This is a genomic window from Gracilimonas sediminicola, from assembly GCF_024320785.1.
Taxonomy (GTDB): domain Bacteria; phylum Bacteroidota; class Rhodothermia; order Balneolales; family Balneolaceae; genus Gracilimonas; species Gracilimonas sediminicola.
Window position 1 is genome coordinate 1,173,028 of record NZ_JANDBC010000001.1, and the last position, 57,671, is coordinate 1,230,698.

Consider the following 57,671-nt stretch of genomic DNA (forward strand, 5'->3'; position numbering starts at 1 on the left):
TTGAACCCACTTTTATAATTTCATGCCTTTTTTCTAATTCTGCCGTCACCTTGGCCCCAATAGTTCCGGTTGCTCCAACTATTACAATCTTCATATCTATTCCTCTGTTTTGATTTCACACAAAACTACTTCCGTTCTGGGCAAACCTCTAATTGATAGGGTTTATGAATGCCATAGGAATCTAATCGGTATATATAGGCTTTAACCATTCTTTTAAATCCGGGACAGTATCTTGGGGGGCTTTCAATTACAACTAATTTTCAGTTATCCACCTTGAAATTTCTTCAAGAAATCCGTCAACAAATTGTTTATCCAGCATCGGATACTCTGAAACATCACCAGTGTTTGCTGCCTGGAAAAGGTGGTTGGCACCGGCGAGCCTCGTGGTACTAAGTGAGTAGTAAATTAAAATTTCCAAGATTTCAAATTCACACAGCGGTCAGGCTGATTGCTGGAAGGTGAAGTTAGCTTCCACCCTTTTAACGATTTCATCACCTATGGCAAGACCGGCTGTAGCGGCCGGACTCGGAGCATTAAGCACATGAATTTGGCGATCAACTACTTCAAAGTAGAAGTCGTCCAGGATTTCTCCGTTCGGTTGAAGTGCCATAGCCCGGATTCCTGCCGGGGATACTTTAAGGTGTTCTTCCCGTACGTCCGGGATTAATTTTTGCAGTCCTTTTACAAAGGCCTTCTTGGAAAAAGACCGTTTGTATTCATCCAGTCCCATTCGCCAGTGTTCTTTGGCCATTTTCCAGAAGCCGGGGAAGTTGAAGGTTTCGGTTGTTTCCTTCAGGTTGAAGGAAAGCTTTTTATACCCTTCCCTCTTAAAGGCGAAAACCGCATTGGGCCCGCATTCAATTCCCCCAAGAGCCATTCGCGTAAAGTGCACCCCCAGAAACGGGAACTCAGGGTTTGGAAGCGGGTAAATCAAATCATTTACAAGATATTCGGCTTCGGGTTTGAGCTCGTAATACTCTCCCTTAAACGGCACAATTTTAACCGGGGAATGAATGCCTGCGAAGCGAGCCACATGGTCAGAATACAGCCCTGCACAATTGATTAAGAACCGGGTGCTGATTTTGTCTCCACCAGCTTCGATTACAACTTCATCCCCTTTATTCGAAATGTTCGAAACGGCACTATTGAACCTGACTTCGCCATTTCCTTCTTCCAAAAGCCCCATCAGCTTGCGGCACATGCCGGCGTAATCTACAATACCGGAGCACGGCACATGGATAGCTGCAACTCCCTGAACATAGGGCTCCAGCTCGTTCAGTCGGTCTGCATCAATAAGCTCGATGCCTTCGATTTCATTCTGAAGTCCGCGCTCATAAATCTCTTTAAGTTTGGGTACTTCACTCTCATCAGCAGCAACAATTACCTTGCCGCATATTTCTATGGCCACGCCATGCTTTTTGCAGAAGTCAACCAGCTGATGACGACCATCCACGCAGTTCTTAGCTTTATAACTGCCGGGCTTGTAGTAAATACCCGAATGGATAACCCCGGAGTTTTTTCCTGTTTGGTGAGCCGCTACTTTATTCTCTTTCTCTACAACGAGAATACGCGCTTCAGGATATTTCAGGGATAATTTATAAGCCGTGGAGAGCCCTACAATTCCGGCTCCAACAATAGTAAAATCGTACATCATAGAGCCAAAGATAAAGTTTATACATAAAAAAAGAGCCCTCAAATTTTTGAGGGCTCTTTAAGCCTTAAATCAACCACTTTTGAACTTAAAGTTCAGATTGTGGCCGTGCTATGTATTCGTAAATCTGACCTCCATCCAATGGCAGATCATCCAGACGATCATATCTTATGGCATCTATCCAGCGATGGCCGCCTTCAAACCATAGTGAGTATCGTCGCTCAAACAGAATTTGATCGATGATATCAGACTGGTTGGCACTTAAGAAGTCACCCAGTCCCCAGGTGTTTCGAACTACGTTGATAGCGTCAACGGCATCAACTAAGTCGGTTCCCGAGTTGCGTTGTGCGAGTGCTTCTGCGTAAATCAGAATCAGCTCCTCATTTCTGAAGAACGGAAATGAATCTCCGGTTCCTGAAAAACGATTATCCTGGTAAGGTGACCCCAAACCCTGAAGGGTTAAGGTATCATTTCTGACAAAGATTTTATTGTCGATGCGCATATCACCTGCTTCTGCATCATCAACCAGTGATGGATGTGCCATTGGCAACTGAACAGAAGTTGTGTTTGGCACGTAATAGAATGGGTTGAAAATGTCTGGTGGATCACCATAAACATGGTACCCGCCTTTATTCATTACATCTGCACCTGTAGCTAACTCAAAGAAAGGAGCAGCATCTTCAACAGCTGTTACTGCTGCATCCCAATCTTCCGCATAAATTGCTGCTCTGGCTGCAATAGCACGGTTCAGGTTCACAAAATCAGCCGGTGTATTGAATTCATCAAAACCATCCGTCAGTACAAAGGCAAAGCTTGAGCCTGCTGCATTCAGATCAGTTTGAGCTTCATCCAGAAGATTTCTGATTTCCTGCAGAGCTGCGTCATAATCCAGGAAAGGACCTAAGTCGCCCACATTGTCTACATCAATGCGTATACCGTTGGTGTATTGAACATTGAGGGGAATCAGGTAACTGTAAGCCTGCAGCGTTTTAGCTACTCCCAAATATCCATTGCGCTCCTGATCGGTAATCGCATTGGAATTATTGGCAGACTGAATCAGAACATTACCCTGTCTTATAGCCTGATACGGAGTCGTGTATGTTCCGCCTGAGCCAAAGAACGTTGGATCTTCTTCTGCGTTAGCATCAGCACCTACGCCTACCCACTGATTAACAAATCGGGGATCTGAGGCAAAGAGCGGATAAATTTCGCGCCCAAAGGTACTCATGATGTTATTCGCCCCGGTGGTTGCCCGGTGGCGTTCTGTTAATCCGGTTACAAGGTTTTGAAGCTGTGCTTTGGAAGCATCAGACAAAACCCCTTCAATAGATGGATTATTAGGATCGCTTATTTCATTCGGGTCCAGGAAATCACAGGCCGAAATCCCTGCTGAAAGCAGTACGATTAACAATAGTTTGTTTAAATATTTCATTGTGTTCATTCCTATAAATTAAAAGTCAATATTTACGTGGAACATCACCTGTCTGGAAGTAGGGAAAGGAGTTACTTCCACAGAGTTGTTGATGGCCTGAGTACCAAATACGGAGGTTTCCGGATCATAACTTGGGTAATCAGAAAACAGCAATACGTTATTTGCTGATGCACCAATCTTAATATTGCTCACGCTGTTACCAAAAATATTAGTAAGCGTTTCGGTAGGCACGGTGTAGTACAATCCAATCTCACGTAGTTTCACATAAGACGCATCATATACATATGCTCCGGAACCGCCATTAATTACACGATCAGCTCCTTTTGGAAGGGTTGATCCCTCTACGCTGTCGTTCCAGTCAGGAGATGTACCTCCCGCATCGGTAAGCAGCTGGGAGAGGTTGATATTGTCTCCGCCGCTTTTCCAGTGCCACAGGAAGCTGAAATCGAAGTTTTTATAAATGTTGAATTCATTTGAGAATGACATTTCGAAATCAGGCTGTCCGTCACCGTAAACAGTATACAATGAAGGATCACTAACTGCAGGAAGACCTACAATAGTAGATGGTGAGAATCCTTCCTGAATCAGGTAGTTACTCAAACTGGTTCCGAAACCACCGGTTGTATATCCATCAATAGACAGATCTGTGATTTCTGACTCATTTTTCCAGAAAAGTACTGTTGAGAACCAATTCAGGTTTGGATTGCGAACCGGGTTCAGGTTCAGCGTAAATTCCATTCCTTTGTTTACCAGGTCAGCTGCATTAGTTGCAATCACAGAAATACCGGAAGATGTTGGTACCTGCTCATCCAAAATCAGATCCGCTACTTTTTTGTTGTAATAAGTAGCTTCAAGAGAAATTCGGTTATCAAGCATGGCTACATCAACACCAAACTCAAGCTCCTGGGCGCTTTCAGGCTTCAGGTTGGGGTCAATACTACGCCCACCAACTGAAGTGGCTAATAACCCGCCGATGTTTCCTGAGTTCAGAGAACTGTAGGTTACACCAAAGTTGGGAAGACCACCCGTCTCGCCATAAGCTATACGCGGCTTCAACTGGTTAAGGAAGTCGCCTTCAATGATGTCGAAGTTCAGCAGGTTAACCGCTAAAGATGCCTTCGGATAGAAGTAGTATTCATCCTGATCAGCATTCAATGAGGAACGGTCAAAACGACCACCAACGGTAGCAATGATTTTGTCATCCCAGTTAATCTCTTCCTGTCCAAACCAGCTAAGGTCAACAACCTCAACTTCTGTTTGGTTGATTACCGACTGGATAGTAGCATTTGCGATACCGGTTTGTCCGGCAACCAGACCCTGGCCTCGAACTACATTACGTTCCTGGAACTGATCGAATCGGGAAAAACCGAGCTGAGTGTTCAACTGGATATTCGAAGATACCGTTGTTGCATAGCTTAACACAGCCTGCACATTGGAGTTGAAGTTATCTTCGATGGTGTGAACCACATCTCCTGGGTTGGCATTACTCTGCTGATTTTGCAGGTAAGTAGGCATCCAAACCATACTCTTAAAGGTCAAGTAGTCAACACCACCGTCCACGGAAAGAGAAAGAATATTTGAACCGCTCTTAAACAGGTCAGCATTTACCTGAAGTCCCTGAATCAACCGTTGTACCGTTTGGTCATTCACCGCATTGTTAACGATCGACAACATATTATCACTAAAGTATGGGTTGTTAGGATAATCGCCCTGATCGTTCGGGAATAACTGTGCATACGTTGGGGTGTAGGAAAGCGCATAACCAATGGAACCACCCGTACCGTTCTGGTTTCCGGTGAAACCACGCTGGTTTTCGCTAAATGTATAACTGGTGCGACTCGCTACCCTCAGGTTCTCGCTGATGCGGTGATCGAGATTCAATCGAATGGAGTTTCTGTCGAAACCGGTGTTTTCGATGATCCCGTCTTCGCTTCGGGTTGTACCTGTAATGTAAAAGCTGGTAGCACTGTTACCGCCTGACACACCCACATTTGTTTGGGTAATCAAGCCTGTGTTTCCATATAACTCTTCTTCATAATCATAAATACGACCGGCATTAGCTGCGGCATTATATGCAGCAATTTCAGCAGCAGTATTACCACCAAAAATGGAGGTATAGGTCGTAATTTTATCGGGATTCCATTCAGCAACACCTACAAGGTTAAGGGCACTGTTAAATCCAACATCCTGAGAAACTGAAACCTGAGTATCTCCGGCCTGCCCTTTTTTGGTGGTGATAATGATCACACCAGCATTCGCCCGCTGGCCGTAAATAGCCGCAGCAGAAGGCCCCTTAAGCACCTCGATACTTTCCACGTCTTCCGGGTTAATATCAGAAAGGCGGTTAGCTGAGTTATCTTCCTGGGTACTGTTGGCACCTGTTGTCAGATATCGGGAGTTAGAAATGGCATCGTTGTTCACGTACACACCATCAATAATATAGAGTGGCTGAGAAGAACCGGCTCCCAGTGTACTTACTCCACGCATCTGTACGTTAATACCACCGCCCGGTGCTCCACTTTGTGAACGAATAGATACCCCCGGAATCTTCCCTTTAAAGGCTCCATCCAGTGTTTGAGGTTGTGTTCGTTCAACTAAATCTGCAGCATCTACCTTGGTAATGGCATTCGCAAGGTTCTCTCTTTTGATCGAACTTGCCAAACCTGTTACTACCAATTCTTCAAGGTTCGCAACATCCGAACGCATTTCAACATCAAGCGTTACTTCCTCTCCGTTGGAACCTGATACATCAAGGTTCTGGGTTACATACCCAATAGATGAGAACCGTAAGCTGGTTTCGCCTGCCGGTAACTCAAGGGAATACCGACCATTAATATTGGTTGAAGTACCTGTATTGGTGTTGGCATCAAAAATAGTAACACCGACCAATGCTTCTCCGGTTGAGGCATCTGTTACCGTACCGGATACTGTATACTGTGCTATTGCAACCTGTGCACAAAAAAATGTGACAGCAAGAACAGCCAGAAATCTTACATAGTAGCTATTTCTCATAGTGTTCTGGTTTTTATTTATGTTTTATTTAATGACCACAATAAGGAAACGTAAAGCTATTTCCTGTAGATCATGTCCTTTGGCTAATTTTATTAATAATACCTGAAGTGTGTTAGACCTCACTTCCGAAGCAACTAAAATAACATAATTAAAATTAATTGCACCTCCATTTCACTTTTTGTTCAATAAAAAAAACGCTTACGCATACTCATTTAAGTTTTAAACACCTTGCCAGCCTCACCTGATTAAAAATCATTGCCCATGTTATTATAACTCAACTGTGGCCTTAATAATATGTGCCTGTTTCAAAGTGCTGCTTCGGTTCAATATTTAAAGAACTAAATCGTATCTTGTATTGTTGATGCCAAAAATCAAAAACATATATATGAAATCTACCTTTTTACCTGCTCTGCTTATTGTAATTTTAACGATTTTATCCTGCACCGATTCAACCCGACAAAATCCCCGCGACCTGTCAGAAGCAAATCAAAAGATTGATGAAGCTATCTGGAATGCCAGCTTCCAGGATCTTGAAGGCAACGAAGTAACAGTAGCAGACCTTAAAGGAAAAGTAGTTCTTATTGATTTTTGGGAGACCTGGTGCGGCCCCTGTCTGCAGGTTTTTCCGGCAATGGATTCCCTTCAGAATGAATACCCCGACGACTTTGTTGTGGTTGCCGTAAACCTGAACGATTCAGATACTCTTGAAGACGTCCAGAATTTCAAAGAGAACAATGATTATGATTTCAAATATGTGCTGGACGTCAACAATGTTGGAGATGAAGTCATAACCCTGGGTATCCCCTTTAAAGTATTTGTTGACCCGCAGGGATATTTGATAAAAGCTGAACTCGGATTAAGCGGCAGCGACTATCAGGACACAAAAGAAATTATAGAACAGAACAAAACATCATAAATAACATGCCACAAGTTAAAGAAGAAGAAAAGTTAGCCTATAAAGTTAAAGACATTTCGCAGGCTCGTTATGGCCGGCAGGAAATTGAACTGGCCGAGGCAGAAATGCCCGGACTCATGGCCATCCGTGAAGAATATAAAGATGAGCAGCCACTGAAAGGTGCCCGTATTGCAGGCTGCCTTCACATGACCATCCAAACCGCCGTGCTGATTGAAACACTGATTGAGCTTGGCGCTGAAGTCACCTGGTCATCTTGTAATATCTATTCCACTCAGGATCACGCAGCTGCAGCCATTGCTGAAGCCGGAATTCCGGTTTATGCCTGGAAAGGAATGACCGAGGAAGAATTTGACTGGTGTATTGAACAAACCATCTTTTTCCCGGACGGCCAGCCATTGAATATGATTTTAGATGATGGCGGTGACCTCACCAATATGGTGCTGGATAAATATCCGGAACTGGTGGATGGTATTAACGGGATTTCTGAAGAAACAACAACCGGTGTGCTTCGCCTGATTGAGCGGGAACGCAATGGCACCCTGCCTATCCCGGCTATTAATGTAAACGACTCGGTTACCAAGTCGAAGTTTGATAACAAGTACGGTTGTAAAGAATCAGCTGCCGATGCCATCCGACGTGCCACTGATGTGATGATGGCCGGAAAGGTAGCTGTTGTTGCCGGTTACGGTGATGTCGGAAAAGGAACCGCTGCCTCTCTTCAAGGCGCCGGAGCCCGGGTTATTGTAACAGAGATTGACCCTATTTGTGCGCTACAGGCCGCAATGGACGGTTTTGAAGTGAAGAAGATGGACGATGCCGTTGAAGAAGGCGACATCTTCGTTACTGCAACCGGTAACAAAGACATCATCAAAGACCGCCACTTCCTGAATATGAAAGACAAAGCCATTGTAGGAAACATCGGTCACTTTGATAATGAGATTGATGTTGCCTGGCTGAAGAAAAACGCCGAGGAAGAAAACATCAAACCACAGGTAGATGTGTTTACGGTGAATGAAACCGGTCGGCAGGTTATTCTGCTATCGCAGGGTCGCCTGATGAACCTTGGAAATGCAACGGGTCACCCATCCTTTGTGATGAGTAACAGTTTCACCAACCAAACTCTGGCACAGATTGCCCTCTGGAATCGTCCGGAAGAATTTGAGGTTGGCGTTCATGTGCTGCCAAAATCACTGGATGAGAAAGTAGCCCGACTGCACTTGTCCAAAATTGGCGTAGAACTTGAAGCACTGACGGAAGAGCAAGCCGAATACATCGGTGTTCCTATTAAAGGACCTTATAAGTCAGATCAGTATCGTTATTAAAAACGACCCAATTTGACAGAAACTAAAAGCCCGCATTATTCAGTTAATGCGGGCTTTTTTGTTTAGTCTTCTTTTCCTTTTTCGTGGAAGTATTCAGCGGCTTCGTCAAGTGTGCGGAAATGGTTAAACACCTTCACAAGCTGAGTTACCATCAAAAGACTTTCAATTTTCTTGTCGGCCTGGCAGATTACCAACTCGCCGCCGGCATTTTTCATGGTGGTGAGTCCGCCTATCAAAATCCCCAACCCGGAGGAGTTAATAAACTTCACCTTCCCCAAGTCCACAATAATTTCTTTCTTATCCTTCTCAATCAGTTCATGAAGCTTTTCCCGAAATTGTTCCGCATCGGGTCCGCCCATCAAATTCCCCTTAAAAGTAATTACCACACAATTGTACCGTTCCGAAATATCGTATTTCATAATCTTGATGCTTGGTTTGAAATGAAACTAAACAAAGCAAAAAGTGGCATAAAAATCCACTTATCAATATTAATCTTCCGGTTTTGATATCAGAAATTTTCTATTAGCTTATTCAAGCTACTGTTTTGGGTGCAAATAATCGGAAGTGTTTGTTCGTGGTTATAACCAATATCGTTCTTTAGCAATGGGTATTTTTTGGGGACCATAAATGTGTTGTCGTCCCCTTAACCATCAGCGGTGATTATAATCGGAGGCAATATGGGGAAAGAGGTTACTTCAGAGTTGTTACAGCAACGGGAGGCTGAATTAGCTGTAATCAACAATGTTCAAAAAGCTCTTCTTGAACAAAAAGATATGCAACACATCTATGAGATGGTTGGGGAGCATATCAGAGACTTGTTTGATGCACAGGTTGCAGTTATCTCAACTTTTAATTTGGAGACCGGAACCGAACATTTTCATTATGCTTTTGAAGATGGAGAACGCCATGATCTCAAACCCCGTCCTATCGATAAACTCCGCCAGCGGTTAATAGATACTCAGGAGTTGATTTGCATCAATGAAAATGCAGATGATGTTTGGACTGAATTGACGGGTGAAGAACCTTCAGTAGCTCCCGGAACAAAACTGACCAAATCTGCTCTGTGGGTACCTATGGTTTCCGGTAAAACCACCTTTGGGTATTTAAGCCTTCAGAATGTTGACCGTGAGCATGCCTTCAGTGATGATGACATCCAATTATTAAGTACTCTTGCAAACAGTCTGGGAATTGCCCTGGAAAGTGCCCGGCTCTTTAATGAAACCGAGCAGCGAAATGCCGAGCTGGCGGTAATCAACAGTGTACAGCAGGGACTTGTAGCCGAAATGGACCTGCAAGGAATTTATGACTTGGTTGGAGATAAAATCCGTGACCTTTTTGATTCTCAGGTTACCGTTATCGCTGAATTTGATACCGATAGTAAACTGGAGCACTTCCATTATGTGTTCGAAGATGGAAAGCGGTTCTACCCTGATTCCCGGAAATATGATGGTGTAAGAGAAGCTCTCATTTCTACAAAAGAACTGATTCACATTAATGAAAATGCCTCTGAACGCATCAAAGAATACGGAGCCAGCGGGGAGGCCGCACCCGGCACTAAGTTTCCCAAATCTATGGTGTATGTACCTTTGATTTTAGGTGACGCCGTCCGTGGTTATGTGAGTTTACAAAATCTGGATCGGGAATTTGCCTTCAACGATTCGGATGTTCGCCTGCTAAGCACCCTGGCCAACAGCATGAGTGTAGCCCTGGAAAACGCCCGGCTCTTCAACGAAACCGAACAACGTAATGCTGAGCTGGCAGTTATCAACAGCGTGCAGCAGGGCCTTGTAGCTGAAATGGATATGCAGGGCATTTATGATTTGGTGGGCGAAAAAGTTCGGGTGTTGTTTGATGCCCAGGGCGTTATCATCGGCACCTTTAATCATGAAACCGAACAAGAACATTTCCAATACGCCTTTGAGAATGGGGAACGTGTTGAACCGGCTCCCCGCCCGTATGATAAGATTCGCAGACGACTGATTAGCACTCAGAAGTTGATCCATATTGCCGAAAATGCCAAGGAAGCGTACACCACTATCACCGGGGAAGCTCCCAGAGCTGTTCCGGGTACAACATTCCCTAAGTCCATGCTCTATGTACCGCTTAAAGTCGGTAATAGCGTCCGGGGTTATGTTAGCCTTCAAAATATCGACAAAGAACACGCATTCAGTGAATCGGATGTACGTCTGCTAAGTACCCTTGCCAACAGCATGAGTGTGGCTCTGGAAAACGCCCGCCTCTTCAACGAAACCGAGCAACGAAATGCAGAATTAGCTGTAATTAACAGCGTGCAACAGGGCTTAGTTGCGGAAATGGATATGCAGGGCATTTACGATTTGGTAGGCAATCGAATACACGAACTCTTTGATGCTCAGGTTACCGGTATCGTAACTTTTAATCATGAGGCTAAAACAGAAGATTGGAAATATGCTTTTGAGGATGGGGCCCGAATGTACCCGAAGGTCAGGGCATATGACAAGATCAGAGAGAAGATTATTAAAGAGAAAACCATTCTGAATATCGAAGAAAATGCCGCTGAAATTCTCTCGGAAATAAAAGGTGAGATCATAAAGCCGGTGCCGGGTACCCGACTGGCTAAATCAGCACTATATGTTCCTATGATTGTATCGGACGAAGTTCGGGGATACCTCACTTTGCAAAACAACGACCGGGAACATGCATTCAGCGATTCGGATGTACGGCTGCTAAGTACCCTTGCCAACAGTATGAGTGTAGCCCTGGAAAATGCACGTCTTTTTAACGAAACCGAACAGCGAAATGCAGAGCTTGCCGTTATAAATAGTGTACAACAGGGCCTTGTGGCTGAAATGGACATGCAAGGTATCTATGATTTAGTGGGTTCCCGAATTAGAGATCTTTTTGATGCCCAGGTAACCGGTGTGGTTACTTTTAATCACGAAGTGAAGAAAGAACTATTTAAGTATGTATTTGAAGACGGGGAAAGGCTTTACCCAAAATCAAGATTATACGACAGGCTTAGAGCTAAAATTATTGAAGATAAATCGACGCTGCTGATTAATGAGAATGCAGCAGCTGAAATGGCAAGGATAAATAAGAAACCATTCAAGCCTGTACCCGGAACAAGATTGGCAAAGTCTGCAGTATATGTACCAATGATTGTGGGTGATACCGTTCGCGGGTATGTGACCCTTCAAAACCTGGACCGGGAGAATGCTTTCTCTTCTTCCGACGTAAGTTTACTTACCACCCTGGTTAACAGTATGACGGTGGCCCTCGAAAATGCCCGCCTTTTTAATGAAACCAACCGCCTGCTGGCTGAAACCGAACAGCGTAATGCCGAGCTGGCCGTAATCAACAGTGTGCAGGAAGGTCTGGTGCGGGAAATGGACATGCAGGCCATTTACAGCCTGGTTGGCAACCGTATCTGCGAGGTTCTGAATACCCAAACAATGCTCATCCGTACTTTCGACCATGACAAAGAAATTGAGACCTGGGAGTACGCCGTTGAAAATGGGGAACGTCTTTATCTTGAACCACGGCCATTTATCTGGGCAAATAAACACCTCATCAAAACCAAAGAAGCATTACTTATTAATGAAGATTATGTAGAAACGGCCAAAAAATACGGAGACACCGATCATGGTGTTAGTAAGGGATTGCCTCCCAAGGCAGCCATCTTTGTACCAATGATCGTGGGCGATAAAGTAATGGGCTCCATCAGTCTTCAGAATGTAGAAAAGGAGCACGCGTTTACGGAATCAGATGTTCGGCTGCTTACCACCCTCACCAACAGTATGAGTGTAGCGCTTGAAAATGCCCGATTGTTTAACGAAACCACCCGGCTATTGGGGGAAACCGAGCAGCGAGCCGCCGAACTTCAAACCGTGAACAGTATCAGTAAGGCGATTGTATCGCAGTTGGAAGTGGATGCACTTTTTAAACTGGTTGGGGAAAAGATGCGGGAAACTTTTAAAGCAGATATTGTTTACCTGGCTATTCACGATAAGAAATCAGACCTGCTTCATTTTCCATATTACTATGGAGATAAATCAGAATCGCGGCCTTTTGGGAATGGAATCACCGAAAAAATCATCACCAGTAAAGAGCCACTGCTGGTGAACCACGACCTCGATGAAACTTATGATAAAATTAAGGCTGAGAAGAAAGGGGAAATGGTGGAGTCTTACCTTGGAGTTCCCATCCTGGCCGGTAAAAAATCACTGGGGGTAATCAGCGTTCAAAGTAAGGAACAGGAAAACCGATTCAGTGAAACTGACCTTCGTTTGCTCTCCACTATTGCAGCCAACGTGGGTATTGCCATTCAAAATGCTGAGGCCTATCAAAAACTGCAGTCGGCATTAAATGAACTGCGAGCGGCCCAGGAGCAATTGGTTCAGCAGGAAAAACTGGCTTCGCTTGGGCAACTCACCGCCGGTATCGCTCATGAAATCAAAAACCCGCTGAATTTTGTGAATAATTTTTCGGAGTTAAGTGTGGAGTTGATTGAAGAGACGAAGGAGGAGCTGTCAGCTCTCAGTGATCAGCTTTCAGCTGAGGATAAAGGGCGTATTCTGGGGGCTCATGAAATACTGAAAGACATTGACATGAATCTCCGTAAAATTCACGAACATGGCTCACGGGCCGACTCCATCGTTAAATCCATGCTGGAACACAGCCGTGGAGGTTCCGGAAAGATGGAGCCTACCGATTTGAATGCATTGGTCAAAGAATTTGTAAACCTCTCCTTCCACGGTATGAGGGCAAGCAAGAATCCCATAAATGTAGCTATGGATTTTGAGTTGGATGATTCGGTCGGAGAAGTACCGTTGATTGCCGAAGATTTCAGCCGGGTGATCGTGAACCTGTGCAACAATGCCTTTGATGCGATGAGGGAGAAATTAAACTCCAATGACCAAGCACCAAATTCCAAAGATTACAGGGCAAAACTTATCGTACGAACTTCTTTAGAAAATGGAAGGATTTTGCTTCAGATTGAAGACAACGGGCCGGGAATTCCGGAGGAGATGAAAAGTAAGATTATGCAGCCGTTTTTTACAACCAAGAAAGGAACCGAAGGCACCGGTTTAGGACTGAGTATTACCAATGATGTCATCAAAGCGCATGGCGGGGAATTAGACTTATCTACCATTCCTGGTAACGGAACTACTTTCTCGATTAAAATTCCACAAGCTTAATCACCAATGGATAAGCAGAAAGAGATAGCGTTAAATGAGGCTTATGACAAACTCATGGCCATCAGTACCAATCAAATTCCCGTTGATGGACTTGAAGAACTTGTCGATCCGGAAATCATGGGTTATGGGACCACTGTTGATGAAGAAGTACACGACCTTGAGGGGTACATTCAGCTTATTAAAGCTCAGGAAGAACAGGCCCGTGCTGCCGGCCTCCATTTTAATTTTGACCGCACCCTCGTTCATAAAAGAATCTCGGCAGAAGGTGATATCGCTGTATTCGTAGAACACATTATTGCCACTGTACAGTCAGATCAAATTGAGAATCAGTTTACATTCCGCTTTAGCGCAGTTATGGAGTTTAAACAAGGAAGTTGGAAACTCATTCATTGGCATGGTTCCATACCTGGTGATACTGAAAACGATACCTGGCATGTTGAGGAGTGGGAACGGGAAAAAGAAAGGCTTGAGAAATTAGTAGCTGAGCAAACCACCGATCTTCTCCAAAAAAACAAAGAATTGGAGATTGAAGCAGCTTCTGAACGGATGCGTGCTGTAGCTATGGGGATGCAAAAACCTGATGACATCATGCTGGTTATTTCAACGCTCCGTAAATGCCTGGCTGATTTACAAGTTGATAGTCTCGCTGTGGTAATTCTTATCGACAATGAAGATGGTACGATGACACAATGGGATATAACTGAGATTGAAAAAGGCGAGCTAAAACTATTTCAGATTCACATGGACCTAAAATTGGTGCCTACCATAGCCGGTTATTATGAGAATGCGGAAAAACAATCTTTTGTGATATATGAGATCACGGGTGAAAAGTTAAATAAGTTGGCACAGGAGCTGCAAATAATTGACAAACAAAATGGACAAATTTTTCAACAAGCAATTAAGGATGGGGTCATTTCTAAGTTTTTTCCTGTCGTAAAAAAATTCTCCCATGGGTTTTTGGAAATTGATTTCAATAAAAAGCCTCCGCAAGAGATAGAGACAATTGCTACAAAAATGGGCAATGCATTCGAACAGTCCTATATCCGATTCCTTGACCTTCAAAAAGCCGAACAACAGACCTACGAATCTAAAGTGGAAGCCAGTCTGGAACGGGTTAGGGGCATAGCGGCTGCCATGAATCATAGTGACGACCTGAGGCAGATTGCAGAGGCTATGTTCAAAGAAATGGAGATGCTTAAGATTAATCCCCTTCGATATGGCTTAGGTATGATTAACGGTGAAACCAAAGAAGCCGAAATTTGGGCATCTAATGTTGATGACGGAAGTTACCTGGATATGCTGGGAACCCTTTCCCTCACCTGGCACCCTATGCTCCAAAAAGTATTGGATGCCTGGGAAGCACAGCATCAAGAAGTGATCTACGAGCTGAAAGGCAAAGAGCTTAGTGACTATTACCAAAAGGTAGGTCCCATTAACCCCAACATCCCCAACCTTGAAGAACTTCAGGACCCGGATACTGACATTGAACAGTTTGCAAGTTTCTTTCCCTTTAAGTCAGGGGCATTATATGCATTCACTAATGGTGAGCCGGGCGAAGATGGTAAATCAATTTTAAAACGATTCGCCAATGTTTTTGAGCAAGCTCACATTCGTTACGATGACCTTCAAATAGCAGAAAAACAAGCACGACTCATCCGCGAAGAACGTGACCGCCTGGAAATTGCCCTGAAGGAATTAGAGGCTACCCAAGACCAGCTTGTTCAGCAGGAAAAACTGGCTTCCCTTGGACAACTCACCGCCGGCATTGCCCACGAAATCAAAAACCCGCTGAATTTCGTGAATAATTTTTCGGAGCTGAGTGTGGAGTTGATAGACGAAGCAAGAGAGGAGATCAAGGAGATTAATTCAAAATTTAACATTCAAAATTTAGAATTATCAGATCTCCTTGACGACATCGAAACTAATCTCCGAAAAATTCATGAACACGGTACGCGGGCTGATTCTATCGTAAAATCGATGCTGGAGCACAGCCGGGGCGGTTCGGGAAAAATGGAGCCTACGGATTTGAATGGGTTAGTGAAGGAATTTGTGAACCTCTCTTTCCACGGCATGCGGGCCGGAAAGAATCCCATTAATGTAGATATGGAGTTTGACTTGGATGATTCGATTGGAGATGTACCTCTTATAGCTGAAGATTTTAGCCGGGTGATCATCAATTTGTGTAATAATGCTTTTGATGCGATGAGGGAAAAATTAAATTCCAATGATCAAGCACCAAATTCCAAAGATTACAAGCCAAAGCTGACAGTTAGGACCTACAAGAAGAATCAAGCAACTTTCATAGAAATTGAGGATAATGGTCCGGGTATTTCACCAGATATAAAGGAAAAGATTCTTCAGCCTTTTTTCACGACAAAGAAGGGCACCGAAGGTACGGGGTTGGGGTTAAGCATTACCAACGACATTATTAAAGCACACGGTGGTTTTTTAGAAGTTTCCACTAACCAACATGAGGGTACATGTCTCACCATTAAATTATCCCCGGGGGGATAAACGATGAGCAAAAAAAACATACTATCTTTTAAAACCGGCATTATTTGCCTGACTGCTTTTGCAGGGCTGACAACTTCTGTTCACGCTCAAACCGAACAGGAAATAAAACCCACGCTTTTACAAAGTGAAGCTCCTTCCCTGCGCTTTGAGCATACCGGGCTCAGCGATGGAATGAATCAGGCCAGTGCAAATACCATCATGCAGGATAGTAAGGGGTTTCTGTGGATTGCTACCCAGGGAGGCCTCCATCGGTACGATGGTTATGAATTTAAAGTGTACAAGCAAACCCCTTTCGATACCACTTCCCTTTCTGAGAACTGGGTTTGGGGGATGGATGAATCAGCAAACGGGGATATTTGGGTTACAACAGAAGGCGGTGGATTAAACAAACTGAATCAGGCTACAGGAAAATTCACGAAGTATGTTCACGATCCGAATGACTCTACCAGTATTTCCAGCGACCGTGCTTTTATGCCTTTTGAAGACAGCCGGGGCAACCTGTGGGTAGGCACTTTTGGAAGTGGGTTAAATAGAATGCCCCCCGGGCAAGACGGAAAGTTTATTCGGTATGAGCACGACCACGATGACCCAACAACCATTACAAGCCATGCCGTTTATTGGATGAAAGAGGATTCTGAGGGTTTTCTGTGGGCTGGAGGCAATAACGGTATTTCAAGAATAAATTTAGATACCTATGAAATCACCCGCTTTTTGTTTGATATAGATGGCCGTGAGTTTTATGGAGCCCCTCAGAATGTTTTGGATCAATATCTCTCACCCGATATACCCGGCGCTTTGTGGCTGGCAACCGGGAACGGGCTGGTATTTCTGGATAGCAAAACCGGTGACTTTGAGCGATATCTGATTGAACCCAATGAAGGAGAGAACGTCAACCCGCTTAACTTTCTTCATCAGGTTGTGCCTGATCCAGAGAATCCAAATGTATTATGGGTGGCCGGCCCTGGAACAGGTGTTGCCCGCTTCGACATCGTTGACCGTGAATTCACTTCTTATCGTAACAATCAGCGAGACCCAAATAGCCTCAGCGATAATTTTGCTACATCGATGTATGCCGACCGTTCCGGCACCATCTGGGTGGGTACAGCAACAAGAGGTCTTTCCGCCTTTAATCCCGGCGCGGTAAATTTTACTCACCTGAAGAATAACCCTGATGATGACCAAACCATCTCCCCGGGTATTGTATGGGGTGTTTTTGAAGATAGCGAAGGAACTTTGTGGGTAGGGACAGATATCGGGTCTGCGGGTGATATCCTCACTGAATTCGACATCAACACCGGACAAGTCTCTCATTATACTTCTAACCCTGATGATACCACATCATTAATATTTGGATCCATACGGGTATTCCATGAAGATGCTAACGGTCGTTTTTGGATAGGCACCAGCGGTGGACTGAGTTTATTCGATCGCACAACTAAAAAATCTACTTATTTCCGCCACCCGCGGATTGATGGGAACCAGGGGCGAAACAGCCTTTTTGCGATCGTACCAACCGCAACTGATGAGGACGTATTCTGGATTGGCAGCATTGGCGGGCTCGACCGCTTTAATTCAATCACCGGAGAGTATGAGCATATCCCCCTTCCTCAGGAAGAATTAAAAACCGATTTCGGTCCTCCCGTTTTGAGTTTACATATAGCTGAAGACAGCATGTTGTGGGCAGGTACTACTTTAGGTTTACTCCAAATTACTCCCGATGGAATTGCAACTGTAGCTTCTACCTATAAACCTACCGATTCGACAACCATCAACAACAGTCAAATACAAAGCATAACCCAGCTGAATAATGATCCGGGTACACTTTGGCTGGCTACCTCAAACGGTGGGCTGAACCGCTTTGATATACAAACCGGCAAGGCCACACATTTTACCGAGGAACAAGGTCTTTCCAATAATTCGCTATATGGCTTGTTGGTGGATAATAACAACACCCTTTGGATGAGCTCCAATAAAGGCATCTCCAATTTTGACCCCGCCACTGAGACGTTTAGAAATTACGGGCTCGATGACGGGCTTATGGCACTGGAATACTCCCAAAACGGATATTTTAAGGGAAATAATGGGGTTATGTATTTTGGCAGTGGCGAAGGTGTTACGGCTTTTGTTCCGGAACAGCTTCATGTAAATGAAATCCCACCTCAGGTAGTACTTTCCGATTTTAAAGTATTCAACAAACCCGTAGTGCCCGGACCTGATTCTCCGCTCAAGGATGCACTCAGTAATACTCAAAAAATTACTCTTCCCTATCACCAAAATGAAGTAACCTTTGACTATGTAGCCCTGCATTATGCCAACCCCAAAATGAATACCTACTCTTATCAACTGGAGGGATTTGACCCGGACTGGATTGATGCCGGCAACAAACGTTCAGCAACCTACACCAATCTCCCCGAAGGGGAATTCACTTTTAAAGTGAAAGCAGCGAATGCGGATGGAGTCTGGAATCATGAAGGAGCCTCAATTGGATTAACCATTTTACCTCCGTGGTACAGAACCTGGTGGGCCTACTCTTTAGGACTTGGAATGCTGGGCTTCATGGTTTTTGGGGTTGACCGTTTTCAGCGCAGCCGTATTTCTAAAAAGGAACAAGAACGACAGGCACTTCGTGAAGCTGAGCTCCGGGCCGAGGCTGAAAACAAGCGCCGGTCCGATACCGAGCAGCTGAGCCAGATCGGACGGGCCATTACATCCACTCTTTCGGTAAACAAAATCATTGATACCGTTTACGAGAATGTGAACGCCCTGATGGATGCTTCCATTTTTGGGGTCGGAATTTATAATGAAGAAAGAAACCGACTCGAGTTCCCGGCTACCAAGGAAAAGGGAAAGATGTTATCTCCTTTTGTAAACAACCTGGACGAAGAAGACCGCCTGGCGGTTTTCTGCTTCAAGAACAAAGAGGAAATTATTGTCGGGGATTACGCCAACGAGCATACCAAGTATGTTAAAACCTATCAGGCGCCTATTGAAGGGGAAGAGTCGAAGTCTATACTCTACCTGCCGCTGGTTCAGCAAGACCGGGTGATCGGCGTTATCACCACTCAAAGCTTCAAGAAAGATGCATACACCGCTTATCATGTGAACCTGTTGAGAAACCTGGCCACTTATGCTGCCATTGCCCTCGACAATGCTTCAGCCTATCGAAAACTGAATGCAACCTTGAGTGAGTTAAAAGACATGCAGCAACAGCTCATCCAGCAGGAAAAACTGGCTTCACTTGGACAGCTTACCGCCGGTATTGCCCATGAGATTAAGAATCCGCTGAATTTCGTGAATAACTTTTCTGACTTGAATGTGGAACTGCTGGAGGAAGCTCGTGAGCTGGCCGGTGATAATACCGACTTAAAGGATCTTTTAGCCGATATTGAAGCAAACCTCAATAAAATTCATGAGCACGGACAAAGGGCCGATTCTATCGTGAAATCGATGTTACAGCACTCGCGTGGAGGCAGCGGCAGAAAAGAACCGACTCAGATAAATACGGTAGTCAGAGAGTATGTGAACCTGACTTTCCACGGTATGAGAGCCGGCAAAGAGCCCATCAATTCTGACATCATATTTGACCTGGATGAAAGTATAGATCCAATTCCATTGATAGCCGAAGACTTCAGTCGCGTAATCGTAAACCTGTGCAACAATGCTTTTGATGCGATGCGGGAAAAGCTGAAGTCCAAAGACCAAGCACCAAATTCTAAAGAATACAAAGCCAAGCTTACGGTGAGGACTTCATCAGAAAGTGGAAACGTTTTACTTCAAATTGAAGATAACGGGCCGGGAATACCGGACGACATGAGAGACAAAATTATGCAGCCTTTCTTCACTACAAAGAAAGGAACGGAAGGTACCGGACTCGGACTCAGCATTACCAATGATATCATCAAAGCACACGGTGGCACCATTCAGGTAGATTCTGAAAAAGGAAAGGGCACAATATTTACGATCACCTTAAACAAATAGAATAATGAGCGAACCCATGAAATTTTTAGTGGTGGATGATGAAAAAGACGTTGAAATGCTGTTTCGTCAAAAATTCAGAAAAGAAATACGGAGCAATGCCCTGGAACTGGAATTTGCCTTTTCCGGCGATGAAGCCATCGAGATTTTGAGAAGTAATCACCCCCCCGAGGTTGTGTATATATTCTCTGATATCAACATGCCGGGGATGTCGGGACTGGAGCTTCTGGAAAAGGTGAAAACTGATTTCCCGCAAATAAAGGTAAGCATGATATCTGCCTATGGCGACCAGCATAATTACGACAAAGCCATGGAATCGGGCGCAAAAGCATTTTTTACCAAGCCCATCGATTTTGAAGAACTCAGAGAAGAAATCAACCAATTGATTCACCAATAGACAACTAATTTAACCGAGGGTTATGGAAAAGCATAGAATATTAGTGGTTGATGATGAACCGGATCTGCAGATGTTGATCTTGCAACGGTTCCGCAAACAAATAAAAGAGGACGAATACGAATTTTTCTTTGCCGAAAACGGAGAAGAAGCCCTCGATATGCTAAGCGAATCGCATAACATTTCCCTGGTTTTATCTGATATCAATATGCCCCGGATGGACGGGCTCACCTTTCTGACGGAGACGCAGAAACTCGAAAACCCCATGTTCAAAACCGTGATAGTTTCCGCCTATGGAGATATGGATAACATCCGCACCGCGATGAACCGGGGTGCTTTTGATTTTGTAACCAAGCCCATCGACTTCACCGACCTGAATGCCACCATCGAAAAAACGCTGAAAGAAATACAACTCATTCAGGATGGCATTCAACACAAAAAAACGCTGGAAGCCGTACAAACCGACCTGGAAACAGCGGCCCGTATTCAGCAGAAGATGCTGCCCCAGGAGTTCCCACCTTTCCCCGACCGCTCAGAGTTCAGCATTTACGCCGAGATGTATACCGCCAAACAGGTAGGTGGTGATTTTTATGATTTCTTTATGCTGGATGAACACCACCTGGGCTTTGTATGTGCCGATGTTTCCGGCAAAGGAGTTCCGGCCTCTTTATATATGGCGGTCTCCCGGACAACCATCAAAGCCATTGCCTCACAGATTCAGGACCCTGCCCTTTGTCTGTCAACAGTTAATACCATGCTGATTCCGGAAAGTGATCTCACCACTTTTGTTACCGCTTTTTATGGGGTGATGGATGTTCGAACCGGCAAGGTGCAATATTGCAACGGCGGGCATAACCTGCCTTACATCGTCCGAAATGACGGAACGGTTGAAGAAGTTGAAACCACGGAAGGAATTCTGCTTGGTAAAATTGAACCCTTCAATTTTGAGACGAAAGAATTTACACTCGAACCGGGTGAAAAAATCCTCCTCTTCACCGATGGCGTCACCGAGGCAACAGCTGTAGATGGCTCCATGTATGAAGAACCCCGTCTGGAAGCCTTTCTGGAAAAGCATAGCAAAGATAACATCAATAAACTGGTGCGCAGCCTGATAGTGGATGTGCTGAAGTTTATGGGCAAAGCCGATCAGTCGGATGATATCACGGTTCTTTCCGTTGGGTATAATGGATAGAAGTATTTTTGTTTGTACATAAAAAAGGCTCCGACGCTGAGCATCGGAGCCAGATTTAGAAGCACTAAGCTGTTGCTTATCTAACTATCAGTTCTCCAGGCTTAAGCCTGCATCCAGTGCTTTTTCAACTCGTGCCTTCACTTCACGCAAATGTGCTTCGGTGTATGCATCAAAGCTGTATGGCGGAGTGAGGCGACGGGTGATTCGGTTATTAAGATCCGACAGTTGTGCCCGGGCTACCGAACGTGCATCAGCCGGCATATCGGATGGAGCATCTGTCACAATCTCAATCATCAGATCCAGATACGCACGCTGTACATCACGGCGGTTACTGCTGATGTTTGATCCCGGAGCTGCCCATACTTCACTCCAAACGGCGTTGGTGATGGTTCCCATCAGTTCGGGAATGGTGATAGTGTTTTCTTCCCCAAACTTAACTTCGGTATCGCGGATTCGGGCCAGGCGTGTTCCATCAAGCAGCGCTTCCAACAGGCTTGATTGCACTCCTAACAAATATTGATGTAGCGGGTAGTCGATACGACCGCCATAGGTGTTTGAGTTACCCCAATGGCTCCATCGATCAGCTCCAAATTGCTGATATACTTCCTGAGGAAGTTCAAACGCATCTTCAGCTAAGGCATACTCGATAATCATATCAAGTGCTTCCTGCTGTTTTTCCCGTGGAATTTGCACAAACGGCATCCGCGCATCAGGATCTCCAACATGGTCTCTGTACTGGTATTGACCACCAATATATTTCACCGTCGGGCCCAATGCTCTCACATACTGGAAGAAGTACGTGTTGAACAAATCGGTTGCCTCGTAATAAGGCATGTTATCTGCCAGTGCAATCTCCGGGACTTCCGGAATAAGGTCTCTCAGCAGGGCTGCACGTCCTTTACCCCAGGCAAGTGGATCGGCACCAAGGTCGTAAACGTTTACCAGCGGGTCGATAGCTCCTGAACCACGGGCATCTTCATCGGTACCGTAGGCGTGACCCGGCTGAGCTGCCATTCGGGCAATCTCCGCTGCCTTCTCATCATCCGGCGTGTATCCGTAACTGATTACCCAGCGGTCGTAGGAACCCACACTGGTATTATAATAATGGCCGTCATTGTCTTCTCCCTGGGGAGACAGGTTCACCGTTGGATATTCCATTGCAGAGCTAAAAATTCCATTTTCAGCAGTCCACTCAGTATCATATAGTTTATCAAGCGGAGTATCTACCGAAGAACGGAAATTGTGGCGAAGGCCAAGCGTATGCCCCACTTCGTGCATGGTTACCCATCGCAGTGCCTGATCGGTGAATTCTTTCGGAACCGGATCGTTGGAAGCAATTTGTCCTCTGGCTACCAGCAGTCCTTTTACCATATCAAGCTGCATGGCCATTTCCGTGTAAAACGACTTCATCTCTGAACGGCTCGACATCGCCACTTCTTCAGCACTCACATTGTAAATTTCATCAATGGCTGCTCTCGGTTCTACCATTTCGCGGTATTCTTCTTTATCTCCCAGAATCATGTTGGCTTCGAAAAGAATATCCGCATCCAGAATTTCTCCGGTTCTTGGGTCAACTACAGAAGGGCCAATGGCTCCATAACCGGGCTGGTCCGACACATTCCATCTCAGGGTTGCATAGCGGATGTCTTCCGGCTCAACACCTTCGGGCAGCATTTCGGCCTGAACGGCATCTCTGAATCCGGCGGCTTCAAATGCCTTTGACCATTCTTCCACCCCTTCCATCATGGTTTCCCTATAGGCTTCAGGTACGGTATGGTCAATATAGTAGGTGATGGGCTCAACAGGATCGCAAAGTCCGTCAGCTCCGGGGGCTCCGTCACATTCCAGTCTCCATTTGTTCACATATCGCTTGAAGAAAGTATCATCGTCATCGTCGGTAAAGTCCTTATGAACCGTCATGAAAAAACCGGTACGGTCATCGGCCATACGCGGACTCATGGGCTCTTCAGGAAGTTCCGCCATCGTATAATGAATGGATACCGGGATATAGCGGCTATCGGCTACGGTTCGCGGACCTCTCAGTTCGCTGTTATTAAATGTAAGCTGAGCGGTCACATTTGTATTCATCGGAAATGACTTAACCGCTTTCAGGTAGCTTCTCGATTTATCAAAAGAAGCACGTCCCGGCTGCCCCGGTCGTGAAGAAACCACAAAGCTCACCCGTTGTCCAATATTGGAAAGGTCGCCCACAAACCAGTCATACACATTTACCAGCATTACACCGTCATCGTTGGTAGTTTCAACCTTGGCGGTTTCCAGAATTGAATTCCCATATCCCAATTCTACCGATACTGCTTCCGGTGTACCTTCTTCAGCCACATAACGGTGTGGTTTTTGAACAAGCATCAACTTTCCTTCCTGCTTTTCAAGTCGTACAAGTAACCCCTCAAACACGCTCAGCATGGTTCCGCCGTATAGTCCGGAGGAACCAATACCTTGCTCAATTTCAAAATTCATGAGAAAGTCATTGTTAAGCTGTTCTTCGGTAACAGCCAGATACAGAGCATCATCTGTTTTATACAGATCAAAGAAACCCTCAATATGTTCGGCATCTTTGGTCAGTTCCGTGAATTTGTCTTCTTCTTTTTTGTCCTTGTCTCCTTTTTGAGCATTCGCCCAAGCCGGAACCAGGATAATCAAGCTTAAGAACAGTAGTATTTTCTTCATAGTGTAGCGTCCTGTTGGTTTAAAATTGGTAGTTAGAGTTAGACAATCCCCAACCTTTAAGCAACCCCTCTAACAAAGTTTCATAAAAAAGACGAAAAGCCACTTTAAATTGTTCTATCTGAATTATAGAAATTTGGCTGAAATACCTTTTTAAAACTAAACGCGATTTTTATTTAACGCGATGCCGTGAACGACTCGCTTGCATACCCGAAAACATTCCGCCTCCACAACCAACCCATCCTACAGCAATCATCTATTCCGGTAAACAAGCGAAGGGGTTCAGCCCTTCGTAAACAATACAATGCCATCATCAACCCTCGTACATACTGCAAAACTCTTCGCCCCAGACAACCAACCTACCCTATAACAACCATCTATTCCGGTAAACAAGCGAAGGGGTTCAGCCCTTCGCATCCTAAATCATAACTACATTACAAAGCAATTATTCATCAAAAAATCGGTATTTGGCTTTTGCTCTGCAGGTTGTACTTTTGGGATACAAAACACGGGGACAATTTCACCAATTAATTAGGCTAAAGCACATTTGGGGTACTCATGAAGACGTCACTATTATTTGGACTGGTCATACTTTTCTTTTCATCGACACACATCACAGCACAAGACGCATCACTCACCTGGGAAGAATACCGACAGCAACGGCAGCAGCAGCTCGAACAAATTCAGGCAGCCCAGGACTCGGCTCTCCACCAAAGCATCGCCGACTATGAAGCCTATGTATTTCAGCATGAAATGGATTTTAACCGATTCCGGGATGATATGTTACGGCAGTGGGGAGACTTTAAAGAGCGGACCAAGATCAACTGGATTGAGTATCAAAATGGAGGTAAAGTCCGATGGGACGTAGACTTCGAAGACGGTGAAGGCACCATCGAAGTGCTGGCTGATGAAAACGACACCGAAGACAGCCTGCTTATTGCCATCGAGAATGCCGTTCTGGATTTGATTAGCAGTAAGGGCACCGAAACGGAACTGCCCGATGAAACCGAAAAAGAGGTGATGCAAGAGCCTATTTTAGCCGATCAGATTGATATCCCTGAAGACATGGACTCCCTGCAATACGCTAAAGAGGTAGCTGAACAAACGGAGATTAAAGAAGTGGAAGCCGAAGATGGAACCACCAGAAAGATTGCCGTTTTAAACCTGCAGCTTGTGCCTGATCACCTCCGCACCCGGGCCGAAAAATTCAGAAAGGAAGTGGAAACTTACTCTGATAAGTATGAAATAGATCCTACCCTGGTGCTTGCCATTATTCATACCGAGTCGTTTTTCAATCCCATGGCAAAATCTCATGCCAATGCCCTGGGGTTAATGCAAATTGTACCCCGCACCGCCGGCCGGGATGTATATCGGGTGTTAAATGGAAAAGACGCTATCCCCTCAGCTGAATATTTATTTAATCCCGACCAAAATGTGCATTTCGGCTCTACCTATATCGACATTTTGATGAACCGGTATATGCGGGGAATTGAAGACCGGACAGTACATGAGTACCTGGTAATTTGCGCTTATAACACCGGCGCCGGAAATGTGGCAAGAGCCTATATCAATTCCACCAACTTCAATAATGCCCGGGATACCATAAACGGGATGAGCGCACAGGAAAATTACGATTACCTGCTGGCGAACCTGCCCTGGGACGAAACCAAAAATTACCTGAAAAAGGTAACTGAGCGCCGGTCCCAATACAAGGAGTGGTTGGCATCGGATGACTAAAAGAGGCCAAGTAAAGCGGAATTTATTTCTGCTTTTGAGGCTTTTTTCCTCCGTTTATTTATTCTGAGGCTGCAATTCTTCGAAACAAATCTCGGAATTCAGTAAATCTGATATCAGGGACCTCATTCGTTCCTGAATGTAAAATTCGGCCTCAGGGTACTCTTTGAGGATAATTTCAAGCTGGATTAAAATATGTCGGGATGCATTGTTCATAGTATTCTCTCGGTGTTAAGGGTTAGCATCAAACCTTCTCTGCCTTTATTATTTCAACAATCGTACCAAATAATTCCTCTGTTAGTTGCTAATCATACCCCTCCAACCTCAAAAACTTATTCTTCATTCTGAAGCATAAAATAATTGCCCTGCAGTTATGATCTTCTTATCTTTGATGCTCTCGAATTTTTTGCGCACGTAGCTCAGCTGGATAGAGCGTCTGGCTACGGACCAGAAGGTCAGGGGTTCGAATCCTCTCGTGCGTACATTAATTTTTAAAGCCGCCTTTGTTCGAAAGGTGGCTTTTTTTATATCTCCCCTTCGCGCACAAAAATCCACTTCCCTTTCTTCCTAATTCTGTTTTCAAATTCGGCTACTTCTAAACAATCGCACTTAGCAAGCTCACAGAGGGTTATTTTGAACTCAAAATTAATTTCCCAAAAAAGTGTAAGGAATGGCTTTGAGATCGCTCTTACTTAATGGTCAAGAGGGCCAATTTGGGTTAAGTCGTGGGTACAAATGCAACCATCCTTATCTGCTTTAGATGAGGATGGTTTTTTTATTGGTCCAAACCCCGGATTTCGGGAGTTATTATCTGCTGAGGCATTGCTCTAAACACTCTTGTGGTTTAACACAGAAAGCAGTTAGTTCAAATTCAGAAATTATTCACAAGGGGAAAATGCTGGTCATGAAAAAGTTTCAAAAACTTTTCCAACTTAATGCTGTAAATATTGCCTTCATTTATCTGGTGACAGGTATATTGTGGATTCTTTTCTCAGACCAGTTGCTAGCCTTCATTATTACCGATATTGAGGAAATGGCGCGTTATAGCACCTTTAAAGGCATACTATACGTAATTGTTACAGCTATTTTACTCTATCTTCTTGTTGATTTTAGCAACAAACGCATCAAATCTGCTACAAAAAGTGTGGATGAAGCTTTGGATTCAGTGAAAATCGCAACCTGGAGTATCAACCTTGAAACGAACAGAAATATTACCTCCAGATACCACTACAAACTATTTGGACTTAAAGAGAGACCAAAGAAATGGAACGTTCAGGATTTCTACGACTCCATCCATCCTGATGACAAAGATCGTGTAGAACAGGCTTTTATTGAAGCGATTGAAACTAAAACCCCTTACAAAGCAGAGTACCGTATCATTTGGCCGGACGGTACGGTGCGGTGGATGAAAAGCATGGGTAATGTTCAGGAAAATGATCAGGGAGAAACAACCTCGATATCCGGCATTATACAGGACATTACGGAACAGGTGGACCTTGAAGAAAAAAATAAGCGCAGACAAGAGCTGTTTGAGCGTATTTTCGAACAAATTCCGGTGATGATAGATATTTACGATCCGGAGGTGAATCAAATCAGGGTAAATAAAGCTTTTGAGGAAACCCTGGGATGGACTAATGAAGAAATCAGTGAAATTGACTTGCTGGCGGCCTGCTATCCTGATCCTGAATTAAAGAAAAAGGCCCTCAAGGTGATGGCTGAAGCAGACGGTGAATGGCATACTTTTGAGGTGCTTGATAAAGCCGGGAATACCCGCATCCAGGAATGGTCAAATATTAAACTCTCGGATGATACCACCATTGGAATCGGGCTGGATGTGACGGATATCAAACAAAAAGAACAAAAATTAGAGTTGGTCAACCGGCGGTTCAGAAGAGCAGAAAAAATTGGTAAGATTGGGCACATCGAACGGGATTTAAAAACCGGAGAAATCACTATATCTCAAAACGTATATAATTTAGCCGGTTTAGAGAAGAGCAGTGAACCTCTGGATTTTGAAGGAATTTTAAACCTCATCCACCCAGAAGATTTTGATCGATTTTTAGAAGTTCGTGAGGAAGCCAATATAAAAGGGCACTTAAATGATGTTTTTAGAATTGTTAAGCACGGTACTAATCAAACCATCTACATTCATTTGGTAAGTGAGATCTACTTCGACTCGGATGGAAACCCTGATTTTGTTGCTTCGGTTGTACAGGACGTTACCCAGGTTAAGGAGTACGAAAGGTATATTGAAGAGCAGAAAGAACTTTTTGAGAATACGATTGAAAACCTGCCTATTGGAGTAGCCGTAAATCACATCGATTCCGGGAAGGTTTCTTTAATGAACCAAAGGTTCTCCAAAATCTATGGCTGGCCCAAAAACGTCATCACCGATTTAGATACTTTTTTTGAGAAAGCCTATCAGGATGAAGAATACCGCAACCGCATAAAAGAAATGGTGCTGGAGGACATTGGCTCCAAAAAACCTGAGCGGATGCAATGGAAAGGAATCAAAATTACAACTCAGACTGGGGAGGAACGAATCATCAACGCTAAAAACATCCCGGTTTATGATCAAAACCTGATGATTTCTACGGTGGTGGATGTAACAGCACAAGTGGAAGCAGAGAAGAGGTTGGCAGAATCTGAACACAATTACCGGCTGCTTTTTCAGAAAAGCCCCCAGCCCATGTTAATTTTTAATCCGGACGACCTATCCATCATTGAGGTGAATGAATCTGCTGTGCGGCATTACGGTTATTCACGGGAAGAATTTTATACCAAAACGATATTAGATATCCGTCCTGATGAGGATAAAGAAGAAGCAAAGCAGGTTATTAAGAACGACCGCGAGACCACTATGTCTGAGCCTTTTGAATCCCGGCATATCAAAAAGAATGGTGAAATCATCAATGTGCGTGTTACCGGTTCATCAATTACCTATTTCGGTAAAAACTACCGCCTGGTGCTGGTGAATGATATCACCGAGCAGAAGCAAGCGGAGGAGATGGTGCTGGCCTCACTTGTAGAAGGCGAAAATAAAGAGCGGGCTCGTATTGCTCAGGAACTTCATGACGGACTTGGCCAATACCTTGCAGCGGCCAATATGAACCTGGATTCCGTGCAAGGTCAAATTTCTAAACTGGATGAACGCAAACAGGATCAGTTTAATAAAGGGTTGAATTTACTGAAGCATGCGGTTTCAGAAACGGCCCAGATTTCCCGCAACCTGATGCCTCGTGTAGTTGATGATTACGGGCTGGCTTTAGCCATCGAGGCCCTCGTTGATAATTACAGTACCACCAACGATTTGGACATCAGCTACTACCAAAACATCAGGGATCTCGAATTGCCCAGAGAAGTACAATTTAATCTCTATCGCATTGCACAGGAGGCACTTTCTAATGCGGTAAAATACTCTAAGGCTTCACAGATTAATGTTCAGCTCATTAAAGATGAGCTTGATTTGATCCTTACGATTGATGATAATGGCATTGGCTTTGATACATCTGATCCGGACTTTACACCGGGATTGGGGTTACAAACTATTAAAACGAGAACAGGGGCGCTTGGCGGCCACTTTGAATTCGATTCAAAACCCGGCAAGGGGACATTAATCAGCGCAATCGTTCCTATCAACAAACATACAAATGCCCAATAAATGGCTAACATTAAGATTGCAATAGTCGATGACCATCAGATTGTAAGGGATGGTATAAAAATACTGATAGAAGACGAGCCCGGCTTTGAAATCTCTTTTGAAGCTGAAAACGGGGAACAGGCAACCAACCTTTCTCTGGAACACAAGCCGGACCTGATTGTTATGGATATCACCATGCCCAAAATGAATGGCATTGAAGCGACCGAGCAGATCAAGAAAGAACAGCCGGATGTTAAAGTACTGGCTTTAACTATGCTGAGTGAAGATCAGCACATTAAGAAAATGATTAAGGCCGGAGCTTCCGGGTATATCCTGAAGAGTTCCGGTAAAGAGGAGCTCATCAAAGCCATTAATACCATTATGGACGGCAAACATTACTTCAGTGATGACGCCACCCAGGCTATCCTTCAGGAACTGGTTCAACCTACGGTCTCCAAAAACCGGGAACCTGATGAGATTAATATTACCGAAAGGGAGCTGGAGGTCTTAAAGCTGATCGTTAACGAATTTACCAACCAGGAAATCGCCGACCAGCTGTATGTGAGCGTGCGTACCGTGGATGCTCACCGCCGAAATCTGCTACAGAAAACCGGGGCAAAAAATACGGCCGGACTTGTGAAATACGCTATAAAAAACAAGCTTTTCGATAACAACAATAACGGATGAACGCCGGCTTAACTTTTACCCCCACCCCTTCTTTTTGAATATCATTCGCATGTCTCTTTTATTGCTTAGGTAAAAACACCTATAGTGAATATAGGTGTTAACACCGATTTTTTAAGCCGTTTTATAGAGTACTTTAGCATTAGTTAAGTAAAATATATCATCCACTTACACTGTGCTGCAAGTAACCTTCATAGCCAAAATCAATCAAACCAACGATATTGTATCTGAAATTTTACGATCATCGTTAGACGCTTCTGTTGATTTTATTTCTCCGGAAACTGACTATTCGGATCAGTTGCCTCTGCTTATCAAAAAGCACAGCGTTATTATTTACGACCTCAATACTTCTCATGGCTGTGGTAATGCCCCGGATAATATTAAGGACATAAAAACCGGCTCACCCGATATTCCCATTTTAGTATTGGACCATCATGACGATAAGAAGTTTGTTCAACCTTTAATGGATGCAGGAGCATCCGGGGTTATCTCTCATACCCCAACCGAACCTAAACTCGTGGAAGCTGTAAATGAGCTTCTAAACGGGAATACATTTTTTGAATATCCTGAATAATTATTCTGCTGCTACCCTCCTGTTCAGTTAATGCACAGTAGGTCTTTTAGCCTAATTTCAAAATTAGGTCTTTCACGTCATTCAAAAAGTGTAAAAGTTGGATAGTTTATTTCTCAGATAAAACAAACCAGAAGCGTGCAAACTACCTGGCAAATCAATGAGAGATAAAGAGAAACTTGTTAGCAATTTATGAGCACTGATCATATACATACAATAGTAGAACTGGACCGCTTAAGCGCGGCCATTCTCAATTCATTGAATGCCCATATTGCTTTAATCAATAGCGAAGGCATTATCACAGCATTCAACACCCAATGGAAGATTTACCGGGAAGAATGCGAAGAGAACTGGAGCCATCCCGGGTTGAATGAGAATATACTTTCGGTGCTTCAGCACCCCCTTGCTGCAGGTAACGAGTCTGCCCTTCGGCTTTTACTTGGCATCAAAGATGTGCTATGCGAAGAAAGAGAAAGTTTTACGATGAAATACCAGGTTTCGCAAGAGGCTTCCCAAAAAACCTTTTCTGTTACCGTAAACCCCCTGGGAACCGACGAGGGTGCCATCCTGATTTACGAGGATATCAGCGCTCAAATTCAAAGCCAAACCTACCTGAAGGAAACCCGGGAGAAGTTTGAGAAACACTTCCAAAACAGCCTCTATGGAATTTTGGTTGCCGATGAATCCAATACGGTGATCGAAGCCAACAACATTGCATGTAAATTACTGGAAGTAAGTGAGAACAACCTGATTTTCACAGACATCAGCAATTATCTGAATGTGAACATGAGCGTTGCCGACATTCAGAAAAGAATTAACCGGAAAGGCAATTATATAGGAGACTATGAAATCAAGACAGCAAAAGGCAACGTTATTCCTATTGAGCTGTCCGTCACGTTATTCCGAAATGAGAGCGGAAAACCGGTAACAAGCTGGGCGTTCAAAGATATTTCCCAAAAGCGAAATACCCAGCAGGCGCTTAAAACATCTGAGCTACTGTACAAGCTGCAGTTTAATAATACCCTGGAAGGAACAATCATAGGTAAGCCGGACGGCCTCATTCTGGAGGTTAACCCGGCTGCCTGTGATATGCTGGGGTATGAACCCGGCGAGCTGGAAGGAAATTACCGGGACATTATTTTTGATATGGATAATCCTGTTAATATTCAGGCTGTTGCAAACCGCAGAGAGAACGGCTCTTTTACAGGCGAGGTTGAATTCACCCATAAAGATGGCCACAAGATTCCGGTAGAAGTAAGCTCTGTTATATTTGAGGCTGAAGACGGAGAAGAGAAGACCATTATCAACATCAAGGATATTTCTTCCCGTATAGCCATCCAAAAGCAATTGCTGGATGAGAAAGAGTTTACCGAATCTGCCATCTCCAGCCTGCCTACGGCATTCTTTGTGTTTAACCTTAAGGGTGAATTAATCCGGTGGAATAATATGCTGGAGCAGGATCTGGGATATACAAACGAGGAAATTGCCAGCACAAATGTAATGAAACTGGTACACCCCGACGACCGATCTTTGCTTTTTAATATTCTTGAAGACAAGCTCGTAGGCAAAAAAATCAGCGTGGAAGCCCGTTGTATTACTAAAGATGGCGAGGCCGTACATTATTTGCTGAGAGGAACCAGCTTTGAGCAGAATGGCGAACGTTTTATTGTTGGAGGAGGCCTGAACCGCAACAACATCATCGAAATTGAAAATGAGAGACAGCAGGTAAAGAAAGAGCTCCAGCGAACCAGGCATTTTAATGATCTTGCCGTTGATGGGGCAAACCTTGGACTCTGGGAGGTTGACCTTGACTCTGACAACGCCTACTACAACGAACGATGGTACACCATGTTGGGCTACGATAAGGATGACGTTGAATTTACTAAATCCTTCTTTTACTCTCTTGTGCATCACGAAGACCGGCATATTCCCGATACCGAGCTATCAAGATATATTGAGTCGGGTGACAGCTATGAAGCTGAGTTCCGTCTAAAAACAACGGATGGTTCCTACCGTTGGATTTTAGCTATTGGAAAGTTTGTTGACTGGAATGAATATGGAGAGCCTACCAAACTGGCCGGTTCTCATATGGATATTACCGAACGAAAATTGGTAGAAGTTGAAAGTAAGAGAAACCAGAAGCTGCTGAATCAATTATTCTTCAATTCCCCTATTGGGATAGTGTTGGTAGATGCTGATGGAAACGTCCAAAATATCAACCAGAGCTTCAGCAAAATCTTTGGGTACTCCGATTCGGAAATCATTGGGAAGAACCTCGACCAGACTATTGTACCTCAAGCAATGGACGAGCAGGGAGAAACTCTTTCCCGGCTAAGCTTTACCGGAGACAGCTTCCAGACGGAAACTATTCGAATCAGTAAAGATGGTAAAGAAGTACCTGTTCTTGTAGGGGGCGTACCGGTAGAACTGGATGGGGATGTGATTGCCATTTATGGAATGTATGTGGACATCACCGAACGCAAAGCACTTGAGAACCAGATTGTGGAGCTGCTGGAAACCGAGCAAAAAGCCCGTGCCCAAATGCAGGACATGTTTGAGGAATCACCTTCTGCCATCGCTATGCTGGAAGGGAAGGATCATATCTACAACTTTGTAAACCAAAAGTACAAAGAGTTGGTCGGGAAGCAAGATCTGGTAGGTTTATCAGTAAAAGAAGCCCTTCCTGAGATGGATGAACAAGGCTTCACGGATCTGCTGGATACATGTTATAATGAGGATAAATCGCTCTACTTTAACGAGAAGGAAGTGTACTTCAACAATGGAAAAAATGGGGCTTCAAAAAGTCACTTCCTGAACTTTGTGTACAAGCCTATACACAATGAAGATGGTGAAGTGTATGGCATTTTTGTAGAAGCCATTGACGTGACTGAGCAAGTGCAAGCCCGAAATATTATTGAAGAATCACTGGTTGAGAAAGAAACACTGCTTGGGGAAGTGCACCACAGGGTTAAAAATAACCTGGCCATTATTTCAGGTCTGTTAGAGCTGGAGATTCTGGATAATAACGACCAGAAAATTTCCAAGCACCTGCATTCCACCCAATCCAGAATTACAACCATCGCCAAAATTCATGAGCTGCTGTATCAGAATGAAAGCCTGACCCATGTAAGTTTCAGAAGATTTATAGAAACGGTTGTTAAAGATGGTGCTGAGGTGACAGACAACAATGCCTATAAACTGATCACCAGCTTTGAGTTAGATGAAGTTGAGCTAAATGTGAACCAGGCCATTCCTGCCGGTATGCTGCTTAACGAGGTGCTTGATTACTTAGATCAAATCAGATGCAATTCGGGCATCCAAAACAGCCAACTTGCCCTGAGAATGAAGGGTTCGGACGAGTGTGTAAAAATTGACTTGATTGACCCATCCGGTCAATTACTTCCTGCGTATGGATTAGACCACCCAAACACTAATCTTCGCAAAGAGCTCATAGATGTTTTATCGAGTCAAATCAATGGCTCCATCATATTAGAAAACGAAACTGAAAGCATCTTATCGATTCATTTTGCTAAGAGAGAATTAAGAGGCCCTCACAGCGCCTTAAAAAATTAGACGAGCTTATTACAATGCCTGAATTACCCCAAGATCAAAATACTGCTGAAATTCCGATTCCGGATAATGAGTCTGAGAGGCAGCAAGCCGTAGAAAGGTATAATATTCTGGACACGCTCCCGGAAGAGGAATTCGATTCTCTTGTGGAGCTTGCAGCCATTGTAACGGAAAGCTCTATGTCTCAGATGAATATTCTGGATCATAACCGGCAGTGGACCAAAGCAGCTCACGGACTCGAGTCTGGCACAAATTGTGACCGCTCTGAAGCCGTATGCGCACACACCATTCTTGCTGATGGCAGCATGGAAATCACTGACCTCTCTAAGGATGACCGCTTTAAAGATGCCTCTTTTGTTGAACATGATCCTCATCACAGATTTTACAGCGGATACCCGTTAAAAACAAAAGATGGCTTTAATATTGGGGCGCTTTGTGTGCTCGACTCAGAACCAAAAGAATTGTCAGATACCCAAAGAAAAGCCTTAAGAACTATTGCCGGTGAAATTGTTTCACGGCTTGAAATCAGACGAACACAAAGAGAACTCGAAAGATTAAACCGGGAAAAAGATCATTTTCTTCGGGTGGTTAATCATGATATCAAAAGTCCGCTTAGCGGCATCGTCAGTTCTGCCCATTATCTGCAGAATGTTTGGGATGGAGATCGCGATGAATTGGAAAGTATGCTTTCCATGATTGAAATTAGTGGCAGAAAGCTGGTCACCTACACCAGTGAGTTAGTCTCCAACTCTCTGGAAGAAGGAGATTCCCGGTTGATAGTGGATGAAGTTCAGATTGATGAACTCATCAAAGACCTGATTCTCATTTATACTCCACTCGCTAAAACCAAGCAAGTAGACATTACAACGAATTTCAATATTTCAGACTCATTTAAGCTCGATAACGAAAAGTTTAAGCTGATTGTCAGCAACCTGATTTCTAATGCTTTGAAGTTTAGTTCAACCGGAGACACCATAACAGTAAAAGCTGAAATTGTAGATACCGAAGAAAACCGAATTCTTCATTGCTCTGTATCTGATACCGGCATTGGCATTCCGGAGCAATATATGGATGGGTTGTTTACCAAAAATGAGAAACACCGGCGCTCGGGTACGCAGGGAGAAATCAGCACCGGATTAGGCCTTCCGCTTGTAAAACAATTTGTAGAATTACATGATGGCGGAGTGAAAGTTGAAACCGAAGAGGGCGTTGGCTCTACTTTCTATATCACCATCCCTGAAAAACAATAACTTTTTATTCATTTTCATTTGTACCCCGAAAAACCAGGGGCTGCGTTCCGGAAGGAAGGCAGCCCTTTTTTTATAAAAATATTCTTTCCTGCACTCCCTCCCCTATTGCTTAATGGCAAAAAAGGTGCGAATATAATGGTAATGTTCAGAGTGCTCATCTGCCTGAACATGGGTTAGGGATTTGCCAAAACGGGCAAAAGAACATAACCACAATCATTTGTTTGGAGGCCGAAATCATGGCTAACAAAGAACAAAAACCTGCTCCTAAATCTGCCCCCAAAACAGCTGCCAAAAAGCAGGCTCCGCAAGCTAAAAAAGCAACCAAGAAGTAATTCTTGATAAGCTTTTTGAATTAACTGTAGATTTAAAAAAAGCCGCTTCTGATTTCAGGGGCGGCTTTTAATTTTTAGAAAGGTTCTGCAAATCACACTCTTCCATTTTTCGGCGCAGGTAGGTTTCGTCAAAGCCGGAAGGGGTAAGGTCGCAGGCAACCTGGTAATATGATTTGGCCAGTCCGAACTTCCCAAGCCTCACATTCATTTCCGCTTTTGCCGCCCAAAAGAAATACTCTTTCTCTTGAGTAATTGAACCCTGAAGCTTTTCTAACTTTTTTAATCCAAGCTCTGCTCCACGTAAATAGCTTAAGGCTACTATGTAATTCAGCTCAATAATCGGTGAAGGCTCCATGTTGATGAGCCTTTCGTAACAAGTTGAAATCAATTTCCAATCTGTTTCCTCAAAACTTGGTGCCTGAATGTGAACGGAGGCAATAGTTGATTCTAAATGGTACCGGCTCAACTCTTTACTTTCGCGAGATCGTTTTAGATGATTAAAACCTTTGTTTATTAACTCCCGGCTCCACTTGGCCCTGTCCTGATCTTTTAAATCTAAAATGACTGATTGGTGGTCTGAACGCGCCGAAAACCGGGCAGACTGAAAATACATTAAAGCCAGCAGCGCATGTACCCGCCCGGAATCATCATAAGTAAGAGAGGTCATGAGGTGAGCTAAACGCAAAGCTGTAAAGCATAAATCGACATTGATCAGTTTATTGGCGTAGCTGGTTTTATACCCTTCATTAAATAACAGGTAAATTGCTTTCAGTACCGTATCCACTCTTTGCAGGGCTTCTTGCGGGCTTAGCTCCGGGAGTTCAACATAGTGGTTCTTGATTTCTTTCCGGGCTCGGTACAAAGCTTTCTTTACCGCTTCCGGTTTCATGAGCAGTGCGCTGCCTATTTCGGCATAGCTGAACCCACCCAGTATTTTCAAGATCAGCATCAGTTGTTCACGCTCTTTTATCTCGGGATAGCAGCAGGTAAATAACATATTCAACTGGCTGTCTTTTATCTCCTGATGTTGAAACAAATTTTCAATAGCCGACTCATCCCCGCCAACTTCAAGCCAAGCAGGCGCCTTTTTCCTAATCAACTGCTCTCTTTTTATCACATTGATCGCTTTATTCTTTGCAACTTGCATAAGCCAGGCTGAAGGCTTTTCCGGCACTCCTTTCATTGGCCAGTTCTTCATTGCCGTGATAAAGGTTTCCTGTACAATGTCTTCGGCTAATTCAGCATTGCCAAAGCCAAAAAGGCGAATTAAAATAGCCGTCATTTTTCCGGCTTCCTCCCTGAAAAGATGATCGACTATGGCTTTTGTACTATGTGAACTTCTGTCCATCAGAATTAAGTTGGCATCACTTCCCGCACTTCTATTCTTCCTCCAAGTTCCAAAACAGGGCAACCTTTAGCCAGCTCAACTGCTTCTTCCATTGTGTTCGCATTTAAAATATAAAAGCCTCCTATGAGTTCTTTTGACTCAATAAAAGGCCCATCTGTAACAACCTTATCACCACCAGTGATTGATCTTGAATCGGGTTGTAATGCTTCGCCGGAATCAAATTGATCTCCAAGCTCCCCGATCCATTTCATATGCATCTCAATTTCTTTCTGCATGTCCTCCGCAGACATATCTTCGTAGGCATCTTTTTGGTCAAATAGTAAAAGCATGTATTTTTTCATCGTTCTGTCGTAAATGGGTCAATGTTCACCCTTATGACAAATAGCATTCCCATTTGGGGACATTTAATTTTGAAGAGCGGTACCCGTTATATACTTCCCGGAGAATCAAACAGTTTTTAGCAGCAAAAAACTACCTAAGGCTGTTCTAAATTATTTCTCAATAAACTGAAACAGCTTCTGCTCAAGGTCAGCCGGGTTAAAAGGTTTGGTCACAAAGTCGTTCATGCCCGAAGCATACACTTTCTCTCGTACTTCTTTAAGTGCGGCAGCTGTGAGGGCAATGATAGGCGTATTTCGCTTGTACGGATCATCCAGTTTTCGAATATGCTCGGAGGCTTCGTACCCATCCATGGTTGGCATCTGGAGGTCCATCAGCACCACATCGTAATTATGTTCTTTAATGGCTTCTACAGCTTCTTTGCCATTATCTACAACCGTCATATCCACATTCCAGCGCTCGAGAAACCTCAACATTACCTTTTGGTTCACCAGGTTATCTTCAGCAAGCAGAACACGGAGGCCTCTTAAACTTTCGGCATTATCTTCACTTTTGGTTATTGCCTTGGCTTCGTCTGTTGAGGATCCTTTTTCAAAAGTTAACTCTACGAAGAAAGTGCTTCCTTCTCCTTCATCGCTTTCAACGGAAATAGTACCACCCTGAAGCTCTGTAAGTTGTTTACTGATGGTAAGCCCAAGCCCCGTACCGCCAAACAAGCGTTTTGTATTTTGGCTGGCCTGTGTAAAGCTTTCAAAAATGGTATTTACTCGATCTTCTTCAATACCAATACCCGTATCTGAAATGGTAAACTGTAGTCGTACTGAGTCATCATCACCAACCTGAAGAGCATTTACTGATAACCTCACTTCTCCCTCTTCAGTAAACTTCAGCGCATTACTTACCAGGTTATTCAGGATCTGTGTGAGTCGCGCCGGATCGCCCACTAATATATTGGGGATCCCTTCCCCTATCTCTGTGTTAAGCTCAATGCCTTTATTTTTGGCCGTTATTTTGAAGCTCTCTACAATGACATTTACAAGTTTATTCAGCTCAAATTCAATGTTTTCGAATTCAATTTTTCCGGCTTCAATTTTAGAGAAATCAAGTACGTCATCAATCAGCGAAAGCAGGGTTTTCCCGGAAAAGTCCAGAATATTGATCGGTTCAATTTGATCTTCGCGCGGACTGTCTTGCTTCAGCAGGTGAGTCATCCCCAAAATAGCATTCATCGGGGTTCTGATCTCGTGACTCATGGTAGCCAAAAATTCCGATTTGGCTTTTGTGCTTTTTGCGAGTTGCTCGGTGGCCACTTCAAGCTGCTCAATATAGGTTTCCAGCTTTTCCTGTTTCAGGCTCAACTCCTGATTCAATTCCTGCTCTTTTTGTAATAGCTCCAGCGTCTGGTGTTCGGCGTCTTCTTTAAACTGCGAAAAGGTATTAAAAATTAACCAGGTAGTTACGAAAGAGCCCGTCAAAACACTCCATCTCACCAGCGAGAAGCTGCTTTCAGAAATACTGATTCTCTCGAAGATGATATAATCCAGGATGAAGTACGAAAGGATTGACAACAGAATACCCATATTGCGCAGGTGCACCTGGGTATTATCAAAAAGAAGGATGGAAAGCCCCATGGCGGGTATAAAAAATGCCTGAATCATGGCATCGCCGCCAAATACGGAACTGAGAATGATAATACCGACATCGGCATAAGCAATGAGCAGAATCTTAGCGGCTTTCACAAATCCCTGCCTGGCCAGCAGAGGGATTAATAAAAAGGCGATGGCTTCAGACAGAAAAAACCACGTCAGGGATACAGATTCGTTGATTTGAAAGGCAATGAGGAAGAGAATGGAAACGCCGGCTAAAAAGAAAGAAACCGAATTCAGGACGGTCATACCCGCCTTTTTGCCAACAACCTCGTTTTCCGACCTCAGGTCTTTACCCAGAGCGATATCAGAAATGCCGGTGAGAGAAAATTTTGAGCTCATATTCATTGCTTATCCCCGTTAGAGGGGGAAATTAAATGATTTATTATGAGCCTTACAATTAGATTACGATAACGTTTTCTGAGATTTAAAGGCCATGGCATAAATCTTCATCTGTTTTACCATAGAAGCAAGTCCGTTTGCCCGCGTTGGCGAAAGGTGCTGAGCCATCCCGATTTTATCTATGAACTCGGGTTTTTTATTGATGATAACTTCCGGCTCCCGACCAGAATAGAAGCGAACCATCAGCGAAACAAGCCCTTTGGTGATCGCTGCATCACTGTCTGCCTTAAATATCACTTCCCCATCTTTCATTTCTGCGGTAAGCCAAACCTGACTCTGACAGCCTTTTACCAAGTTCTCTTCAACCCGGGCTTCCTCCGGCAGTGGATCCAGTTTGTCGCCCAGCTTAATGATATACTTATACCGCTCGGGCCAATCCTGCAGTAATTCAAACTCTTTGATAATTCGTTCTTCTGTCGCCTGAATATCCATTTTTATTTTCAATATACGGGTTAACCTGCTCTACATAAAGAAAAAGCCCGCACGCTGGCGGGCTTTCAATATCAATTTTTCTGAAACTTATTTTTCTACTTCCAGCTCTATCATTGCTACGCTTTTAACGCTTTCAACCGTTTCCTTGTCTTTACCAAAATCAGGCTTAAAAGATTGTATTACGGACACGTAGTTGTCATCGGAAGTTTTATACTTACAGCTGATGCTGGATGAAGTACCGTTAAATGCTTTCTCCAGAGCTTTTTCAGCTTCTTCCAGGTCGTCGGCGTGGATTACGTTCTCAATACCATCATCAAGAATAAGCTCAGGATTGAGGCCGGTGATATTTGTAAAGTTTTCCGATACAAACTTACAACCTGTTTTGCCGTCACTTCCTGCTACAAACCGGAGGGTGAATTCATCTTTCTTGCCGACAATATTCTCCAGGCTGCTTTTTTTCTTTTTAAGCGTTTCGATAATGCGATTTCTGAGTGAAATATTATCGAAGTGAACCCGAATAACGGTTTCATCATTACTTACAAAGTAATTGATAGTTCCTTCCAGCTTCACGGTTTCGCCATCTTTCTGGATAAACTCCCAGGGATATTCTTTGTCTTCAATCTGTTTGGCATCAAAGTCACCAAACAAGGATTTCATTTCATCCTGGTCCTCGTCCACAACAAGGTCCCAGATTTTCACAGTTTTGAGTTCATCGGCATCATAACCCAGTAAACTCTTAAAGGAATTATTGGATGAAATGATATTGCCCTGAACATCCAGGTCAATAAACGTTTTCTTAGACTCTTCTACCAGATTGTCAAAATCCAGGTTAGCATCAAATATCAGCTTGCTCGATTCTTTTCTATCGGTGATATCTCGCTGGTAAGAAACCCAGTGCGTAATTTCACCCTTGCTGTTTGTAAGTGGATGAATATCCCACTGGTTGATGAACTCGGAACCATCTTTCCGGTAATTCACGGTATGCCCAAAAAATGCCTGCCCTTCTATCAATCTTTCTTTTAGCCTGTCGAGCACATGGCGGTCAGTCTTTTCGCCCTGCAGAATTCTTGGTGTTTTGCCGAGCACTTCTTCTTTAGTGTAGCCGGTCATACGGGTAAAACCTTCATTTACATATACAATTTTTGGCCCCGGCTTTTCTAAATCTAAATCGGTGATGAGTATTGAATCGTAATCGTGTTTTATGGCTTGTTCAACCAGTGAAAGCTGTTTTTTTGTGTTCTGGTATCGCTGAAAAAGTTCTCCAAACAACTCTTCAAGTTTTGAGAATGATGCCTCATCCTTACAACACTTTTTAATTTGTTCTATCACTTCCGGGTCTAACTTCTGATCCATCTTACTACTTTAGGTTTTACATTTTTGACGTACTGATGCCTAATTTTACCACAATAAAACTCTTACTAAATCAACATCATTCCAATTATTTTAGAAATTTTTCCCTATTAATACTATCTTTTTAGTATGTGCAATTTCAAGCTATCGCTATACCTGTTATTAATAATCATATTAACCTGTAGCTGCTCTGTATTCAAAAAAACACCCACCATACCCAAGCCTGATATGGTTAAAGTTGAAGGCGGGACTTTTTTAATGGGAGATATCATCGACAGCACAAATACCGATGCCCTTCCAATTCATAAAGTAAGCCTGGATGACTACTACATCGGTAAGTATGAAGTTACATTTGCTCAATACGATGCCTTTGCCAGAGCAACAGATAGGGAACTTCCCCCGGATGAACATTACGGGCGTGGAGATCGCGCCGTTGTTCGTGTAGACTGGCATGATGCCCTCGCTTATTGTAATTATTTTGGCTGGCGGCTACCCACTGAAACCGAATGGGAATATGCGGCAAGAGCCGAGGGAAAAGCAACCCTTTTTGCGGGAACCAACAATCCGGATTCTTTATCGAACTATGCCATTACCGAACAAGATGACCTCTCATTTTCCTTCAGGGTAGGAACCAAAAAGCCAAACAAACTGGGCATTTATGATATGAGTGGAAATGTTTCGGAATGGATCGGCAAGTATTACCAATTCTATGAGCGCCCGGAAGAAATGCATGATCTTGAAAATAGTATGGTGCGAATAATCCGCGGCGGAAGTTTTAATTCCTGGGTGAATACCGCTAAGGTGTACTGGCGGGTAGGCGTTTTGAGTGATGCTCAATTTTATGAGGTGGGATTTCGGTGTGCCGTATCAAAAGATGAGCTCAATACGCAGCGGTTTTTGAATGGGTTTTTTCACTTCAAACCGGCAAAGCCTTAAAATAAAAAGGGGGCCGAAGCCCCCTTTTTCTCACTCACTCATCGAAGTAGCAACTTAGCTATGGTGCTGAGCTGCATGTTCGTTGTACCCTCGTAGATCTTACCGATCTTAGAATCACGGTAATATTTCTCTACGGGATATTCTTTCACATATCCATATCCCCCAAATAAGTCAACTGCTTGCGAACTCACACGTTCAGCAACTTCTGAGGAATAAAATTTTGCCATGGCGGCTTCTTTCAAAAAGTTCTGACCATTCATTTTCATTCGGGCTGCATTGTAAACCAATAAACGAGCGGTTTCAATATCTGTTGCCATACGGGCCAGCTGAAACTGAATACCCTGGAATTCAGAAATTGCCTTCCCGAACTGCTTACGTTCCTGCACGTAAGCCAGAGCCGCATCAAAAGCACCCTGGGCAATACCAATCATCTGGGCTCCGATACCAATTCGGCCTTCATTCAAGGTTTCGATGGCTACTTTGTATCCTTTTCCAACTTCACCCAGTACATTTTCTTTAGGTACACGGCAGTCTTCCAATAAAATCTCACAGGTGGAGCTCGCACGAATTCCCAGTTTATTCTCTTTCTTGGAAATTGAGAACCCTTCCATTCCGCGTTCAACTACAAATGCTGTAATTCCTTTATATCCGGCTTCGGGATTCACATTCGCCATCACCAAAAAGATGTCTGCCTCGTTGGCATTGGTGATCCACAACTTAGAACCGTTCAGCACAAAATCATCACCGTCTTCTTTCGCGGTGGTTTTAAGGGCAAAAGCATCGCTGCCCGATCCGGCTTCCGATAAACAGTAAGCACCTACTTTTTCGGTGGCTAAGAGAGGTAAATATTTTTCTTTGAGATAGTCGGAGGCGAAGTTTACAAAAGCGTTATTCACCAGGGTATTCTGAACATCCATAAAAACGCCTGCCGATGCATCAACACGAGATATCTGCTCGATAGCTACGACCGACATCATAAAGGTTCCGCCGCCTCCGCTGTAACGTTCAGGAATGTCAATTCCCATCAAGCCCATTTCAAAAAATTCTTTTACCAGATCGGGGTCGAGTTTGGCATTTTCATCCATTTCTTCGACCAGGGGTTTGATGGAAGCTTCAGCAAAATCAGCTGCCGCTTCTTTAAGCATTTGCTCATCTTCTGTGAGCTGTGTTAGAGGTGGAATTAGTTGCTCGGTTTGTTCCATCTATAAAACTGTGTGAGTAGGTTTTGAGTGAAAGTGAAGCAGAATATACAAATTGTAAGCGCTTTTTTACTAATTAAAACCGTATTTTTTGCATCCGGTTAGTAAAGAACTCTCGACCTCTTTATTTTCCTTATAATTACAAAACTTCAAAAACTTTTTAGTCACTCTTGGAAAATTCAGACTTCAAAAAAGCCCTTCATTTTGATGAGTTTCCGGCCATTTCTACCGAGAAATGGGAAGCCGTAATTGAGAAAGACCTTAAAGGAAAAGATTATAAAGATGTGCTTCGTTGGAAATCCGGCGAAGGGGTCAATCCTCTTCCATTTTACCGGGAAGAAAACGTACGTGATCTTTCTCTTTCACCTGAGGCCGTTGCAGCCCGCGGCTCTTGGAATGTTATGGAGCCCGTTGAAGGTTCTTCGATAGCGGAAGCAAATAAAGAAGCCCTGCATGCACTCGAGAATGGAGCTTCCGGATTATATTTCTGTCCGGCCAAAAACTACCTGCAATCCCGCAGCGATCTGGAGAACTTGTTAAAGGATATTCAAATCGAACTTATCGCACTGAGATTTGGCAGTGCAATTTCTTCTCCTGAGGTATCTGTTTGGCTAAAGGAAATATGTAATGAACGGAAACTCAATACAGAAGAATTATCGGCAGGCTTTAATTTCGACCCGATGGCGAATGGAGCTTTAACCGGAAAGCTGGCATCAAAAGCTGAGATTGAGAACACGGTTAATGCCTTTGATGAATCATTTTCATTTTGTGCCATCGATAGTTCAGTTTTTGCGAACGCTGGTGCGACTATTATTCAGCAGTTGGCCTTTTCTCTGGCAGCGGGTAATGAATATCTCGGGCTTGACTCAAAGCTGGCTGGCAACATGCATTTTAATTTTGCTACCGGCCCCAATTATTTCCTTGAGATCGCAAAGTTCAGAGCTTTTAAACGAACGTGGAGCCAGGTGTTAGGCGAATATGGAGTGGACAATAATCGATCCTCCATCCATGCTGAAACCAATTTTTGGAATAAATCCCAATCGGATGCCCACAACAATATGCTTCGCACCACAACCGAAGCCATGTCGGCAGCAATCGGGGGTTGCGATACCATCACGGTTCATCGCTATGATGAGCACTTTTCCGATGACTCCGGCTTTGCCTCCCGTATTGCCCGGAATATCCAGCTTATCCTTCAGGAAGAGGCTTACCTGGATAAAGTGGCCGATCCCGGTGCCGGCTCCTATTATATAGAAGTGCTTACCGATAGCATAGCCCAAAAAAGCTGGGAGTTATTCCAGGATATTGAAGCCAAAGGTGGCTTTTACGAGGCGCTTAAATCACGATACATACAAGAGTTGGTAGCTGCTTCACAAAAAGAGAAAATTGAAGCTTACCAACAAAAAGAGAAAGTTTTGGTAGGGGTGAATAAATATAAGCCCGACGAAAAGATTCAAAATTTAGAATTTAGAATTCAAAATTTTGCTGGCTTTGACCAAGATATGAATGAATGTATTACGATCGACAAAATATCGCTCTTGAATATTGAAGCTGAACTTAAAAACGGGGAAGGATAATGAAGAAGGATTTCTCCAACATAGATTTTAAAGCAAACGGTAATTTAGAGCATAAGTCCCCAAAGAAAGACGCATGGGAAACTCCTGAACAAATTCCGGTGAAGCCGCGGTTTTCTGTAGAGGATATCGAGAAGCTCGAGCATCTCAATTATGCAGCCGGAATTCCGCCTTATCTGCGCGGCCCTTATTCTACCATGTATGCTGTTCGTCCGTGGACCATCCGTCAGTACGCCGGGTTTTCAACCGCGGAAGAATCCAACGCTTTTTATCGCCGCAACCTGGAAGCCGGACAGAAAGGTTTGTCTGTGGCTTTTGACCTTGCCACCCACCGCGGGTATGACTCCGACCACCCCCGTGTTTCCGGTGATGTAGGAAAAGCCGGGGTAGCCATCGACTCGGTGGAGGACATGAAGATTCTTTTTGATCAGATTCCGCTTGATAAGATGTCGGTTTCAATGACCATGAACGGGGCTGTTATACCTGTGATGGCATTCTATATTGTAGCAGCTGAAGAACAAGGCGTGAAGCCCGAAAAACTTGCAGGAACCATTCAAAATGATATCCTGAAAGAGTTCATGGTTCGGAATACCTATATCTATCCGCCGGAACCGTCGATGAAAATTATCGGGGATATCTTTGAATATACTTCTAAAAATATGCCTCGCTTCAATTCCATTTCTATCAGTGGTTACCATATGCAGGAGGCGGGGGCTACCTGCGACATTGAGCTCGCTTATACCCTGGCCGATGGCCTTGAATACCTCCGAACCGGAATAGAAGCCGGAATGGATATTGATGATTTTGCCCCGAGAATCTCTTTTTTCTGGGCCATTGGCATGAACCACTTTATGGAGATTGCCAAGATGCGGGCAGCGCGTTTATTATGGGCTAAAATTGTAAAGTCCTTCAACCCGAAAAACCCTAAATCGCTGTCTCTGCGAACGCATTGCCAAACTTCAGGCTGGAGCCTGACCGAGCAGGATCCGTTTAATAACGTAGCGCGCACCACGGTTGAGGCCATGGCAGCGGCACTTGGGCATACACAGTCGCTTCATACAAACGCACTGGATGAAGCTATTGCCCTGCCTACTGATTTCTCTGCCCGTATTGCCCGAAACACCCAGCTCTTTCTACAGGAAGAAACCGGCATCACCAAAGCGGTGGATCCCTGGGCCGGCTCTTATTATGTGGAATACCTGACTGACAAAATTGCACGGCGGGCTTGGACGCTGATTGGTGAAGTTGAGGATTTAGGCGGAATGGCCAAAGCAATTGAAACGGGAATCCCTAAGATGCGGATTGAAGAAGCCGCTGCAAGGAAGCAAGCCCGCATCGATTCCGGCAAGGATACCATTGTAGGCGTCAATAAATTCCAGACCGATGAGAAATCGGAAATTGACGTACTGGAAGTGGATAACGTGAAAGTGCGCAAATCCCAGATTGAGCGCATCAACAAGATGAAGCAAGAGCGCGATGAAAAAGCTGTAGAAGCTGCGCTGAATAAACTGACCGAATGCGCGGAATCGGGTGACGGAAATTTATTAGCTTTAGCCGTTGACGCTGCCCGAGAACGAGCTACTCTTGGCGAAATTTCAGATGCCATGGAGAAAGCATTCGGGCGTTATAAGGCAACCATTAAATCTATTTCCGGCGTGTACTCCTCAGAACTCAAAAATAACGATCAGTTTAAAGCAGCACTGAACCTGGCGGATAAATTTGCTGAAATGGATGGCCGGCGTCCGCGAATCATGGTCGCTAAAATGGGGCAGGACGGACACGATCGCGGGGCGAAAGTTATTTCAACCAGCTTTGCTGATTTAGGATTTGATGTGGATATCGGGCCTCTTTTCCAGACACCGAAAGAAGCCGCCCGACAAGCCGTGGAAAATGACGTTCACATCCTTGGGGTTTCCAGCCTGGCAGGAGGACATAAAACATTGGTTCCACAGGTCATCGAAGAACTCAACAAGCAAGGGCGCGAAGATATCATTGTTATAGCCGGCGGTGTGATTCCCCAGCAGGATTATGATTTCCTTTATGATGCCGGAGTTACGGCCGTATTCGGTCCCGGAACGGTTATCCCAAAAGCCGCCAAACAAATTCTGGAAGTGCTGATTGAGAATTATTCATCCTCATGAAATTAACTGCAATTTTTTTGTTTAGACCTTCACCCCTAATAACTTTTCCAAAGTTGTTAGGCGACTTTTTCCAGCTAATTCCCCTCTATAACTTTGGAAAAGTTAGGGGAGGGTGGTGTTTTGAGTAGACAACTTCCACCCGCTGCTGAATTTATTGAAGGTATTTTAGACGGCGACCGAATGTTGCTCAGCCGTGCTATTACTTTAATTGAAAGCACCAAACAGGAACATCAGGAACTGGCGCAGGAAATCATCGAAGGATGTCTTCCACATTCCGGAGATTCTGTTCGAATTGGTATCACCGGTGTTCCCGGGGTTGGGAAAAGCACCTTTATTGAATCTTTTGGCAATTATGTAATTGATGAACAGGAACGGAACTTAGCCGTTCTTGCTGTTGATCCCTCCAGCTCCAAAACGCGGGGCAGTATCCTTGGCGATAAAACACGCATGGAGACGCTATCAAATCACCCGAATGCCTACATCCGCCCCACCCCCACTTCCGGCTCCCTGGGGGGCGTAGCGAGAAGCACACGGGAAACCATCACCCTTTGTGAGGCGGCAGGCTTTGACACCATCCTAATTGAAACCGTAGGTGTGGGACAGTCAGAAACGGCTGTTCATTCTATGGTTGATTTCTTTTTATTGTTGATGCTTGCCGGTGCCGGAGACGAACTTCAGGGTATCAAACGGGGTATCATGGAAATGGCCGACTCCATCGTTATCAACAAAGCCGACTCTGGTAATGAAGATGCCGCCAAAAGAGCCTTGGCTGAATATAAAAACGCCCTGCACCTCTTCCCGCCTACTGAATCCGGCTGGATTCCCAAAGTAACAACCTGTTCTGCATTTCATAACAAAGGCATTCCCGAGGTTTGGGAAATTGTGGATGAGTATGTGCGCCACACCAAAGCTAAAGGATACTTTGAGCAGCAGCGGAAAGAACAAGCCAACTACTGGCTAAATGAAAGCATCCATCAGGAACTGCACCAGGCATTTTATGGAGATGCTGATCTCAAATCAAAACTGGAAGCCTACCGACAGCAGGTCCAGGAAGGAAAAATATCTTCCTACAAAGCCGCCAAAGATTTGATGAAAGAGTTTTTGGAAAGATAGTTAGTTCGTGATTCGTGTAATCGTTATTCGGTTACTATCCCCATTCACAATCAACGATTAACGGCTAACGATTACCATTTCCCGAATAACGAAATCAACTAAGCTTCATGTCGGCCTGGGCAGAACTGAAGGCAACGTCTTCATCAAACTTCTGGCTGCCGAAGGTTTCTTCCATTTCAGCTCGCAATTTCTGAATGGTAAGTCCACTGGTAAGTGCTCCGTTGCGGGCAATGGAAATTCGGCCTGTTTCTTCCGATACCACAATTACGAATACATTATTCGACTCACTTATCCCTACTGCAGCGCGGTGTCGTGTACCGAATGATGAAGAGATGTTCGGGTTTTGGGAAATAGGCAAATAACAGCTTGCCGCTACAATCCTGTTTCCCCGTATGACAACAGCCCCGTCATGAAGCGGGGTTTCCTTTTGGAATATGGTTGTGAGGAGTTCACTTCGGATTTCAGAGTCGATATTTACACCGGCATCTACTAAATCTTGCAGCGAAGAAGTCCGGGCAAATACAATAAGTGCCCCGGTTTTATTTTTCGACATTTCCTTCACGGCGTCGATAATTTCATCGATGGTACGATCGGAATTGGATGTGGAGAAAAAGCGATCCAGACTGGTATTGGTTCCCAGCCGGTACAGCAGCTTCCGGATTTCAGGCTGAAAAAGAATGATGAGCGCGATAATACCGACGTCCAGAATCTGGCTCAGAATGGAATTGATAGTGGTAAAGCCCAAAAGCCCAATCACCACATTAATAATCACCACAAACAAAATTCCCAGAGCCGCCTGAATAGCAAACGTACCCTTCACCCACCGGTACAGATATACCAGTACGAGCGCAATAATGAGCGTCTCGGCAAAATCTTTTAAGCCGAATTCAAGGAAACCAATGGGAAACAAGGCCGCCGGATTTGGTTATTGTTGGGATTGAACTGCGTTGAATATACGAATTGAATCGGAAGCTTCCTTCACATCATGCACACGTAGTATATTTGCTCCTTTTATGAGTGCGTGGTAGTGCAGGGCAACGGTCCCGGTTATGCGATCGTCTGTAGGCCGGTCGTCTAATATTTTACCGATCATGGACTTGCGTGAAGCTCCGACTAATACAGGGAAACCAAATTTTTTGAATTTGTCAAGGTGGGCGATCAATTTAAGGTTGTGCTCCAGCGTTTTTCCGAAGCCGATTCCCGGATCTAAAATAAGATGATGGACTCCCCTCTTTTTTGCTTCTGCAGCTTGCTGCTCGAAAAATGCCATCACATCTTCAACCACATCGTTGTAGGCCGGGTTTTTCTGCATCGTCTTGGGATCACCCTGCGAGTGCATTAAAACATATGCGGCATTATGTTCAGCACAAAGGTCGGCAAGGCGGGGATCTTTTTGCAGCCCGCTTACATCGTTGACAATTTTAGCACCTGCCTGAAGTGCTTTTTTAGCTACCTCATACTTAGTGGTATCGATTGAAAATATGGCATCGCTGAAAACCGGGATGGCTTTTTCAAGTAGTGGAATAACCCGGTCTATCTCTTCACTTTCGGAAACGGGCTCGGCTCCCGGCCGGGTTGATTCCCCTCCAACATCTATAATCTGCGCCCCGTTTTTAAGCATAAGGTGAATGCGGTCCATGGCCCGGCTGTGGTTCAGATACTTACCTCCATCACTGAAAGAGTCGGGCGTAGCATTGATGATCCCCATTATTTTAGGGGATGAAGATGCGCTTAAAATGAAGGTATCGTCAGGCAATAAAGAGTGATTCTTGGGAATCGTTAGAGGCTGGGTGACTCAGGGAAAACTCCGGTTACTTACCAGGTTTCTACAAGCTGATCAAGCTTATCTTCTTTGGTGGCCCAATCGTCAGCATCGGGCAGTGCATCCTGAGTTTCATTGATGATGCGATCTTCCCAGGCTTCGGATAGTCTTTCATTCAGGTCGATGTAATCTTCCCATTTTTCAGGTACTTCATCATCGGGGTAAATAGCTTCTACCGGACATTCAGATACGCATGCATCACAATCAATACATTCCATCGGGTCGATAACCAGGAAGTTTGGGCCTTCGCGGAAAGCATCAACCGGACATACGGCTGCGCAGTTAGTGTATTTACATTGAATGCATGGTTCAGTAACAACGTATGGCATATTTTTAAAACTCTGTTAGGTTGTGAAAGACTGAGTATTTCAGCAAGGGAATATCCCCTCACTTTTAGACAGATGCAATCTTAATAAAGCCCTTGAACCTGTTTTTTTGGTGAAAAAGTTTCCAATTTCACTTTAAAAGTACCGATACACTGTCCAGGCTTCCATCGTTTTGTGCCGGAGTGATCTCCAAAAGATGCGCCATCAAAGAGTACAGGTGCACGTTCTTAAAAGGCTTTGCTGTATATCCTTTTCTAAAATCAGGGCCATTGGCTACAAACAGAGCGTGCATTTCTTTTGCCTGATTGTCAAAGCCATGGTTTCCTCCTGATGGATAATTCTCACGTTCCTCAAAAAACTCCCTGGTTGTGATGGTATAGCCAACATCGGCAACCAGCAAGAGTTCCGGTACCCTGCGGTGATTCTTCAGGTGATAGCGTTCAGGGATATCTTCCTTTTTATACACTTTAAAATGCTCTTCATTGGCTTTTAATGCCAAATATACTTCGTTCAATTTTCCTGCCTTTGCATTCGCCATCATGGCAGGACTGTAAGAAATAACCTCCAGATTATCCGGGTTTATCATCTCATTAAGTATCACTACCCGATCACGGGAAATCTCTGCCATGCCGTGGTCCGATACAATCATCAGGTTCGTTTTGCCGGACAGTTCTTTTTGGTTTATAGATTCCACCAGATAACCCACTAAATTATCCGCCCGCTCAATAGCTTCAACCACTTCCGGGGAATTGGGCCCGAAACGATGACCACGAGCATCCACAAAACTGAAATAGAGCGTGGCAAAATCGACTTCCTTCTCATTGCCGTAAGAGAGCCATTTTACAACCGTGTCGATACGGGCCGAATCCGGCATGCTTTCATTATATCGTTTCCAGTGGGTGGGGCGCATATCCTGTATGGGAGTTTCTGAACCTACCCAGAACATGGTTCCTGATTTTTTGCCTGCTTTTTCAACCGTATTCCAGATCGGCTCTCCCTCGTACCAATCGGGGTTTTCTACCGCATCCCGGTTCGAAATAGTAAATCGAGCATCCATCTCAGGATCGTACATATTGTTGGCAATAAAGCCGTTGTTCTCCGGATGCAGACCAGTAGCCATTGCATAATAATTCGGAAATGTTTTTGACGGAAAAATCGGAATCAGGCCTTCACTAAGTACACCGGTTTCCACCAGTTTATCAAAATTTGGGGTATCGGTTTTAGAAAGGTAGTCATGCCGAAAGCCGTCGAAGGAAACAAGCAGGACTTTTGTATCCCTTGATTTCTCTTCTTCGATGCACCCCATTAAGGACATCGATATCAGTGCGCAAACAAGTATTTTTTTCATGATGATGTACAATAAAAAAGCAGCCTGTCAAAAGACAGGCTGCTTTCAAAATTTAACGTAAAATTGATGATACGTTTGTGTTGTTAGAAGTTGATTCTAACTCCAAAGTTGTATCGTCGGGGTAGCCCAAAGAATACTTCCGCGTCATCAGCATCGTGATCACCGTCATATCCGTTGAATCTACTGTTATCCGTAGCATCCTGAATGTAGGTGTTGTCAAACAGATTGAACAGATTCAGGAATAATGAACTCCCTTCAAATACACCCGGAAGAGCGTAATTCAAGTGAGCATTGAACACCGTGTAGTTTGGCACTTGCCATGTCTGTGCACGATCACTTGGGTCGTCTCTGTCAAGCGGATCAAAATCTGACCAGTGACGCATGAAAGTAGTTCCTACCAGAGTAATATCCAGATTCTGCATTGGCTCTACGGTAAGTGTGTAAGCAAACTGTGTTTGCGGTGCGTTACCTACTTTCAGTCCTTCCACAAAAAGGCTTACGGTATCCTGTACAGAAGGGTTATTCTGATCAGGGGTGTAAAGCGCAGTTACATCATTCTTGTACTCCCACAAGTTGTGAGAAGCAGCCACATCAAGTCGGGCCCATTCAGCCAGTTTAGCTGATGTTTCAAGCTCAACCCCGGTGTGCATTTGATCCAGACCGGTGATGTTGATCAAGCCTTCGGTTCCATCCTGAAAGTTGATTCCCCTTGTGAAAGAACGGTCGCGACGATCGGTCAGGTAGTAGTTCAGGTTAAAGCCAAATCGTCCGCTTGGGTCTCTGTAACGAGTACCTGCTTCGTAGAAGTAGAACTTCTCGTTTTCAGGATCTTCGTTGATCGCACCGGTTCCGTCGTTAATAACGTTGTCAAAAATCGGCACTTTAGAGATCGCGCCAACATTCAGGTAAAGGTCCAGATCATCATTCAACCCATAAAGAACGCCTGCTTTCGCCTGGTATCCAACAAGATTATCACTTTCACGCTCTGTTTCCTGCAATCCGGCTTTGTTAGGATCATCCAGGAAGTAGTTTAAGTGAGAATATTTAACAGTTGAGATCCCAACCGTAGCATAGGTACTGAATTTATCTTTGGAGTACTCTCCCTGCAGGTATCCGCCTAACCAGTCTACCGTGTTGTCAAAGTTGTAAGCAACTTTATCGCCCAGTCGTGTTTCACGGTTCGGGTCCAGATCGTTGGAGTTGTCGATGTAATAACGGCCGCCGAGAAGGTCGCGCACTTCACGATAGTGCTCAATTTCAGCTGTTCTCCAGTCTAAACCGGCCTGTAGTTCAAGCTCATCGCTAGCCTGGTAAGTAAGTTTCAAAATGTCACCTATAGTCCACTGGTTGTTTCGGCTGTTTCTAATAATACCATTTGCAACAGCATCTCCACTTCCATCCAGGTTGGCCAGGTTATCAGCGATAGTCGCATTCCAGTCAACAATTCGCTGAGCGTGGCTGTAATCATACTCGATATCTCCAAGCGTTCCTGTTCCTCCACCTTTACCACCGGAGTAGTACAATACATTAGTTAGTGTAAGCTTATCAGTCAGCTCACTATACCAGTTTAAGTTAACCTGTGGCTTATGAAAGAAGTTTTCTCGCTCATTCAGGAAGTTTTTAGAATATCGACTTTGGATGCTTGGGTTTATCCAACCGTCTCCTACATACTGATTTCCATCGTAGCTGTTGGATACTCCGGAAACATTAGAGTTAAACAAACGTCCTTTTTCCCAAAATACATCAGCAGCAGCAGGATCATAACTATCCAGACCCAGCGCATAACTTCGGTCGTAGGTTGCAATATTTTGAGCGTACAGGTTTTGGCCGTGACGCTGAGGGGCTCCCAGCGCAAACAGGTCGAGCCTGTTATCGTCATTAACTTGGTAAGAGGCAGCTAAGTGATAAGCCCATGAGTCGGTCCATGTTCCGTCAACAATACCTTCGCCTTCTTTTCTCACACCTACAGCACTGATGGCGAACTTGTCGTTGATCAGGCCGGAGTTCAGCATCAGGGTAGTTTTGTTGAAGGCTCCACTACCGTTCTCAAACTTCACCATACCGCCGGCTTCGTTGTTGCTTGGGTCAGTAATAATGTTCAGGGTACCACCCACAGATGGCACTGCAAGGTTTACATTAGAAATACCGCGCTGAACCTGAATGGATCGGGCAGCATCACCTACGCCATCCCAGTTAGACCAGTACACCCAGCCATTTTCCATATCATTTACAGGAACACCGTTAATCATTACAGCCACATTTCTCTGGCTGAATCCACGAACGTTAATACGGGCATCACCTGCACCGCCACCTGAGTTGGTTGAGTAAACCGAAGGTGTAACGTTTAACACTTCAGGAAGGTCACGAGAACCCAACTGAACTCTGATTTCTTCCTGACTTACATCAGAGAAAGCAACCGGAGTGGTTTGGTCGGAACGAGATGCAAAAACTTCAAGTGAAGTCAAAGACTCACTGGTAAGTTCCATCTCAAAATCGAGGGTAAGGGTTCCTTCACCTACGGTTATTTCTTCCATCAGGGTTACATACCCGATATTAGAAACGCGCAGGTTGTAGGTACCCGGATCAACATCGTCAATCTCATATTCACCGTTAAGATCGGTGGCAGCACCTTGGGTGGTTCCCATCACTAATATGTTGGCACCAATAATGGGTTCGCCGGTGCTGGCGTCCGTAACTTTACCCGTAATAGTTGATTGCGCAAGGGCAGAACCTGACACAATCAGACTTAAAAAAACTATAGATAAGTAGCGTAACATTTGTCCGTTTTATTTGAGGTTTTCAGTAGAACCCAAAAATAAAAACTATAAGATTAAGATAATGTTACGATCAGGTTTTATTATAACTTAACAGCTTGGCTGAACGGGGATTAAGCCCTATTCAAAATCAGTAGTAAGCTTATATCGTGCGATGCGATTGTTGCCTTTGTCGGCTACATATACTACCTGGTTGAAGTAAGCTACTCCGCTCGGGGAATCAAATTCCTTTGGCCCTGAACCGAGCTCACCAAATGACACCAATACTTGTTTGGTTTGATTTTCAGCACCGGGAGGTGGAGGCACTCCTTCCTGACCATTCGACTGAAACTGATACAGTTTATGCTGGGCAGCATCTACCACAAATATGTAGCTGTCATCATCACCGCCGAATGCCACATCGGTTGGCTGCTGAAATTTATCCGGCTCATATAGAAAGCCATCGGCTTGGGTAGTATCCTGGGCAAGCAGCTGTGAATTTTGCTGAAATACAAGTCCGTCGGGAGTTTCAACAGCATTAATCCATAAAACTCTGAAGGAGATATCCCTGGTTTGATCGGCCTGGGTAATCAGGAAGCTCCGATCTTCTGTAAAAGTATCGCGTTGTGGAGGGGCCACAAAGGTAGCCACTGAACTTAAACCTATTCCACTTCTCAAGGATGGCGTAACAGGGTTCAGCGTCCGGATTTGGCGAATGTTTTCCATCTTTCCGGTCAGCTCACCATTTTCAGAAATTCTTCTGAATTCAAGCACGGTATTGTCAGGTGCTGCTACCTGATTTGTTTCATTAAAAGGACCTCTTCGAGTGATGTATATGGAGTTATCAGCCATGGCTGAAACCCCGGTAACTTCAACGCGTTCGTAATTGATATTTGAACCGCGGTTGAGGCGGGCATTTTGGGCCGCAGAGGTACTCAAACTGGCATCATCAAATGGGAAAATAAGAGTGTCCACAAAGGTGAGAGGTCCAGTCCCGTTCATGTTCTTAATTTTGTAAACCGCCGGCAGATTCCAGGTTATGTTGGGATCAACCGATTCAATTACAGTATCGATGCGGGCAGATACATAAATATTTAGCAACCGATCTTGCGTAACGGCATTGGCTCCGTCCAGCTCAATGGTGATTCTTGGATTCAGGTCGGCCCGGTCCAGCAGGTGAACACCCTGCGCATCCGTTACATATACAAAACGATCAAAGCCAACGAATACATCGGTTGGAGCATCAAATTCACCCCAGAAAGGAAGTACCGGAGCATACCCTTCTACGGTTTCCAATGTTGGATCAATGCTCCCCTCTTCGAAAATTTCATCTGTAGTGTCGTTATCCTTGGCTCCAAAAATGTTGTCACATCCATACAGAAAACCTGCTGTCAGGATTAATGAACCAATAAAAATTCTGTTTACTGCTTGTTTCATAGCGCTACACTTAAACCAATTCTGTGAATTCCACCTAAACGCTCAAACACGGTGTATCCGTAATCTGCTTTTAATACTTTTTCCATAAATGGGACCTGAACGCCGGCCCCGAAGCTTGGCCAAACTCTTTCTTCAACACCGAATTCGTATCCGCTTCTCACAAAAAACTGGCCGATAAAACCATACTCAACACCCACATTTAACTGCTCAGAGTTGTCACTTGGATTAGTGATTTGAGCCGTTACCAGAAGCTCGTGATTTTCATTTTCGATGACATTATAAGCTGCCGCGATATTGAACCTTGTAGGCAGTGATAAATCGCTGGTTGGCTCTTGCTCCACCATACCATCGAGGGTTTCATATTCAGCTGTGCCTGAAGGAGCAGCTTCGAAACCAAAGTTATTCAGGCTCACCCCAAACCGAAGGCCGGTATCGCCCACATAGTATAGAAAACCAAAGTCGATGGCTCCTGTTTGATAGGTAATGTCAATATAATTTTCGGACAGGTATCTCAGAGTAATTCCATAACTAAAAAGATCCGTAATCTGATGCGAACCGGTCAGCCCCGCGGAAATGTGATGGGTACTAAAGGTTCGGCCAGTTCCCAGGGGTTCAAATTCGGTAGTCTCATTAATTTCCCCGGAATTCAGGTATTGGATACTGCCACCAATGGCAAAACGTCCGAGTTTGTGAATATAGCTCAAATACTCAAGGTTGATATCGGCAACATATTGGGTGTGATTCAGCATCACATTGGAACTGCCGAGTACCGATGCATTGGCCGGATTCCAATACAGGCTTGATCCATCAATGGCATCGGCCATATTTGAATTACCCATTGCCGCACTTCTGGCATCTATGGAAATCTTGGCAAACTGAAAGCCTTCCGTCCCTGCCCGGTCATCACCATAGCTGGTTTGGGCATAGGCACTTTGGCTGTAAAGCAACCCTCCGATAAGAAACAACAAACAACTTTTTATCAATGCTTTAATGAATTTCATAATTAAAAGTTTATAGATACTCCAAATACGATGTGTCTCTGTTCCAGATAATTCGCCGGATTTTCATAAGCCGGCAGGTTATTGTCGGTAGGATCCAGATAACGCGGGTCTCTTACACTATTAGGTACATCGTAACTTCTGTTATCTCTCAGAGCAATTAAAGAAGACTGATCGGAAGGGTAATTCTTGTATCCTTTGCCGGTTACCGGGTTAATAATTACTGAGCTTTGATTATTTAAAATGTTTGTGATTTCGAGGAAAGCAGCGATCCGGGTGTCGTTCACCTCAAACCACTTTCTAATGTTGAAATCCATGTAAAACCAGGCCGGACCTACTTCACTGTATCGTTGAGCAGGGTCGTCCAATCGCTCGTATATAGGACGCCAGTCTCGAACACCGGTTACCGGGTTTCTTTCAAAGCCTACAAATTCATAGGGTGTATAACGCTGACCA

The 57,671-nt window shown here is 44.3% G+C and carries 37 protein-coding genes and 1 tRNA gene (2 of these 38 only partly in view); 18 read left to right on the top strand and 20 right to left on the bottom strand.

From position 1 onward, the window contains the following. The 4 genes from NM125_RS05345 to NM125_RS05360 form a co-directional block, all read right to left on the bottom strand. On the bottom strand, nt 1-94 hold the start of the coding sequence (locus NM125_RS05345) for a short chain dehydrogenase (RefSeq protein WP_255133553.1). The gene continues 506 nt to the left of window position 1, outside the view; only the first 94 of its 600 coding nucleotides appear in the window; it begins with the start codon at nt 92-94; its stop codon lies beyond the left edge, outside the window. Nucleotides 95-439: 345 nt separating this feature from the next. Beyond that, complete coding sequence (gene lhgO, locus NM125_RS05350; protein ID WP_349294179.1) at nt 440-1,651, bottom strand: L-2-hydroxyglutarate oxidase; 1,212 nt, start codon at nt 1,649-1,651, stop codon at nt 440-442. Between the two features lie 88 nt (nt 1,652-1,739). Next, nucleotides 1,740-3,083 (bottom strand): RagB/SusD family nutrient uptake outer membrane protein, encoded by a 1,344-nt coding sequence (locus tag NM125_RS05355; protein WP_255133557.1) that lies wholly within the window; start codon nt 3,081-3,083, stop codon nt 1,740-1,742. Between the two features lie 18 nt (nt 3,084-3,101). Beyond that, nucleotides 3,102-6,095 (bottom strand): SusC/RagA family TonB-linked outer membrane protein, encoded by a 2,994-nt coding sequence (locus NM125_RS05360; RefSeq protein ID WP_255133559.1) that lies wholly within the window; start codon nt 6,093-6,095, stop codon nt 3,102-3,104. A 385-nt stretch (nt 6,096-6,480) separates the two neighbouring features. Between NM125_RS05360 and NM125_RS05365 the strand changes: the two genes are divergently transcribed. Further along, nucleotides 6,481-7,011 (top strand): TlpA family protein disulfide reductase, encoded by a 531-nt coding sequence (locus tag NM125_RS05365; protein WP_255133561.1) that lies wholly within the window; start codon nt 6,481-6,483, stop codon nt 7,009-7,011. A 5-nt stretch (nt 7,012-7,016) separates the two neighbouring features. Continuing rightward, nucleotides 7,017-8,333: an adenosylhomocysteinase gene (ahcY, locus tag NM125_RS05370; RefSeq protein WP_255133563.1), complete on the top strand. Its 1,317-nt coding sequence runs from the start codon at nt 7,017-7,019 to the stop codon at nt 8,331-8,333. A gap of 62 nt (nt 8,334-8,395) precedes the next feature. Here the strand turns inward: ahcY and NM125_RS05375 are convergent, their stop codons facing one another. Continuing rightward, nucleotides 8,396-8,752 carry an STAS domain-containing protein gene (locus NM125_RS05375; protein ID WP_255133565.1) on the bottom strand — a complete coding sequence of 119 codons (357 nt, stop codon included), beginning with the start codon at nt 8,750-8,752 and terminating at the stop codon, nt 8,396-8,398. Nucleotides 8,753-8,989: 237 nt separating this feature from the next. On the opposite strand from NM125_RS05375, the gene NM125_RS05380 reads away from it, so the two are divergent. The 5 genes from NM125_RS05380 to NM125_RS05400 are packed head-to-tail and all read left to right on the top strand — an operon-like array spanning nt 8,990 to nt 21,585. Then, nucleotides 8,990-13,510: a GAF domain-containing protein gene (locus tag NM125_RS05380; RefSeq protein WP_255133567.1), complete on the top strand. Its 4,521-nt coding sequence runs from the start codon at nt 8,990-8,992 to the stop codon at nt 13,508-13,510. 6 nt (nt 13,511-13,516) lie between these two features. Next, the gene (locus NM125_RS05385) at nt 13,517-16,024 is read left to right on the top strand and encodes an ATP-binding protein (protein WP_255133569.1); all 2,508 of its coding nucleotides are present in this window, start codon (nt 13,517-13,519) and stop codon (nt 16,022-16,024) included. A gap of 3 nt (nt 16,025-16,027) precedes the next feature. Further along, nucleotides 16,028-20,002: a sensor histidine kinase gene (locus NM125_RS05390; RefSeq protein ID WP_255133570.1), complete on the top strand. Its 3,975-nt coding sequence runs from the start codon at nt 16,028-16,030 to the stop codon at nt 20,000-20,002. 16 nt (nt 20,003-20,018) lie between these two features. Next, complete coding sequence (locus NM125_RS05395; protein WP_255133572.1) at nt 20,019-20,396, top strand: response regulator; 378 nt, start codon at nt 20,019-20,021, stop codon at nt 20,394-20,396. Between the two features lie 22 nt (nt 20,397-20,418). Next, on the top strand, nt 20,419-21,585 hold the full coding sequence (locus tag NM125_RS05400; RefSeq protein WP_255133574.1) for a PP2C family protein-serine/threonine phosphatase: 1,167 nt from the start codon (nt 20,419-20,421) through the stop codon (nt 21,583-21,585). 87 nt (nt 21,586-21,672) lie between these two features. On the opposite strand, the gene NM125_RS05405 is transcribed toward NM125_RS05400, so the two are convergent. Further along, nucleotides 21,673-24,273, bottom strand: a complete 2,601-nt coding sequence (locus tag NM125_RS05405; protein WP_255133577.1) for a zinc-dependent metalloprotease — start codon at nt 24,271-24,273, stop codon at nt 21,673-21,675. Nucleotides 24,274-24,828: 555 nt separating this feature from the next. On the opposite strand from NM125_RS05405, the gene NM125_RS05410 reads away from it, so the two are divergent. The 7 genes from NM125_RS05410 to NM125_RS05440 all read left to right on the top strand — a co-directional run bounded on the left by NM125_RS05410 (nt 24,829) and on the right by NM125_RS05440 (nt 35,719). Further along, nucleotides 24,829-26,007 (top strand): transglycosylase SLT domain-containing protein, encoded by a 1,179-nt coding sequence (locus NM125_RS05410; RefSeq protein ID WP_255133579.1) that lies wholly within the window; start codon nt 24,829-24,831, stop codon nt 26,005-26,007. Between the two features lie 405 nt (nt 26,008-26,412). Continuing rightward, nucleotides 26,413-26,486 (top strand) — tRNA-Arg (locus tag NM125_RS05415). 422 nt (nt 26,487-26,908) lie between these two features. Next, the gene (locus tag NM125_RS05420; protein WP_255133581.1) at nt 26,909-29,665 is read left to right on the top strand and encodes a PAS domain S-box protein; all 2,757 of its coding nucleotides are present in this window, start codon (nt 26,909-26,911) and stop codon (nt 29,663-29,665) included. After that, nucleotides 29,666-30,331 carry a response regulator transcription factor gene (locus NM125_RS05425; protein WP_255133583.1) on the top strand — a complete coding sequence of 222 codons (666 nt, stop codon included), beginning with the start codon at nt 29,666-29,668 and terminating at the stop codon, nt 30,329-30,331. A gap of 172 nt (nt 30,332-30,503) precedes the next feature. Further along, entirely contained in the window at nt 30,504-30,902 is a 399-nt protein-coding gene (locus NM125_RS05430; RefSeq protein WP_255133585.1) for a response regulator, read from the top strand. Between the two features lie 189 nt (nt 30,903-31,091). Continuing rightward, a complete protein-coding gene (locus NM125_RS05435; protein ID WP_255133587.1) occupies nt 31,092-34,472 on the top strand; it encodes a PAS domain S-box protein in 3,381 nt (1,126 codons plus the stop codon). Between the two features lie 14 nt (nt 34,473-34,486). Then, nucleotides 34,487-35,719, top strand: coding sequence for a GAF domain-containing sensor histidine kinase (locus NM125_RS05440; protein WP_255133589.1), 1,233 nt, complete (start codon nt 34,487-34,489; stop codon nt 35,717-35,719). 399 nt (nt 35,720-36,118) lie between these two features. On the opposite strand, the gene NM125_RS05445 is transcribed toward NM125_RS05440, so the two are convergent. The 5 genes from NM125_RS05445 to NM125_RS05465 all read right to left on the bottom strand — a co-directional run bounded on the left by NM125_RS05445 (nt 36,119) and on the right by NM125_RS05465 (nt 41,571). Further along, nucleotides 36,119-37,399 (bottom strand): RNA polymerase sigma factor, encoded by a 1,281-nt coding sequence (locus NM125_RS05445; RefSeq protein WP_255133591.1) that lies wholly within the window; start codon nt 37,397-37,399, stop codon nt 36,119-36,121. Between the two features lie 5 nt (nt 37,400-37,404). Next, nucleotides 37,405-37,740: a YciI family protein gene (locus NM125_RS05450; protein WP_255133594.1), complete on the bottom strand. Its 336-nt coding sequence runs from the start codon at nt 37,738-37,740 to the stop codon at nt 37,405-37,407. Between the two features lie 150 nt (nt 37,741-37,890). Then, nucleotides 37,891-39,726: an ATP-binding protein gene (locus NM125_RS05455; RefSeq protein WP_255133596.1), complete on the bottom strand. Its 1,836-nt coding sequence runs from the start codon at nt 39,724-39,726 to the stop codon at nt 37,891-37,893. A 63-nt stretch (nt 39,727-39,789) separates the two neighbouring features. Continuing rightward, complete coding sequence (locus NM125_RS05460) at nt 39,790-40,218, bottom strand: SufE family protein (protein WP_349294180.1); 429 nt, start codon at nt 40,216-40,218, stop codon at nt 39,790-39,792. 87 nt (nt 40,219-40,305) lie between these two features. Continuing rightward, a complete protein-coding gene (locus NM125_RS05465; RefSeq protein WP_255133599.1) occupies nt 40,306-41,571 on the bottom strand; it encodes a PAS domain-containing protein in 1,266 nt (421 codons plus the stop codon). Between the two features lie 126 nt (nt 41,572-41,697). Between NM125_RS05465 and NM125_RS05470 the strand changes: the two genes are divergently transcribed. After that, the gene (locus tag NM125_RS05470; RefSeq protein WP_489886127.1) at nt 41,698-42,504 is read left to right on the top strand and encodes a formylglycine-generating enzyme family protein; all 807 of its coding nucleotides are present in this window, start codon (nt 41,698-41,700) and stop codon (nt 42,502-42,504) included. A gap of 38 nt (nt 42,505-42,542) precedes the next feature. On the opposite strand, the gene NM125_RS05475 is transcribed toward NM125_RS05470, so the two are convergent. Continuing rightward, on the bottom strand, nt 42,543-43,706 hold the full coding sequence (locus tag NM125_RS05475) for an acyl-CoA dehydrogenase (protein WP_255133602.1): 1,164 nt from the start codon (nt 43,704-43,706) through the stop codon (nt 42,543-42,545). A gap of 167 nt (nt 43,707-43,873) precedes the next feature. Here NM125_RS05475 and NM125_RS05480 point away from each other — a divergent pair, with 167 nt between their 5' ends. From NM125_RS05480 to meaB, 3 genes are all read left to right on the top strand, one after another. Continuing rightward, nucleotides 43,874-45,280 (top strand): methylmalonyl-CoA mutase subunit beta, encoded by a 1,407-nt coding sequence (locus NM125_RS05480; protein ID WP_255133604.1) that lies wholly within the window; start codon nt 43,874-43,876, stop codon nt 45,278-45,280. After that, nucleotides 45,280-47,418, top strand: a complete 2,139-nt coding sequence (gene scpA / locus NM125_RS05485; RefSeq protein WP_255133606.1) for a methylmalonyl-CoA mutase — start codon at nt 45,280-45,282, stop codon at nt 47,416-47,418. Before NM125_RS05480 ends, scpA begins: the two co-directional genes overlap by 1 nt. 120 nt (nt 47,419-47,538) lie before the next feature. After that, nucleotides 47,539-48,531 (top strand): methylmalonyl Co-A mutase-associated GTPase MeaB, encoded by a 993-nt coding sequence (gene meaB / locus NM125_RS05490; RefSeq protein WP_255133608.1) that lies wholly within the window; start codon nt 47,539-47,541, stop codon nt 48,529-48,531. A 94-nt stretch (nt 48,532-48,625) separates the two neighbouring features. On the opposite strand, the gene cdaA is transcribed toward meaB, so the two are convergent. The 8 genes from cdaA to NM125_RS05530 form a co-directional block, all read right to left on the bottom strand. Then, entirely contained in the window at nt 48,626-49,441 is an 816-nt protein-coding gene (gene cdaA / locus NM125_RS05495; protein ID WP_255133610.1) for a diadenylate cyclase CdaA, read from the bottom strand. A 15-nt stretch (nt 49,442-49,456) separates the two neighbouring features. Then, the gene (gene folP, locus NM125_RS05500; RefSeq protein ID WP_255133612.1) at nt 49,457-50,287 is read right to left on the bottom strand and encodes a dihydropteroate synthase; all 831 of its coding nucleotides are present in this window, start codon (nt 50,285-50,287) and stop codon (nt 49,457-49,459) included. Nucleotides 50,288-50,346: 59 nt separating this feature from the next. Continuing rightward, nucleotides 50,347-50,682: a ferredoxin FdxA gene (fdxA, locus tag NM125_RS05505; protein ID WP_255133614.1), complete on the bottom strand. Its 336-nt coding sequence runs from the start codon at nt 50,680-50,682 to the stop codon at nt 50,347-50,349. Between the two features lie 127 nt (nt 50,683-50,809). Beyond that, nucleotides 50,810-52,027 (bottom strand): alkaline phosphatase family protein, encoded by a 1,218-nt coding sequence (locus NM125_RS05510; protein WP_255133616.1) that lies wholly within the window; start codon nt 52,025-52,027, stop codon nt 50,810-50,812. Between the two features lie 83 nt (nt 52,028-52,110). After that, complete coding sequence (locus NM125_RS05515; protein ID WP_255133618.1) at nt 52,111-54,804, bottom strand: TonB-dependent receptor; 2,694 nt, start codon at nt 54,802-54,804, stop codon at nt 52,111-52,113. A 117-nt stretch (nt 54,805-54,921) separates the two neighbouring features. After that, nucleotides 54,922-56,217: an NHL repeat-containing protein gene (locus tag NM125_RS05520; protein WP_255133620.1), complete on the bottom strand. Its 1,296-nt coding sequence runs from the start codon at nt 56,215-56,217 to the stop codon at nt 54,922-54,924. Next, nucleotides 56,214-57,218: a PorV/PorQ family protein gene (locus NM125_RS05525; RefSeq protein WP_255133622.1), complete on the bottom strand. Its 1,005-nt coding sequence runs from the start codon at nt 57,216-57,218 to the stop codon at nt 56,214-56,216. Before NM125_RS05525 ends, NM125_RS05520 begins: the two co-directional genes overlap by 4 nt. Nucleotides 57,219-57,220: 2 nt before the next feature. Further along, nucleotides 57,221-57,671: the final stretch of a TonB-dependent receptor gene (locus NM125_RS05530; RefSeq protein ID WP_255133624.1), read on the bottom strand. 2,504 nt of this gene lie beyond the right edge of the window; 451 of the gene's 2,955 nt are visible here — the last part of the coding sequence; the start codon falls outside the window, past its right edge; its stop codon occupies nt 57,221-57,223.

What these genes read in the sequence shown, in the direction of transcription:
- lhgO (WP_349294179.1), bottom strand. Translation starts at nt 1,651, where the DNA reads ATGTACGATTTTACTATTGTTGGAGCCGGAATTGTAGGGCTCTCCACG.
- NM125_RS05355 (WP_255133557.1), bottom strand. Translation starts at nt 3,083, where the DNA reads ATGAAATATTTAAACAAACTATTGTTAATCGTACTGCTTTCAGCAGGG.
- NM125_RS05360 (WP_255133559.1), bottom strand. Translation starts at nt 6,095, where the DNA reads ATGAGAAATAGCTACTATGTAAGATTTCTGGCTGTTCTTGCTGTCACA.
- NM125_RS05365 (WP_255133561.1), top strand. Translation starts at nt 6,481, where the DNA reads ATGAAATCTACCTTTTTACCTGCTCTGCTTATTGTAATTTTAACGATT.
- ahcY (WP_255133563.1), top strand. Translation starts at nt 7,017, where the DNA reads ATGCCACAAGTTAAAGAAGAAGAAAAGTTAGCCTATAAAGTTAAAGAC.
- NM125_RS05375 (WP_255133565.1), bottom strand. Translation starts at nt 8,752, where the DNA reads ATGAAATACGATATTTCGGAACGGTACAATTGTGTGGTAATTACTTTT.
- NM125_RS05385 (WP_255133569.1), top strand. Translation starts at nt 13,517, where the DNA reads ATGGATAAGCAGAAAGAGATAGCGTTAAATGAGGCTTATGACAAACTC.
- NM125_RS05390 (WP_255133570.1), top strand. Translation starts at nt 16,028, where the DNA reads ATGAGCAAAAAAAACATACTATCTTTTAAAACCGGCATTATTTGCCTG.
- NM125_RS05395 (WP_255133572.1), top strand. Translation starts at nt 20,019, where the DNA reads ATGAAATTTTTAGTGGTGGATGATGAAAAAGACGTTGAAATGCTGTTT.
- NM125_RS05400 (WP_255133574.1), top strand. Translation starts at nt 20,419, where the DNA reads ATGGAAAAGCATAGAATATTAGTGGTTGATGATGAACCGGATCTGCAG.
- NM125_RS05405 (WP_255133577.1), bottom strand. Translation starts at nt 24,273, where the DNA reads ATGAAGAAAATACTACTGTTCTTAAGCTTGATTATCCTGGTTCCGGCT.
- NM125_RS05410 (WP_255133579.1), top strand. Translation starts at nt 24,829, where the DNA reads ATGAAGACGTCACTATTATTTGGACTGGTCATACTTTTCTTTTCATCG.
- NM125_RS05420 (WP_255133581.1), top strand. Translation starts at nt 26,909, where the DNA reads ATGAAAAAGTTTCAAAAACTTTTCCAACTTAATGCTGTAAATATTGCC.
- NM125_RS05425 (WP_255133583.1), top strand. Translation starts at nt 29,666, where the DNA reads ATGGCTAACATTAAGATTGCAATAGTCGATGACCATCAGATTGTAAGG.
- NM125_RS05435 (WP_255133587.1), top strand. Translation starts at nt 31,092, where the DNA reads ATGAGCACTGATCATATACATACAATAGTAGAACTGGACCGCTTAAGC.
- NM125_RS05440 (WP_255133589.1), top strand. Translation starts at nt 34,487, where the DNA reads ATGCCTGAATTACCCCAAGATCAAAATACTGCTGAAATTCCGATTCCG.
- NM125_RS05445 (WP_255133591.1), bottom strand. Translation starts at nt 37,399, where the DNA reads ATGGACAGAAGTTCACATAGTACAAAAGCCATAGTCGATCATCTTTTC.
- NM125_RS05450 (WP_255133594.1), bottom strand. Translation starts at nt 37,740, where the DNA reads ATGAAAAAATACATGCTTTTACTATTTGACCAAAAAGATGCCTACGAA.
- NM125_RS05455 (WP_255133596.1), bottom strand. Translation starts at nt 39,726, where the DNA reads ATGAGCTCAAAATTTTCTCTCACCGGCATTTCTGATATCGCTCTGGGT.
- NM125_RS05460 (WP_349294180.1), bottom strand. Translation starts at nt 40,218, where the DNA reads ATGGATATTCAGGCGACAGAAGAACGAATTATCAAAGAGTTTGAATTA.
- NM125_RS05465 (WP_255133599.1), bottom strand. Translation starts at nt 41,571, where the DNA reads ATGGATCAGAAGTTAGACCCGGAAGTGATAGAACAAATTAAAAAGTGT.
- NM125_RS05470 (WP_489886127.1), top strand. Translation starts at nt 41,698, where the DNA reads ATGTGCAATTTCAAGCTATCGCTATACCTGTTATTAATAATCATATTA.
- NM125_RS05475 (WP_255133602.1), bottom strand. Translation starts at nt 43,706, where the DNA reads ATGGAACAAACCGAGCAACTAATTCCACCTCTAACACAGCTCACAGAA.
- scpA (WP_255133606.1), top strand. Translation starts at nt 45,280, where the DNA reads ATGAAGAAGGATTTCTCCAACATAGATTTTAAAGCAAACGGTAATTTA.
- fdxA (WP_255133614.1), bottom strand. Translation starts at nt 50,682, where the DNA reads ATGCCATACGTTGTTACTGAACCATGCATTCAATGTAAATACACTAAC.
- NM125_RS05510 (WP_255133616.1), bottom strand. Translation starts at nt 52,027, where the DNA reads ATGAAAAAAATACTTGTTTGCGCACTGATATCGATGTCCTTAATGGGG.
- NM125_RS05515 (WP_255133618.1), bottom strand. Translation starts at nt 54,804, where the DNA reads ATGTTACGCTACTTATCTATAGTTTTTTTAAGTCTGATTGTGTCAGGT.
- NM125_RS05520 (WP_255133620.1), bottom strand. Translation starts at nt 56,217, where the DNA reads ATGAAACAAGCAGTAAACAGAATTTTTATTGGTTCATTAATCCTGACA.
- NM125_RS05525 (WP_255133622.1), bottom strand. Translation starts at nt 57,218, where the DNA reads ATGAAATTCATTAAAGCATTGATAAAAAGTTGTTTGTTGTTTCTTATC.